Annotated in this window: 55 protein-coding genes and 1 riboswitch (1 of these 56 running past the window's edge); of the genes, 31 read left to right on the top strand and 24 right to left on the bottom strand. The window is 46.1% G+C overall.

Annotated features, from left to right (window positions below; genetic code table 11):
• The 4 genes from glnG to glnA form a co-directional block, all read right to left on the bottom strand.
• On the bottom strand, positions 1 to 236 hold the 5' end (the start) of the coding sequence (gene glnG, locus AB4371_RS08420) for a nitrogen regulation protein NR(I) (protein WP_017059224.1). The gene continues 1,168 nt to the left of window position 1, outside the view; 236 of the gene's 1,404 nt are visible here — the first part of the coding sequence; its start codon is at positions 234 to 236; its stop codon lies off the left edge, out of view.
• A 121-nt stretch (positions 237 to 357) separates the two neighbouring features.
• The gene (gene glnL, locus AB4371_RS08415) at positions 358 to 1,434 is read right to left on the bottom strand and encodes a nitrogen regulation protein NR(II) (protein WP_019826501.1); all 1,077 of its coding nucleotides are present in this window, start codon (positions 1,432 to 1,434) and stop codon (positions 358 to 360) included.
• A 168-nt stretch (positions 1,435 to 1,602) separates the two neighbouring features.
• Positions 1,603 to 2,172 (bottom strand): DUF4124 domain-containing protein, encoded by a 570-nt coding sequence (locus tag AB4371_RS08410; RefSeq protein WP_372149432.1) that lies wholly within the window; start codon positions 2,170 to 2,172, stop codon positions 1,603 to 1,605.
• Between the two features lie 392 nt (positions 2,173 to 2,564).
• The gene (gene glnA / locus AB4371_RS08405) at positions 2,565 to 3,974 is read right to left on the bottom strand and encodes a glutamate--ammonia ligase (RefSeq protein ID WP_017059221.1); all 1,410 of its coding nucleotides are present in this window, start codon (positions 3,972 to 3,974) and stop codon (positions 2,565 to 2,567) included.
• A 562-nt stretch (positions 3,975 to 4,536) separates the two neighbouring features.
• On the opposite strand from glnA, the gene typA reads away from it, so the two are divergent.
• A complete protein-coding gene (gene typA / locus AB4371_RS08400; protein ID WP_017059220.1) occupies positions 4,537 to 6,372 on the top strand; it encodes a translational GTPase TypA in 1,836 nt (611 codons plus the stop codon).
• A 162-nt stretch (positions 6,373 to 6,534) separates the two neighbouring features.
• On the opposite strand, the gene AB4371_RS08395 is transcribed toward typA, so the two are convergent.
• Together AB4371_RS08395 and AB4371_RS08390 are read right to left on the bottom strand one after the other, a co-directional pair.
• Positions 6,535 to 7,065, bottom strand: coding sequence for an AAA family ATPase (locus tag AB4371_RS08395; protein WP_372149431.1), 531 nt, complete (start codon positions 7,063 to 7,065; stop codon positions 6,535 to 6,537).
• Positions 7,066 to 7,085: 20 nt separating this feature from the next.
• Positions 7,086 to 7,727, bottom strand: a complete 642-nt coding sequence (locus AB4371_RS08390) for a DUF2959 domain-containing protein (RefSeq protein ID WP_017107901.1) — start codon at positions 7,725 to 7,727, stop codon at positions 7,086 to 7,088.
• 204 nt (positions 7,728 to 7,931) lie between these two features.
• On the opposite strand from AB4371_RS08390, the gene AB4371_RS08385 reads away from it, so the two are divergent.
• The 3 genes from AB4371_RS08385 to AB4371_RS08375 are packed head-to-tail and all read left to right on the top strand — an operon-like array spanning position 7,932 to position 10,231.
• On the top strand, positions 7,932 to 8,873 hold the full coding sequence (locus AB4371_RS08385; RefSeq protein WP_372127727.1) for a virulence factor BrkB family protein: 942 nt from the start codon (positions 7,932 to 7,934) through the stop codon (positions 8,871 to 8,873).
• On the top strand, positions 8,845 to 9,279 hold the full coding sequence (gene dtd / locus AB4371_RS08380; RefSeq protein WP_065585029.1) for a D-aminoacyl-tRNA deacylase: 435 nt from the start codon (positions 8,845 to 8,847) through the stop codon (positions 9,277 to 9,279). The genes AB4371_RS08385 and dtd overlap by 29 nt, the downstream gene beginning before the upstream one ends.
• A 16-nt stretch (positions 9,280 to 9,295) precedes the next feature.
• Positions 9,296 to 10,231, top strand: coding sequence for a YiiD C-terminal domain-containing protein (locus tag AB4371_RS08375; protein WP_372127724.1), 936 nt, complete (start codon positions 9,296 to 9,298; stop codon positions 10,229 to 10,231).
• Between the two features lie 40 nt (positions 10,232 to 10,271).
• Here the strand turns inward: AB4371_RS08375 and AB4371_RS08370 are convergent, their stop codons facing one another.
• The 4 genes from AB4371_RS08370 to hslR all read right to left on the bottom strand — a co-directional run bounded on the left by AB4371_RS08370 (position 10,272) and on the right by hslR (position 15,658).
• Positions 10,272 to 12,242 (bottom strand): AsmA family protein, encoded by a 1,971-nt coding sequence (locus AB4371_RS08370; protein ID WP_137002239.1) that lies wholly within the window; start codon positions 12,240 to 12,242, stop codon positions 10,272 to 10,274.
• Positions 12,243 to 12,396: 154 nt separating this feature from the next.
• A complete protein-coding gene (pckA, locus tag AB4371_RS08365) occupies positions 12,397 to 14,022 on the bottom strand; it encodes a phosphoenolpyruvate carboxykinase (ATP) (protein WP_017062492.1) in 1,626 nt (541 codons plus the stop codon).
• Between the two features lie 337 nt (positions 14,023 to 14,359).
• Positions 14,360 to 15,253 (bottom strand): Hsp33 family molecular chaperone HslO, encoded by an 894-nt coding sequence (gene hslO / locus AB4371_RS08360; protein WP_017063067.1) that lies wholly within the window; start codon positions 15,251 to 15,253, stop codon positions 14,360 to 14,362.
• 18 nt (positions 15,254 to 15,271) lie between these two features.
• Positions 15,272 to 15,658: a ribosome-associated heat shock protein Hsp15 gene (hslR, locus tag AB4371_RS08355; protein ID WP_017062490.1), complete on the bottom strand. Its 387-nt coding sequence runs from the start codon at positions 15,656 to 15,658 to the stop codon at positions 15,272 to 15,274.
• A gap of 331 nt (positions 15,659 to 15,989) precedes the next feature.
• Between hslR and gspC the strand changes: the two genes are divergently transcribed.
• The 12 genes from gspC (at position 15,990) to AB4371_RS08295 (ending at position 27,521) form a co-directional block, all read left to right on the top strand.
• Positions 15,990 to 16,871: a type II secretion system protein GspC gene (gene gspC / locus AB4371_RS08350; protein ID WP_017062489.1), complete on the top strand. Its 882-nt coding sequence runs from the start codon at positions 15,990 to 15,992 to the stop codon at positions 16,869 to 16,871.
• A gap of 41 nt (positions 16,872 to 16,912) precedes the next feature.
• Entirely contained in the window at positions 16,913 to 18,937 is a 2,025-nt protein-coding gene (gene gspD, locus AB4371_RS08345) for a type II secretion system secretin GspD (RefSeq protein ID WP_102394589.1), read from the top strand.
• A complete protein-coding gene (gspE, locus tag AB4371_RS08340) occupies positions 18,937 to 20,439 on the top strand; it encodes a type II secretion system ATPase GspE (protein WP_372149428.1) in 1,503 nt (500 codons plus the stop codon). Before gspD ends, gspE begins: the two co-directional genes overlap by 1 nt.
• 1 nt (position 20,440) lies before the next feature.
• A complete protein-coding gene (gene gspF, locus AB4371_RS08335; RefSeq protein ID WP_048661299.1) occupies positions 20,441 to 21,661 on the top strand; it encodes a type II secretion system inner membrane protein GspF in 1,221 nt (406 codons plus the stop codon).
• An 87-nt stretch (positions 21,662 to 21,748) separates the two neighbouring features.
• Positions 21,749 to 22,192, top strand: a complete 444-nt coding sequence (gspG, locus tag AB4371_RS08330) for a type II secretion system major pseudopilin GspG (protein ID WP_017062485.1) — start codon at positions 21,749 to 21,751, stop codon at positions 22,190 to 22,192.
• A 78-nt stretch (positions 22,193 to 22,270) separates the two neighbouring features.
• Positions 22,271 to 22,864 (top strand): type II secretion system minor pseudopilin GspH, encoded by a 594-nt coding sequence (gspH, locus tag AB4371_RS08325; protein WP_017062484.1) that lies wholly within the window; start codon positions 22,271 to 22,273, stop codon positions 22,862 to 22,864.
• A complete protein-coding gene (gene gspI, locus AB4371_RS08320; protein ID WP_017062483.1) occupies positions 22,851 to 23,246 on the top strand; it encodes a type II secretion system minor pseudopilin GspI in 396 nt (131 codons plus the stop codon). The genes gspH and gspI overlap by 14 nt, the downstream gene beginning before the upstream one ends.
• Entirely contained in the window at positions 23,233 to 24,000 is a 768-nt protein-coding gene (gene gspJ, locus AB4371_RS08315; RefSeq protein ID WP_017063073.1) for a type II secretion system minor pseudopilin GspJ, read from the top strand. Before gspI ends, gspJ begins: the two co-directional genes overlap by 14 nt.
• Positions 23,984 to 25,033: a type II secretion system minor pseudopilin GspK gene (gspK, locus tag AB4371_RS08310; protein ID WP_372149427.1), complete on the top strand. Its 1,050-nt coding sequence runs from the start codon at positions 23,984 to 23,986 to the stop codon at positions 25,031 to 25,033. The genes gspJ and gspK overlap by 17 nt, the downstream gene beginning before the upstream one ends.
• Complete coding sequence (gene gspL / locus AB4371_RS08305) at positions 25,002 to 26,231, top strand: type II secretion system protein GspL (RefSeq protein WP_102394587.1); 1,230 nt, start codon at positions 25,002 to 25,004, stop codon at positions 26,229 to 26,231. Before gspK ends, gspL begins: the two co-directional genes overlap by 32 nt.
• 20 nt (positions 26,232 to 26,251) lie before the next feature.
• Positions 26,252 to 26,740: a type II secretion system protein M gene (locus AB4371_RS08300; protein WP_017062479.1), complete on the top strand. Its 489-nt coding sequence runs from the start codon at positions 26,252 to 26,254 to the stop codon at positions 26,738 to 26,740.
• Position 26,741: 1 nt separating this feature from the next.
• Positions 26,742 to 27,521, top strand: a complete 780-nt coding sequence (locus AB4371_RS08295; protein WP_017063075.1) for a type II secretion system protein N — start codon at positions 26,742 to 26,744, stop codon at positions 27,519 to 27,521.
• A gap of 119 nt (positions 27,522 to 27,640) precedes the next feature.
• On the opposite strand, the gene cysQ is transcribed toward AB4371_RS08295, so the two are convergent.
• From cysQ to AB4371_RS08275, 4 genes are all read right to left on the bottom strand, one after another.
• Entirely contained in the window at positions 27,641 to 28,468 is an 828-nt protein-coding gene (cysQ, locus tag AB4371_RS08290; protein ID WP_017062477.1) for a 3'(2'),5'-bisphosphate nucleotidase CysQ, read from the bottom strand.
• A gap of 36 nt (positions 28,469 to 28,504) precedes the next feature.
• Positions 28,505 to 29,056 (bottom strand): ADP compounds hydrolase NudE, encoded by a 552-nt coding sequence (nudE, locus tag AB4371_RS08285; RefSeq protein ID WP_017062476.1) that lies wholly within the window; start codon positions 29,054 to 29,056, stop codon positions 28,505 to 28,507.
• A gap of 289 nt (positions 29,057 to 29,345) precedes the next feature.
• Positions 29,346 to 29,930 (bottom strand): Fe-S biogenesis protein NfuA, encoded by a 585-nt coding sequence (nfuA, locus tag AB4371_RS08280; protein WP_004741449.1) that lies wholly within the window; start codon positions 29,928 to 29,930, stop codon positions 29,346 to 29,348.
• Between the two features lie 109 nt (positions 29,931 to 30,039).
• Positions 30,040 to 30,753 carry a ComF family protein gene (locus AB4371_RS08275; protein ID WP_170962812.1) on the bottom strand — a complete coding sequence of 238 codons (714 nt, stop codon included), beginning with the start codon at positions 30,751 to 30,753 and terminating at the stop codon, positions 30,040 to 30,042.
• A 93-nt stretch (positions 30,754 to 30,846) separates the two neighbouring features.
• Here AB4371_RS08275 and bioH point away from each other — a divergent pair, with 93 nt between their 5' ends.
• The gene (gene bioH / locus AB4371_RS08270; protein WP_102394586.1) at positions 30,847 to 31,623 is read left to right on the top strand and encodes a pimeloyl-ACP methyl ester esterase BioH; all 777 of its coding nucleotides are present in this window, start codon (positions 30,847 to 30,849) and stop codon (positions 31,621 to 31,623) included.
• A 353-nt stretch (positions 31,624 to 31,976) separates the two neighbouring features.
• A complete protein-coding gene (locus AB4371_RS08265; protein WP_017066129.1) occupies positions 31,977 to 32,450 on the top strand; it encodes a hypothetical protein in 474 nt (157 codons plus the stop codon).
• Between the two features lie 267 nt (positions 32,451 to 32,717).
• Here the strand turns inward: AB4371_RS08265 and AB4371_RS08260 are convergent, their stop codons facing one another.
• Positions 32,718 to 35,048 carry a Tex family protein gene (locus AB4371_RS08260; RefSeq protein WP_372149425.1) on the bottom strand — a complete coding sequence of 777 codons (2,331 nt, stop codon included), beginning with the start codon at positions 35,046 to 35,048 and terminating at the stop codon, positions 32,718 to 32,720.
• 663 nt (positions 35,049 to 35,711) lie between these two features.
• Complete coding sequence (gene greB / locus AB4371_RS08255) at positions 35,712 to 36,194, bottom strand: transcription elongation factor GreB (protein ID WP_017062470.1); 483 nt, start codon at positions 36,192 to 36,194, stop codon at positions 35,712 to 35,714.
• A 178-nt stretch (positions 36,195 to 36,372) separates the two neighbouring features.
• Here greB and ompR point away from each other — a divergent pair, with 178 nt between their 5' ends.
• Positions 36,373 to 37,092, top strand: coding sequence for a two-component system response regulator OmpR (gene ompR, locus AB4371_RS08250; RefSeq protein WP_008218409.1), 720 nt, complete (start codon positions 36,373 to 36,375; stop codon positions 37,090 to 37,092).
• Between the two features lie 153 nt (positions 37,093 to 37,245).
• Entirely contained in the window at positions 37,246 to 38,541 is a 1,296-nt protein-coding gene (gene envZ / locus AB4371_RS08245) for a two-component system sensor histidine kinase EnvZ (RefSeq protein ID WP_102320999.1), read from the top strand.
• A gap of 276 nt (positions 38,542 to 38,817) precedes the next feature.
• Here the strand turns inward: envZ and recG are convergent, their stop codons facing one another.
• The 4 genes from recG to gmk form a co-directional block, all read right to left on the bottom strand.
• Positions 38,818 to 40,896, bottom strand: coding sequence for an ATP-dependent DNA helicase RecG (gene recG / locus AB4371_RS08240; RefSeq protein WP_017066313.1), 2,079 nt, complete (start codon positions 40,894 to 40,896; stop codon positions 38,818 to 38,820).
• A gap of 177 nt (positions 40,897 to 41,073) precedes the next feature.
• Positions 41,074 to 43,200: a bifunctional GTP diphosphokinase/guanosine-3',5'-bis pyrophosphate 3'-pyrophosphohydrolase gene (spoT, locus tag AB4371_RS08235; RefSeq protein ID WP_102398526.1), complete on the bottom strand. Its 2,127-nt coding sequence runs from the start codon at positions 43,198 to 43,200 to the stop codon at positions 41,074 to 41,076.
• Positions 43,201 to 43,239: 39 nt separating this feature from the next.
• Positions 43,240 to 43,512 (bottom strand): DNA-directed RNA polymerase subunit omega, encoded by a 273-nt coding sequence (gene rpoZ, locus AB4371_RS08230; RefSeq protein ID WP_009848003.1) that lies wholly within the window; start codon positions 43,510 to 43,512, stop codon positions 43,240 to 43,242.
• A 119-nt stretch (positions 43,513 to 43,631) separates the two neighbouring features.
• On the bottom strand, positions 43,632 to 44,255 hold the full coding sequence (gene gmk, locus AB4371_RS08225; RefSeq protein ID WP_017062466.1) for a guanylate kinase: 624 nt from the start codon (positions 44,253 to 44,255) through the stop codon (positions 43,632 to 43,634).
• Positions 44,256 to 44,603: 348 nt separating this feature from the next.
• Positions 44,604 to 44,703, top strand: a riboswitch (purine riboswitch).
• A gap of 58 nt (positions 44,704 to 44,761) precedes the next feature.
• Between gmk and AB4371_RS08220 the strand changes: the two genes are divergently transcribed.
• The 3 genes from AB4371_RS08220 (at position 44,762) to AB4371_RS08210 (ending at position 47,301) form a co-directional block, all read left to right on the top strand.
• Positions 44,762 to 46,132, top strand: coding sequence for an NCS2 family permease (locus tag AB4371_RS08220; RefSeq protein ID WP_102398525.1), 1,371 nt, complete (start codon positions 44,762 to 44,764; stop codon positions 46,130 to 46,132).
• A 221-nt stretch (positions 46,133 to 46,353) separates the two neighbouring features.
• Positions 46,354 to 46,779, top strand: a complete 426-nt coding sequence (locus AB4371_RS08215; protein ID WP_017062464.1) for a phosphate-starvation-inducible protein PsiE — start codon at positions 46,354 to 46,356, stop codon at positions 46,777 to 46,779.
• A gap of 309 nt (positions 46,780 to 47,088) precedes the next feature.
• Entirely contained in the window at positions 47,089 to 47,301 is a 213-nt protein-coding gene (locus AB4371_RS08210; RefSeq protein WP_004735656.1) for a cold-shock protein, read from the top strand.
• 413 nt (positions 47,302 to 47,714) lie between these two features.
• Here AB4371_RS08210 and AB4371_RS08205 read toward each other — a convergent pair whose 3' ends face one another.
• Positions 47,715 to 48,581 (bottom strand): YicC/YloC family endoribonuclease, encoded by an 867-nt coding sequence (locus AB4371_RS08205; RefSeq protein ID WP_017063084.1) that lies wholly within the window; start codon positions 48,579 to 48,581, stop codon positions 47,715 to 47,717.
• A 248-nt stretch (positions 48,582 to 48,829) separates the two neighbouring features.
• Here AB4371_RS08205 and rph point away from each other — a divergent pair, with 248 nt between their 5' ends.
• Both rph and pyrE read left to right on the top strand, forming a co-directional pair.
• Positions 48,830 to 49,546 (top strand): ribonuclease PH, encoded by a 717-nt coding sequence (gene rph, locus AB4371_RS08200; RefSeq protein ID WP_009847983.1) that lies wholly within the window; start codon positions 48,830 to 48,832, stop codon positions 49,544 to 49,546.
• 107 nt (positions 49,547 to 49,653) lie between these two features.
• Entirely contained in the window at positions 49,654 to 50,295 is a 642-nt protein-coding gene (pyrE, locus tag AB4371_RS08195; protein ID WP_017059267.1) for an orotate phosphoribosyltransferase, read from the top strand.
• 77 nt (positions 50,296 to 50,372) lie between these two features.
• Here the strand turns inward: pyrE and lpxL are convergent, their stop codons facing one another.
• The 3 genes from lpxL to coaBC all read right to left on the bottom strand — a co-directional run bounded on the left by lpxL (position 50,373) and on the right by coaBC (position 53,364).
• Positions 50,373 to 51,353, bottom strand: a complete 981-nt coding sequence (gene lpxL, locus AB4371_RS08190; protein ID WP_017059266.1) for an LpxL/LpxP family Kdo(2)-lipid IV(A) lauroyl/palmitoleoyl acyltransferase — start codon at positions 51,351 to 51,353, stop codon at positions 50,373 to 50,375.
• A gap of 39 nt (positions 51,354 to 51,392) precedes the next feature.
• On the bottom strand, positions 51,393 to 51,983 hold the full coding sequence (gene slmA / locus AB4371_RS08185) for a nucleoid occlusion factor SlmA (protein WP_004741428.1): 591 nt from the start codon (positions 51,981 to 51,983) through the stop codon (positions 51,393 to 51,395).
• A gap of 139 nt (positions 51,984 to 52,122) precedes the next feature.
• The gene (gene coaBC / locus AB4371_RS08180; protein WP_065584549.1) at positions 52,123 to 53,364 is read right to left on the bottom strand and encodes a bifunctional phosphopantothenoylcysteine decarboxylase/phosphopantothenate--cysteine ligase CoaBC; all 1,242 of its coding nucleotides are present in this window, start codon (positions 53,362 to 53,364) and stop codon (positions 52,123 to 52,125) included.
• 223 nt (positions 53,365 to 53,587) lie between these two features.
• On the opposite strand from coaBC, the gene radC reads away from it, so the two are divergent.
• From radC to AB4371_RS08150, 6 genes are all read left to right on the top strand, one after another.
• Complete coding sequence (gene radC, locus AB4371_RS08175) at positions 53,588 to 54,262, top strand: RadC family protein (RefSeq protein ID WP_017071069.1); 675 nt, start codon at positions 53,588 to 53,590, stop codon at positions 54,260 to 54,262.
• 291 nt (positions 54,263 to 54,553) lie between these two features.
• A complete protein-coding gene (gene rpmB / locus AB4371_RS08170) occupies positions 54,554 to 54,790 on the top strand; it encodes a 50S ribosomal protein L28 (protein ID WP_004728407.1) in 237 nt (78 codons plus the stop codon).
• A gap of 13 nt (positions 54,791 to 54,803) precedes the next feature.
• Positions 54,804 to 54,971 (top strand): 50S ribosomal protein L33, encoded by a 168-nt coding sequence (gene rpmG / locus AB4371_RS08165; RefSeq protein ID WP_002535344.1) that lies wholly within the window; start codon positions 54,804 to 54,806, stop codon positions 54,969 to 54,971.
• 204 nt (positions 54,972 to 55,175) lie between these two features.
• Entirely contained in the window at positions 55,176 to 55,700 is a 525-nt protein-coding gene (locus AB4371_RS08160; protein ID WP_032546317.1) for a hypothetical protein, read from the top strand.
• Positions 55,701 to 55,702: 2 nt separating this feature from the next.
• The gene (gene mutM / locus AB4371_RS08155) at positions 55,703 to 56,512 is read left to right on the top strand and encodes a bifunctional DNA-formamidopyrimidine glycosylase/DNA-(apurinic or apyrimidinic site) lyase (RefSeq protein WP_017071070.1); all 810 of its coding nucleotides are present in this window, start codon (positions 55,703 to 55,705) and stop codon (positions 56,510 to 56,512) included.
• Between the two features lie 91 nt (positions 56,513 to 56,603).
• Entirely contained in the window at positions 56,604 to 57,608 is a 1,005-nt protein-coding gene (locus AB4371_RS08150) for an NAD-dependent epimerase (RefSeq protein ID WP_372149422.1), read from the top strand.
• The last annotated feature ends 63 nt before the right edge of the window (positions 57,609 to 57,671 follow it).

Genomic DNA, 57,671 nt, shown 5'->3' with positions numbered 1-57,671 from the left:
ATCACGGGCAGGTCGGGAGAGCGTTGATGAACCTGATGCAACAGCTCAATCCCGTCAATGCCGGGCATGCGAATGTCAGACACCAATACGTCCGGTGTCTCGCGCTCAAGCGCAAGCAACACGCTCTCAGCATCAGCAAATGTTTCACACTTAATATCCGCAGATGAAAGTGTTTTCTCTACTACCCAGCGGATAGAGCTGTCGTCATCGACGACCCAAACGTATCCCTTACTCATAATTCAATTCCTTTGCAGCCAAATCTATTGTGATAATCATTGTTGTTTTTATGATGTCTTAATCTTTGTGTTACCGAGCTAAGCCTTTCATCTCGCTGTCCAATAGCGAGGTTCTTATGACCTAAATCGGTAGATAAATCGTGAATGTGGTGTTGCCTGGCCAGCTTTCAACATCAATTTTCCCATTGTGTTGATCGATCAGGTTTTGAGAAATCGATAGCCCCAGCCCTGTTCCACCTTCTCGTCCGCTGACCATTGGGTAAAACAGCGTGTCTTTTAAATCATCGGGGATGCCCGGACCGTTATCGCTGATCTCAATACGAGCTGCGAGTTTGTGTCGCTGCCCGTGAATATTTGCTTGATGCACCGTTCTGGTGCGAATGGTGATTTTGCCAGAATCTTGAGTCTTTAGAATCTGCGCTGCATTGCTCACGATATTGAGCATCGCTTGTTCAACCTGTGCCGAATCCATCAAGATGTCCGGTAGGCTCGGGTCGTAATCCCTTTCGATGGCGAGCGTTGAACCCGATTCGAGCTCTACGAGCTGCCTGACTTTCTCAAGTATCTGGTGAAGGTTCTCTTCTGATTTAGTCCCCGGCTTCTGTGGGCCAAGCAGACGGTCGACTAATGCTCTTAAGCGGTCGGCTTGCTCAATAATGATCTGCGTATATTCATTAAGAGACTGATCAGGAAGCATTTTCCCAAGTAACTGCGCCGCACCTCTTAAGCCACCGAGTGGATTTTTGATCTCATGTGCTAACCCGCGTACCAGCAACTTAGCCGCTTGTTGTTGTGCATGTTGGTTGAGCTCTTGGCTAAGGCGTCTTTGCTGGTCTATCTTGCGCATCTCAACCAATAACAGCGTCTCTCGCTGCCAAGATATTGGGCTAACCGTGACTTCAAGCATCAGTGGGCGGTTATCAACAACGAAGGTAACGTCACTGTCGGTAATGCTCTGGCCACTTTGTAGCGGTTGCGTCAGAAGCGCCAAATCAAGTGAAGCGTGTTGGATAAGTTGGCTCAGTGGATGATCAACGATGCGTCGTGCGCTCTGTGAAAAGAGCTGCTCAGCGGCCGGATTGGCGTATCGGACATACAATTGCTCATCGAGCATCAATGTCGAAGTCACCATATTGTCGAGAATGGCGCTGGAAAGATGATGTGTATCTATGCTGTCGCTTTTGGCTGATCGATTCACTATTTCGTCCTTGAACTGGTGTTTTTCTCACTGCACCAAATTGGTGCGTGGCTAAGTTCAAGTATGGCGCATATCAACCAGAAGCTAAAGATAATTCATTAGAGTCGCTGAAAGCTGCTTCGATTAGGTGAAAAGTAGAGGTTATTTGGCCTCTTTTAACACATTGGCCTACTTGAGCGTCGCTCGATGTAAATACACGGTGACTGGACTAGTAGATGCAATAAGCTTGCCGCTTCTATGTGCTTGAATTGCAATGGTGTGAGTACCTCGATCGATATCTTTTAATTCCCAAATAGGCTGGGTCTGTGGGGCGCCATATCGACGGCCATCAAGCATCAATTGTAATTGCTCCCCAATACCAAGTTTTCGGTTGAGTTCTATCTGAATCGGGATTAAGCCGCGATTACTACGAATGGTTTGATTATGAACTGGAGTCAACATGGTGAGGGCTAATTGAGTAGGAACCTCGCGCTTTGTGGTTTCGGTTTCTGCCTGAGTTTTGGCTGGCGTTGCCGTTTTAGTTGTAGAGGAAGCAGCAGCGTCAACCGGAGTTGAGGCCTCAAATTTAGGGGCGGGTGCTGAAGCTTGCACATCTGGCAGGCGAAGAGCCTCGGCATCTTGAGCGCTAGGGTTATCACTAAAGTGGAGCACGCCATCTTCATCTATCCAGGTATACACCGTTTGAGCAGAGCACGAGAGCGCGACTGTTAACCCGATTAGGAACAGTATGTTTTTCATATCTTTAGCCTCTTTTCACCGCTAGGTGATTTCACGTTTGGCGTTGGTTTTATTGTATTTAGCGCGACAGCCTCTGAGGGCTTTTGTTAAATGCCAATCACAGTAAGTTAATGCTCAGAAATAGCGCAGGAAAAAGGCTTGAGAACGAGGCAGCCCTGCTCGGCAAAAATAGTTTCGATAAGTAGCTATTCTACAATCAAAAAACCTAACGATGTTATCGAGTGTTTTAACAAGCTAGGCTGAGTAGTTATTTACTACGATTGGTATCTAGTATGGTACGAGGAAGCGGGGGGAGGGAGAATATAAAAAAGGCCCGCCTGCGAGGCGAGCCTAATATTTAGTCAGCGATTCTTACAAGGTTGCAGTAAGAAATGGCTTATCTCTACAGGAGATTAAACTGAGTAGTACAGTTCAAACTCAAGTGGGTGTGTAGCCATGTTCACGCGTTGTACGTCGTCAGATTTCAGAGTGATGTAAGAATCGATGAAATCGTCAGAGAATACGCCGCCAGCTGTTAGGAACTCACGGTCTTCGCTAAGCGCTGCTAGAGCTTCTTGTAGAGATTCTGCAACTGTTGGGATTTCAGCTGCTTCTTCTGCAGGAAGGTCGTATAGATCTTTATCCATAGCTTCGCCTGGGTGAATCTTGTTCTTGATGCCGTCAAGGCCAGCCATAAGCATTGCTGAGTAGCATAGGTATGGGTTAGCTGCTGGGTCACCAAAACGTAGCTCGATACGACGTGCTTTAGGGCTTGGTACTACTGGGATACGGATAGAAGCAGAACGGTTACGTGCTGAGTAAGCAAGCATTACAGGTGCTTCGAAACCAGGTACAAGACGCTTGTACGAGTTAGTTGATGGGTTAGCAAACGCGTTGATTGCACGAGCGTGCTTGATTACACCACCGATGTAGTAAAGAGCCATTTCAGATAGGCCGCCGTACTTATCACCAGCAAACAGGTTAACGCCGTCTTTTGCTAGAGATTGGTGAACGTGCATACCAGAACCGTTGTCACCAACTAGTGGCTTAGGCATGAATGTCGCTGTTTTACCAAATGCGTGAGCAACGTTGTGTACAACGTACTTGTAGATTTGAGTTTCATCAGCTTTCGCTGTTAACGTGTTGAAGCGAGTAGCGATTTCGTTTTGACCCGCAGTTGCTACTTCATGGTGGTGAGCTTCAACAACTAGGCCCATCTCTTCCATTACTAGACACATTGCTGAACGGATGTCTTGAGATGAATCTACTGGAGCTACTGGGAAGTAACCGCCTTTAACGCCAGGACGGTGACCTTTGTTACCGCCTTCGAAGTCAGAACCTGTGTTCCAAGCTGCTTCTACGTCATCGATCTTGAAGAAAGAACCAGACATGTCGTTTGAGAACTTAACGTCGTCAAATAGGAAGAATTCTGGCTCTGGACCAACTAGAACTGTGTCTGCGATACCTGTAGAACGTAGGTACTCTTCAGAACGTTTAGCGATAGAGCGTGGGTCACGGTCGTAGCCTTGCATTGTTGCAGGCTCAAGGATGTCACAACGGATGTTTAGTGTTGCGTCTTCTGTGAATGGGTCCAGTACAGCAGATGCTGCGTCTGGCATCATTACCATGTCAGATTCGTTAATGCCTTTCCAACCAGCTACTGAAGAGCCGTCAAACATTTTGCCTTCTTCGAAGAAGTCTGCATCAACTTGGTGAGAAGGAATAGAGATATGCTGCTCTTTACCTTTTGTATCAGTAAAACGTAAGTCGATAAATTTAACTTCGTTCTCTTGGATCAGGGATAGTACATTTTCTACTGACATCTTGGATAACCTCCAGTGTTATTAATTCGGTATTAGCTCGATTCGGTTGAAACTAGCATTGATTAATGTCTATAAGTGCATTAATCGATGCTGATTTATCTACTGCCAAAAACGTGCCAAAAAAATTATTCCATTAATTTCAATGATTTACTTGTTTTGCGATTTTTCTTAATCTGGTTTTTGCACCAAAATGATCTCTAGTTGCACTTTATTGGTGCAACTGTTTGTCTGTGCACCAATATGAGACATAAGCGAGCACCATTCAGCAATGAATTGCCTAAGTTGTCAATCCACTTTTGTTATTTTGCGGGAGATTTGGCTCGCCACTCGTAGGTGATACTTTTTTAGAGTCCTACGAATTTGGCTGCTCAACACTGTACTGAATCAAAGTTAAGCGGATATGAATCGCTAATAAAGAAAAAAGCCTTGGTTCAGATCACATATTTCTGGGTTTTTGTCTAGAATCTGGTATATTATTGACCGTTTTTTAAATCAAGCTAGCGGTTATTATCCAAACTTTTGAGATAAGTGACGGCTACTTTTATGAGTGAATCGAGAATCCATGTCTACTCCACAGATTGATAAGTTAAGAAATATCGCGATCATCGCGCACGTTGACCACGGTAAAACGACTTTGGTTGATAAACTGCTACAACAGTCAGGCACTCTTGAGTCTCGTGGTGAAGCTGAAGAGCGTGTCATGGATTCGAATGACATCGAAAAAGAGCGTGGCATTACCATTCTTGCTAAGAACACAGCAATCAACTGGAATGATTACCGCATCAACATCGTAGATACTCCGGGACACGCGGACTTCGGTGGTGAAGTTGAGCGTATCATGTCTATGGTTGACTCTGTTCTGCTTATCGTTGACGCAGTTGATGGCCCAATGCCTCAAACTCGTTTCGTAACGCAAAAAGCATTCGCACACGGTCTTAAGCCAATCGTTGTAATCAACAAGATTGACCGCCCAGGCGCTCGTCCTGATTGGGTTATGGATCAAGTATTCGACCTTTTCGACAACCTAGGTGCTACTGATGAGCAACTAGACTTCACAGTTGTTTACGCTTCAGCTCTAAACGGTTGGGCAACAATGACTGAAGGCGAAACTGGCGAGAACATGGAACCATTGTTCCAAGCTGTTGTTGATACAGTAGACGCGCCTGCAGTTGACCTTGACGGTCCACTACAAATGCAAATTTCGCAACTTGATTACAGCTCTTACGTAGGTGTTATCGGTGTTGCTCGTGTTACTCGTGGTTCTGTTAAACCAAACCAACAAGTAACTATCGTCAATGCAGAAGGCAAAAAACGTAACGGTAAAGTAGGTACAGTTCTTGGTTACCTAGGTCTTGACCGTCACGAAGTTGAGCAAGCTAACGCTGGCGACATCATTGCAATCACTGGTCTTGGTGAGCTGAAAATTTCAGACACTATCTGTGACGTAAACAATGTTGAAGCAATGACTCCGCTTTCTGTTGATGAACCAACAGTAACAATGACGTTCCAAGTAAACACTTCTCCGTTCGCGGGTAAAGAAGGTAAGTTCGTTACTTCACGTAACATCCTTGAGCGTCTAGAGAAAGAACTAGTACACAACGTTGCACTACGTGTTGAAGAAACTGATAACCCAGATCGTTTCCGTGTTTCAGGTCGTGGTGAACTTCACCTATCTATCCTGATCGAAAACATGCGTCGTGAAGGTTTCGAGCTAGCTGTATCTCGTCCAGAAGTTATCATCAAGAAAGACGAAGATGGCAACCTAACTGAACCGTTTGAAACTGTGACTATCGACGTGCTTGAAGAGCACCAAGGTGGCATCATGGAAAACATCGGTCTACGTAAAGGTGAGCTAACTGATATGTCTCCAGATGGCAAAGGCCGTGTTCGCATGGACTTCATGATGCCTTCTCGTGGTCTTATCGGTTTCCAAACTGAGTTCCTAACTCTAACGTCTGGTTCTGGTCTTCTTTACCACTCATTTGATCACTACGGTCCTCACAAAGGCGGCGTAATCGGTCAACGTAACAACGGTGTTCTAATCTCGAACGCAACTGGTAAAGCTCTGACTTACGCACTATTCAACCTACAAGAACGTGGTCGTCTATTTGCTGAGCACGCGGATGAAGTATACGAAGGTCAAATCATCGGTATTCACAACCGTTCAAACGACCTAACAGTAAACTGTCTGAAAGGTAAGCAGCTAACGAACGTTCGTGCATCTGGTACTGATGAAGCACAGGTTCTTTCGCCACCTATCCGTCACACTCTAGAGCAAGCTCTTGAGTTCATCGACGAAGACGAACTAGTAGAAGTAACGCCAGTAAGCATTCGTATCCGTAAGAAGCTTCTTACTGAAAACGAACGTAAGCGTGCAGCACGTCCAGCTAAGGCTTAATTGCCAGCTGACTAGCTTCTAGCTAACAAGCAATACGTTTTAGAATAAGTAAGAAAGCCCCGAGTAGCCTAGCTGCTCGGGGCTTTTGTTTTTTAGTTTGTTTAGATACGGTTAAACGAGATTTCGTCATCCTCAAGAGGGAGGAACGACCGAGTTGGGGATCTAGCTTTTGATACATAAGTAACGCTCAACGAATTGAAGCCGTTCTTCGACTGGCATAAACGGCACTTCAACCACCTCATAGCCAAGTTCTTGGTAGACTCTTTCTAAAGCGTGGTGAATCTCTAGCGCTTCCTCAAACGGATAAGGTCTCACATCATCTTGGACATAAATTGAAGCCTCAGGGCGACAGAACAACACTTGGGGGTGATAACCTTGGCTCGCTTCTCGGTAGGTTGTGTTTATCTCTAGTTTCGCCTGAGCCAAGTAGCCACAGATATCTGGAATGGCGCGATCGAGAAAGGCAACAGGATGCTGACTGGCTTGGTCTTTGTGTTCGCTCATGACGGTTAAACATAGGCGAGCAAAGCCTGGAAGGTCTAACCAAGGTAAGATACCGTTCTCAAGTTGGCTCTGCTGTTCTATTAACTGGCGAGAGGACTCAGCGAAGGTTGGGTAACCCATGTCGCCCAAGGCATTAATCAGTGTTGTCTTCCCGGCTCCGGGGCCGCCAGTAATAATGATCGGTTGCATCGTGTTCTTTATCTGTAGCGCTACTTCTGGTTCAGTTGAGCTAGGAACTTATCCGATTCTGCTATTGCAGCATTCATCTGTTCTATCGCGTAGGCGATGTCTTTTTCTAAGCTCATAAATTCGCCCTGCAACGAACCAACGGCACTCGCATTGAGGTTATGCTTTAGATAAAGCGTGTTGTCGCGAAGAGTGTTGAGTACCGGATCCATTTTCTTCTCAGCTCTTTTCATTGCTGATAGCATGGTTTGGTAAGACGATTTGGTTTCACGCAGCTTTTTCTCACTTGAACGACGCAGTGAATCACTGGTGTAGAGATCTAACTCACCCTGCCACTCTTCAAATAGCGCATCGGACACATCTTCAATCGCAGCAATGCGGTCACTGACATTTTGTGCGGCTTTCTCGCTGTCTTGGTATTTATCATTAATCTTGTTGTACATGTCTTCAAGGTCGCCACCACTGAAGTTAGTCAGGCTGCTGAGTGCTTCAAGTGCGCTGGTAAACTCTTCCTGAGCATCCTGCTGTGACTCTTTCGCGTCTTCTACTCTGTCGACCATAATGTCACGTTTGTGGTAACCCACTTGCTCCATTGCGGAGTAATAAGCTGATTGGCATCCAGTAAGAGTAAAAATAGAGAGGACTATAACTATTAAATAAGGCATCCTAGTTTCCTATAGTTAAATAATATCAATCGTAGTAAATAACTGCCCAACCTAGCTTGTTAAAATGCTCGATAACGGCGTTAGAATTTTTGATTGTAGAATAACTACTTATCAAAAAATCTGCCTTGTTCTCAAGCCTTTTTCCTGCGCTATTTTTGAACATTTACTTACTGTGATTAATATGTCGGAATATTAATTAGGACTATGAACGAGTTACAAGGGAGTTACAAGTTGAAGATAAAAAAGGTCGCCACACTCAGTATTCAGTTTTCTCGCTATCTTTTGGCGCGAATGACGCACGATAGAGTCAACGTGAATGCGGGCTACTTGGCGTACATTACTTTGCTCTCGATCGTACCGATGTTGACGGTTCTGCTCTCTATCTTGTCGTCATTCTCCATCTTTGCTGATGTTGGTATCGTGATTCAAAACTTCGTTATTACCAACTTTGTTCCCGCGTCTGGGGATGCCGTACACGGTGCCTTGTTAGAGTTCGTTGCCAATACCGGAAAAATGACGGCGGTCGGTAGTGTGTTCTTATTCATTGCAGCGCTGATGCTGATCTCGAATATTGATAAGAACTTAAACTACATCTGGCGTGTCGACGAGAAGCGACGTGCGGTGCTGTCTTTCTCTATGTACTGGATGGTGCTCACGCTTGGACCTATTTTAGTTGGGGCGAGCATTGCAGCCACTTCTTATGTGACATCATTGAGCTTGTTGCAAAACGAAGTGGTGTCTGGCGCCTTTAATACCGTAATTCGCAAACTGCCTTTGATTCTCTCTTTCTTTGCGTTTTTCGGTCTGTACCTGTTGGTTCCCAACAAAAAGATACACTTTTCTCATGCGGCTGCAGGTTCTCTAGTGGCGGCTCTGTTGTTCGAACTCAGTAAGAAAGGCTTCGCGGCCTACATTACTCAATTCCCTTCTTACCAGTTGATTTATGGCGCATTGGCGGCAATACCAATTCTTTTTGTCTGGGTTTATTTGTGCTGGTTGATTGTGCTAGTGGGTGCTGAGGTGACCGCTGCATTGGGTGAGCAGGAACAGTGGAGTGACTCGAAAGAAATGGTACACTCTTCGGATAACGACAAAATCACAGAGCAAGGAAACAACAGTGATAGCACTGATCCAGAGAGTAAGTGAAGCTGCCGTCCGTGTTGATGGCGAATTAGTTGGTGAGATTGAACAAGGCTTATTAGTTTTGTTAGGCGTAGAAAAAGGTGACGACGAAGCCAAAGCCAAACGTTTGATGGAACGAGTGACCACTTATCGTGTCTTTGGAGACGAAGACGATAAAATGAACCTCAACGTGAAGCAAGTAGAAGGTAAGGTATTAGTGGTGTCTCAATTCACTCTGCCGGCCGATACCAAGAAAGGGACTCGAGCAGGGTTCTCTCGTGGTGCTCACCCAGAAGATGCTGAGCGTCTTTATAACTATTTCTCTGACCAGTGTGAATCAGTGTTACCAACGGAACGTGGCCGATTCGCAGCCGACATGAAAGTGTCTTTGGTTAATGATGGCCCAGTGACATTCTGGCTGCAGGTTTAGGCTTAAAGGAATAAGCATGTTTAAACTCATAACACCAACCACCGAAAATCAGCTAAACAAGTATTACCATTTTCGTTGGCAGATGCTCCGTGAACCTTGGCGAATGCCGGTAGGTTCTGAGCGCGATGAATATGACCCAATGAGTCACCATCGCATGATTGTTGATGGTCGTGGTCGCCCGATGGCGATTGGTCGTCTGTATATCACCCCAGATCTGGAAGGTCAGATCCGCTATATGGCGGTGAAGAAATCTCGCCAAAGTAAAGGCATGGGTTCGTTGATTCTAGTCGCACTTGAGTCATTGGCTCGCCAAGAGGGTGCTAAGCGCTTGGTGTGTAATGCACGTGAAGATGCGATCTCATTCTATGAGAAGAATGAATTTGAACGTCGCGGTGAGATTAACGATCAACGTGGCCCTGTGCGTCACCAACAGATGGTTAAGCATCTTGACCCAATGGCAGACGTTCTACGCAAGCCTGAGTGGTGTAATGAGCTTCAGCAGCGCTGGGAACATCAGATCCCGATCAGTGACAAGATGGGCATCAAGATCAACCAATACACGGGTTATCAGTTTGAATGTAGTGCTCAGTTGAACCCAAACCTTAATCCTCACAACACCATGTTTGCAGGCTCAGCTTTCACCTTAGCGACATTAACAGGCTGGGGAATGACTTGGTTGTTGATGAAAGAGCGTGGACTTACTGGTGATATCGTTCTGGCTGACAGTAATATTCGTTATCGTCACCCGGTTGAGCAAAACCCAGTTGCTGCTACTTCATTGGATGGAATCAGTGGTGATTTAGATCGTCTCGCTTCAGGTCGAAAGGCTCGTATCATTATCCACGTGACCATTCATAGCGGCGATGTGGAAGCGGTAGAGTTTACGGGAACCTATATGCTGATCCCTGACTACAAAAAGCGATTATCAACAGACTCCAACGTAAACGTATAGCTGACACTGGCTAACAGATACAGATTAAAGATACAAGGCGCTACTCCTGTGGAGTGGCGCTTTTTTGTTGGCAGTCGTTAATCTCCGAATACTCAGCTTGGGTGAGCTTTCCTGAGATTTGATGACATGGGTCCGATAGGGTAATCGAGAGGGTGTGTTGCTCGGCTTTAAGCAAGTCGAGTTCTCCAGAAGCCTCGCCATTGAGCGTTTGAACCCTTTGTTCGCCTTGCTCTGCTGCTGACGTACCAATAATGTGCATCGGTTCGAGAGTGAAGCGCCCACGGTCAAAATGCGCATTAAGCTCTGGAATTTCAAACACGTTATCAGTCGATGTTTCAGAAAGCTTATCGTTAAAGGTCATCACACCCTGGCGAACGCTGCCAGTGAGTTGCCCTGTGGTTGAGTAACCGAGCATCAGTGAGTCGCCATATAAACCTGCGGCTTGAAGTTCAAACTCGCCATAGCCGGTTGCATCGAGTGGTAATTCAAGTCGCTGCAGCATAGGCGCAATGGGTAACCCATCGGCAGAAATATCTAAGCTCCATGGCTTGCTGATTTGGTTAAAATCGAGCGTTGCATTGGCTTCAATGTAGCCATTCCTGAGTGGTGCAAACAGACGAGTCAGCGTCCATTTTCCTTGTTCGCTATTCATCTCAACCACAGGCTGTGCGCTGAGAATATTTTGGTAGCTGGCATCATTGGCGCTCGCCATCAGCTTCCCTTGCCACAAGCCCAGTTTTCTATCTTGCAGCAGTTGAACTTGATGCCCCTCGACATGTAATCCAGAGACCTGCCAGTAAGGCGTTTGTGCTAGTTGGATAAGTTGGCTGCGTTCTATATTAAGTCGGTTAATCTCGACGTTCTGGAGCTGTGTGAGCCAAGGCAATAGGCGAGCGGCCGGTAGAGGGCTATCTTGGTTTTCGGTAATCCACTTGATGCCTTGCAGGTCGAGCTGCGCCAATTGAATGCTGCTAGGGGCGACTTCGCCATTGAGCTGAACAGTGCCCTGCAGGAATTGAGTATAGAAATCCTCAATCAGAATCCGGTTTGCTTCTAGGTTGAGCTTGAGGCTTGGCTCGATGAACATGTCATCATCAATGGTCACTCCTTCTGCCTGTAGAGAAAAAATGGCTTTCTGTTGTTTCCAGATTTCAAAAGGCAGTTGGATATTTTCTAATGAGGCATCAAAGGCAGCGAGGTGGCCATCTTGCCACTCTACGTCGCTACGCAGAATATCTAAGCTATTGATGTGATTAATCTTAATGCCTGCAACATCCCACTCTTTGCTTAGTAGGTTTTGGGTCTGTTTCTGATTGAGTCGTAAGCCATCGACGGTCACATTCACCAACGACCAATCTTGTTGATACTGCTCTGCTTGTCCGGAAATCTTGGCGCCACGCCAGTCAAACGAAGCACCATAAAGGGTGCTGTCGCTAGGTTTTAAGTCTAGGTCAATCAACAGATTATCGAATGCCTCACCTTGCCAATACAGTTGTGAGGCAGAGAGTTGGGTTTTTCCATAAGGTAGCAGCGAGTTATCGTTGTTCCACGTTGGGGCGGAGATCTGCAGGTCGATGCCTCGCGCATTAAACTCTGGCGTCGAAAAGTCGAGATTGTTGATGGCCAGCTGGTGGAGCTTGATGTTTGGTTGGGTAAATAAAGAAGTCAGTGTTTTTAGATCGTCTGCCTCTAATTGTAGGCCGCTGATCAAAACAGATTCAAAGACCAGTTTGGCCTCTGTCATCGAGCTGGGGCTGAACCAAAGATCGATCTTGTCGATATACAGAGGTGTTTGCTTTTCTGGTTGGCTTTGGGTAATGCCCATTAAGGTGATGTGATAAGGCGCCTGATACTCAACATCTTCAATGAATACAGGTTGTTCAATCGTATGTTTGATAAAAAAGTTGGCAACATCCGCACGGTATTGGGTCTGCAGGCTTAATAGCAGCGCTGCGATAGTTGCAACGGCGATAGCCAACACAATGCCGAACACCATGAATACCTTTTTCATTCCCTGAAAGCCTTAAATTTCAATAGTCTTAAAACAGAGTGGAACAAAAAGGGTCAAGCATCAACAAAAAAGCCCCTCAAAAGAGGGGCTTGCTACAAAAATATCATTTTAAATTGGGCGTTTGCTTTTGGCTAAGCCCGAGCAGATGGTTGGATTAGTCCAGTTGAGGACCAGCTGCAACCAGTGACTTACCTTCAGCGTTGTCTGTGTACTTATCAAAGTTGTTGATGAAGCGCTCGGCTAGATCTTTCGCTTTGCTTTCCCATTGTAGAGGGTCAGTGTACGTATCGCGTGGGTCAAGGATCGCTGGGTCAACATCGTGCAGCGCTAGTGGCACTTCTAGGTTAAACATAGGGATAACCTTAGTTTCAGCGTTGTCGATTGAGCCATCTAGGATAGCGTCGATGATGCCTCGCGTATCTTGGATAGAGATACGTTTACCAGTACCGTTCCAACCTGTGTTCACTAGGTAAGCTTCAGCGCCAGCTGCTTCCATACGCTTCACAAGCACTTCAGCGTACTGAGTTGGGTGGAGAGTTAAGAATGCCGCACCAAATGCAGCAGAGAACGTTGGCGTTGGCTCAGTAATACCACGCTCAGTGCCCGCTAGTTTTGCAGTGAAGCCAGATAGGAAGTGGTACTTCGTTTGTTCTGGAGTCAGTTTAGATACTGGCGGTAGAACACCAAATGCATCAGCGGTCAGGAAGATAACCTTTTGAGCGTGACCGGCTTTTGATACTGGTTTAACGATGTTATCGATGTGGTGAATCGGGTAAGAAACACGAGTGTTCTCAGTTTTTGAACCGTCATCAAAATCGATAGAACCATCGCCACGAACCGTTACGTTCTCTAGTAGTGCATCACGACGGATTGCGTTGTAGATTTCAGGTTCAGCTTCTTTAGATAGACGAATTGTCTTCGCGTAACAACCACCTTCAAAGTTGAAGATACCATCGTCATCCCAACCGTGCTCATCATCACCGATTAGCTCACGTTTAGGATCGGTTGATAGGGTTGTTTTACCAGTGCCTGATAGACCGAAGAAAATAGCGACATCGCCTTTCTCGCCAACGTTTGCACTACAGTGCATTGAAGCAATACCTTGTAGAGGTAGTAGGTAGTTCATCATTGCGAACATACCTTTTTTCATCTCACCGCCGTACCAAGTACCACCGATGATCTGAACACGTTCAGTCAGGTTGAAAGCGACAAAGTTCTCAGAGTTTAGACCTTGTTTCTCCCAGTTAGGGTTGGTTGTTTTAGCACCGTTCATTACCACGAAATCAGGTTCGAACGTTGCTAGTTCTTCGTCGGTTGGACGAATGAACATGTTCTTAACGAAGTGCGCTTGCCACGCTACTTCAGTGATAATACGCACACTTAAACGCGTATCTGGGTTAGCACCACAATAACCGTCGATGACAAACAGACGCTTGCCAGATAGCTGAGTTGTTACAAGCTCTTTCAGCTCATTCCATACTTCAGTTGTAATCGGTTTGTTGTCATTTTTGCCTTGATCTGACCACCACATGGTATCGCGGGTCGTGTCATCTTTAACAATGTACTTATCTTTTGGTGAGCGGCCAGTAAAGATACCAGTGTCTACCGCAACAGAGCCTAGTTCCGTTACTACGCCTTTTTCGTAGCCTTCCAAACCTGGCAGTGTTTCTTCAACGAATAACTGCTCGTAGCTAGGATTACGAAGAACTTCAGTAACGCCAGTCAGTCCGTGCTTAGTTAGATCAATTTGTGCAGCCTTTGTATGTTCCATAACGGTCATAGGTGCTCCTTGTAGGATATTTTGTAGGGATTTTGTATTAATTTTTTATTGTTATCTGCTCACCATGCTAGCAACGAGACTCGGGGGAAACAGGGATATAGCTCAAAAAATATCCATATTAGCCATGGGGTTTTAAGCGTCTCGTCACATATTAGCCCAACTAGTCTATCCTGTACGCAAACCTTTGCGCTAGGGGCGAGAACATTATTAATTGATTAAAATTAAGCGGTGATTTTATTACGAGATGTTACGGAGTTTGCGCTATTTTGATCACAAAAAAGGCCAGCTGAGTGCTGACCTTTTTGGGGTAAATTACGTGTTTTTGGTACGCCGTAAATTAATGAACCGTATTGCTGCCTTTATCTGCCGCTTCTGCGTAAAGAGCATCTACATCATTTTTGTCGAACGAGTAGTTTGTGCCACAGTAATCGCAGTGTAGTCCAACGCTTCCTTCGGTGCTTAGGATGTCGTAGATCTCTTCTTGAGCAACAGTAATGATTGCTGCTGCACTTCGATCGCGTGAACAGCCACAGAAGAACTCAACCGGTTGTGGTGTGAATAGCTGTACTTTCTCTTGGTTGTACAAACGGTAAAGCAGTTCGTTCGCTTCTAGAGTGAATAGCTCTTCGTTTTTCACGGTGTCTGTTAGTTGCTCTAGGTGCTCGAAGTCGTCTGGAGTACCGGTGCCGTCAGGCATTACTTGTAGCAACATACCTGCAGCGTGTGCTTTGCCTTCATGCTCGCCAGTGCGCAGCCATAGACGAGTCTTAAGCTGTTCAGAGTTAGCGAAGTAGCCTTCAAGCACTTGTGCAAGCGTGTCACCTTCCAGACCAACGATACCTTGGTAACGCTCACCTTTCTTAGGATCGATAGTGATCACTAGATGACCTTTACCCATTAGGGCGTGTAGACCTGCGTCGTCTGCGATATCGCCTTCAAAGCGAGCAACACCACGGATCTTCTGATCGTGATCGCCATTGATAACTGCTAGAGATACTGGGCCGTCACCTTGCAGCTGCATCGTGATAGAACCTTCAAACTTTAGGGTCGCCGTTAGTAGCGTCGTTGAAACCAGTAGCTCACCCAACAGCTTTTGTACTGGAGCTGGGTATTCCTTGCTAGAAATAATCTGTTGGTACGCTTCGTCCATCTGTACCAATTCACCACGTACTGATAGGTCTTCAAATAGGTAGCGATTTAAAACATTACTTGTAGACATTGGGTCTGCCATTTGGCTATTCCTTCTAGCTTATTGAGTCTTGAACTTGATGATGTCACGACGTTGCTTTTTATCTGGGCGACGTTCTGGTGCTGGGCTATGAGCATTTAGCTTGCGCTGTTGTGCAAACTCTTCTCTTTTTGCCAAGCTTTCGGTGGTTTCTTCATAGAGGGTTTGAGCGATCGGAGCTCCACCACGATGGGCTGAGATTTTCTCGATCGTTACCGTCTTTTCTTCATTACCTTGGCGCAGTGTAATCACAGCCCCAAGTTCGACAATTTTACTTGGCTTGCTGCGCTGACCATTATAGTGGACTTTGCCACCATCGACCATGTTGCGAGCAATAGACCGGGTTTTGTAAAAACGAGCTGCCCACAACCATTTATCGAGTCTGACAGCTTCATTAGCAGTTTTCATATAGGGCTGTGCCTTATTAAGTGAGAAATGAATGCGGTTTAACTGTAACGAACAGTGCGCAACATGTTTTTGATGATGCTTATCACATTAAGTAGAAGCTTAAAGTGGAGGCGGTTGGCATTTTTTTCAAGTCATAATACAAAATAGCCATGTTATGCCGATTTATCGATTTGCTATGATATAGTTCAGGATCTTATTGCTTAAATAAGCTTGGTATCGAACGAATGAATAAAAAAGCTGAAAGTTTAATGATTTGCAGCGTTTGTCGTCATGAAAAGGGACTAGGAAAGTGAACTTTTTAGAGCTCAAAAATCGCGTAGGGAATTCTCCTATGTTGAGCCGCTTATTAGAGAATGGATTTGTACTTCAGCAGAAACTAAGCTTAGCGACCTGTTGTGTATTGATTGCAGCTTCCGCATGGATCTTAGGGCAGCTTGCATGGTTTATCGAACCTGCTGAGCAAACTATCGCGCCTTGGACAGCAACGGCTTCATCGTCTTCAGCACCTCAATCGACCCTTGATATCTCTTCTTTGCAGCAGAGCAACATGTTTGGTGCTTACAACCCAAGCACGCCCGCTGTGGTTGAACAGCAAGTTATCCAAGATGCGCCTAAGACGCGATTAAACCTCGTTTTAGTGGGTGCAGTCGCGAGCTCGAATCCAAAACTGAGCTTAGCGGTGATCGCCAATCGCGGCACGCAAGCGACCTACGGAATTAATGAAGAGATTGAAGGCACTCGAGCCAAGTTAAAAGCGGTATTAATCGACCGCGTTATCATTGATAACTCAGGACGAGACGAAACCTTGATGCTTGAAGGTATTGAGTACAAGCGTTTGGCTGTATCAGCGCCTGCGCCACCTCGTAGCTCTTCTTCGGTTCGTGGTAATAATCCGGCTTCAGCAGAAGAGAAGCTTGATGAAATTAAAGCGAAGATAATGAAAGATCCGCAACAAATCTTCCAATATGTTCGACTGTCTCAGGTGAAGCGTGACGATAAAGTGATCGGTTATCGTGTGAGCCCTGGCAAAGATTCAGAACTTTTTAACTCTGTTGGGCTCCAAAACGGAGATATTGCCACTCAGTTAAATGGACAAGACCTGACAGACCCTGCTGCTATGGGCAACATATTCCGTTCCATCTCAGAACTAACAGAGCTAAATCTGGTGGTCGAGAGAGATGGTCAACAACATGAAGTGTTTATTGAATTTTAAAACTTTGCGTCTAACGAAGGACGAAAGTGTAGGAGAAGTACGTGAAGCATTGGTTTAAGAAAAGTGCATGGTTATTGGCAGGAAGCTTAATCTGCACACCCGCAGCCATCGCGAGTGATTTTAGTGCCAGCTTTAAAGGCACTGATATTCAAGAGTTTATTAATATTGTTGGTCGTAACCTAGAGAAGACGATCATCGTTGACCCTTCGGTGCGCGGAAAAATCGATGTACGCAGCTACGACGTACTCAATGAAGAGCAATATTACAGCTTCTTCCTAAACGTATTGGAAGTGTATGGCTACGCGGTTGTCGAAATGGACTCGGGTGTTCTTAAGATCATCAAGGCCAAGGATTCGAAAACATCGGCAATTCCAGTCGTTGGAGACAGTGATACGATCAAAGGCGACAACGTGGTGACACGTGTTGTGACGGTTCGTAATGTCTCGGTGCGTGAACTTTCTCCTCTGCTTCGTCAACTAAACGACAATGCTGGCGCGGGTAACGTTGTGCACTACGACCCAGCCAATATCATCTTGATTACCGGTCGTGCGGCGGTAGTGAACCGTTTAGCAGAAATCATCAAGCGTGTTGACCAAGCGGGTGATAAAGAGATTGAAGTCGTTGAGCTAAAGAATGCATCAGCGGCAGAAATGGTGCGCATTGTTGATGCTCTAAGCAAAACCACAGATGCGAAGAATACGCCTGCATTTCTACAGCCTAAATTGGTTGCCGATGAGCGTACCAATGCGATTCTTATCTCAGGTGACCCTAAGGTACGTAGCCGTTTAAGAAGGTTGATTGAACAGCTTGATGTGGAAATGGCAACCAAGGGCAACAACCAAGTAATTTACCTTAAATACGCCAAAGCAGAAGATTTAGTCGATGTGCTGAAAGGCGTGTCGGACAACTTGCAATCAGAAAAGCAATCTTCAACCAAAGGCAGCTCATCGCAACGTAACCAAGTGATGATCTCCGCTCACAGTGATACCAACTCGTTGGTGATTACCGCACAACCGGACATCATGAATGCGCTTCAAGATGTGATCGCACAGTTGGATATTCGTCGTGCTCAAGTATTGATTGAAGCCCTAATTGTCGAGATGGCAGAGGGTGATGGCATTAACCTTGGTGTGCAATGGGGTAACCTTGATACTGGTGCTGTGATTCAGTATGGCAACACAGGTGCGTCAATCGGTGGCGTAATGGTTGGTTTAGAAGAAGCGAAAGACACTGAAACGACCACCGCAGTCTATGATGATAATGGCGCCTTTTTGCGTAATGAAACGACCACAGAATCCGGTGACTACTCAACGTTAGCTTCTGCTCTTTCTGGCGTTAATGGCGCGGCAATGAGCGTAGTGATGGGTGACTGGACTGCCTTGATCAGTGCAGTAGCGACCGATTCAAATTCAAATATCCTATCTTCTCCAAGTATCACCGTGATGGATAACGGCGAAGCGTCGTTCATTGTGGGCGAAGAGGTGCCTGTTTTAACTGGCTCTACCGCAGGTTCAAGTAACGATAATCCATTCCAAACGGTTGATCGTAAAGAAGTGGGTATCAAGCTTAAAGTGGTGCCACAAATCAACGAAGGTGACTCGGTTCAGCTGCAAATAGAACAAGAAGTATCGAACGTATTAGGCGCGAACGGTGCGGTTGATGTGCGTTTTGCTAAGCGTCAGCTAAATACCTCAGTGATTGTTCAAGACGGTCAAATGCTGGTGCTTGGTGGTCTGATTGACGAGCGAGCGCTGGAAAGTGAATCTAAGGTGCCATTCTTGGGTGATATCCCATTGCTAGGTCACTTGTTCAAATCTACCAGCACTCAGGTTGAGAAAAAGAACCTAATGGTATTCATTAAGCCAACCATCATTCGTGATGGCATGACAGCCGATGGTATCACTCAGCGTAAATACAACTTCATCCGTGCTGAGCAGTTGTACAAGGCTGAGCAAGGGCTGAAATTAATGGCAGACGATAACATCCCGGTATTGCCTAAATTTGGCGAAAGCATGAATTACCCGGCTGAACTTCAAGCCTTCATTGATCAGATGGAAACAGAATAATGGCTGAATTGGTAGGGGCGGCACGTACTTATCAGCGCTTGCCGTTTAGCTTTGCGAATCGCTATAAGATGGTGTTGGAGTATCAACATCCAGAGCGCGCACCGATACTTTATTATGTTGAGCCACTGAAATCGGCGGCGATCATTGAAGTGAGTCGTGTTGTGAAAAATGGTTTCACGCCACAAGCGATTACTCTCGATGAGTTTGATAAAAAACTGACCGATGCTTATCAGCGTGACTCGTCAGAAGCTCGTCAGCTCATGGAAGACATTGGTGCTGATAGTGATGACTTCTTCTCACTAGCGGAAGAACTGCCTCAAGACGAAGACTTACTTGAATCAGAGGATGATGCACCAATCATCAAGTTAATCAATGCGATGCTGGGTGAGGCGATCAAAGAGGGTGCTTCGGATATTCATATCGAAACCTTTGAGAAATCACTGTCGATCCGTTTCCGTATTGATGGTGTGCTGCGTGATGTGTTGGCGCCGAGCCGTAAACTGGCTCCGCTGTTAGTTTCGCGTGTAAAGGTTATGGCTAAATTGGATATTGCGGAAAAACGTGTGCCACAAGATGGTCGTATTTCTCTGCGTATTGGTGGTCGAGCGGTCGATGTTCGTGTATCAACCATGCCTTCATCACACGGTGAGCGTGTGGTAATGCGTCTGTTGGATAAGAACGCTACTCGTCTAGACCTGCACAGTTTAGGCATGACGGCCGAGAACCACGAAAATTTCCGCAAGCTTATTCAGCGCCCACACGGCATTATCTTGGTTACCGGCCCTACAGGTTCTGGTAAATCAACGACTTTGTACGCTGGCCTGCAAGAGCTCAACAGCAACGAGCGCAATATCTTAACCGTTGAAGACCCAATCGAATTCGATATCGATGGCATTGGCCAAACGCAGGTAAACCCTAAGGTTGATATGACCTTTGCGCGTGGTTTACGTGCCATTCTTCGTCAAGATCCCGATGTGGTCATGATTGGTGAGATACGTGACTTAGAGACCGCAGAGATTGCTGTTCAAGCCTCTTTGACGGGTCACTTGGTAATGTCGACTCTTCACACCAATACGGCAATCGGTGCGATTACACGTCTACGAGATATGGGCATCGAACCCTTTTTGATTTCTTCGTCGCTGCTGGGTGTTTTGGCTCAGCGCTTAGTTCGCACCCTGTGTAACGACTGTAAAGAACCTTACGAAGCGGATAAAGAACAGAAGAAGCTGTTTGGGTTGAAGAAGAAAGACAGCCTGACGCTTTACCATGCCAAAGGGTGTGAAAACTGCAGCCACAAAGGCTATCGAGGCCGTACCGGTATTCATGAACTCTTGATGATTGACGATTCGGTACAAGAGCTGATTCACAGTGAAGCTGGTGAACAGGCAATTGAGAAAGCAATTCGTGGCACAACACCAAGTATTCGAGATGATGGCTTGAGCAAAGTTCTGAAAGGGGTAACGTCCCTAGAAGAAGTGATGCGCGTGACCAAGGAAGTCTAGTATGGCGGCATTTGAATACAAAGCACTGGATGCCAAGGGTAAAAGTAAAAAGGGCTCGATTGAAGCGGATAACGCTCGTCAGGCTCGCCAACGCTTAAAAGAACAAGGCTTGATGCCGGTTGAGATGACCGAAGCTAAAGCTAAAACGGCGAAAGGTGCACAGCCCTCGACCAGTTTTAAGCGTGGTATCAGCACGCCTGACCTTGCTTTGATTACTCGCCAAATTTCCACCTTGGTGCAATCAGGCATGCCGCTAGAAGAGTGCTTGAAAGCCGTTGCCGAACAGTCTGAAAAACCTCGTATTCGAACCATGTTACTGGCGGTTCGTTCGAAGGTGACGGAAGGTTATTCGCTAGCGGATAGCTTGGCTGATTACCCTCACATCTTTGATGAACTGTTTAGAGCTATGGTCGCAGCTGGTGAGAAGTCGGGTCACTTAGATGCGGTATTGGAGCGACTGGCCGATTACGCAGAAAACCGTCAGAAGATGCGCTCTAAGCTGCTGCAAGCGATGATCTACCCAGTCGTGCTAGTGGTGTTTGCGGTGACGATTGTTTCGTTCCTGTTGGCAACCGTGGTACCTAAGATCGTTGAACCTATTATCCAAATGGGCCAAGAACTTCCTCAATCGACACAATTTTTATTAGCATCGAGTGAATTTATCCAGAATTGGGGCATCCAACTACTGTTGTTGATCATCGGTGTGATTGTGTTGATTAAGACCGCGCTGAAAAAGCCGGGCGTTCGTATGAGTTGGGATCGCAAGCTATTAAGCATTCCACTGATCGGCAAGATCGCGAAAGGGATTAATACCTCTCGTTTTGCACGAACACTCTCTATCTGTACCTCGAGTGCGATTCCTATCCTTGAAGGGATGAAGGTGGCGGTAGATGTGATGTCGAATCACCATGTGAAGCAGCAAGTACTGCAGGCGTCAGACAGTGTTAGAGAGGGGGCAAGCCTGCGTAAAGCGCTCGATCAAACCAAACTCTTCCCTCCGATGATGCTGCATATGATCGCCAGTGGTGAGCAAAGTGGTCAGTTAGAGCAAATGCTAACAAGAGCGGCAGATAACCAGGACCAAAGCTTTGAGTCGACCGTGAATATCGCGCTAGGTATTTTTACGCCAGCACTTATCGCTTTGATGGCAGGCTTAGTGCTGTTCATTGTGATGGCGACTCTGATGCCGATGCTTGAAATGAATAATTTGATGAGTGGTTAACCAACTGCTCATAAGACGTTAGTTTTTGGATGAGCGAGAAGAAGGACACTATTACCTTCACTCGTTGTCTGTAATTTGGAGAAAATAATGAAAAACAGAATGAAGAAACAATCAGGCTTTACCCTATTAGAAGTGATGGTTGTTGTGGTTATCCTTGGCGTATTGGCGAGCTTTGTTGTACCTAACCTATTGGGTAACAAAGAGAAGGCTGACCAACAAAAAGCCATCACTGATATTGTGGCGCTAGAGAACGCGCTAGATATGTACAAACTGGATAACAGCGTTTACCCAACAACGGATCAAGGTCTTGATGCATTGGTTTCTAAGCCAAGCAGCCCAGAGCCTCGTAACTACCGCGACGGTGGCTACATCAAGCGTCTGCCAAACGACCCATGGGGTAACGAGTACCAATACCTAAGCCCTGGTGATAACGGCACTATTGATATTTTCACTCTTGGTGCTGATGGCCAAGAAGGTGGTGAAGGTATTGCGGCGGATATCGGCAACTGGAACATGCAGGATTTCCAATAAGCTTCAGCTTATTGTTTGATTCGTTATTGATGCTTGATACGTTATTGATGGTAGGACGTAAACAGATGGAGTCTAAAGGTGAAAACTAAGCAAACACAGCCAGGTTTCACCTTGATTGAGATTCTCTTGGTGTTGGTACTACTGTCAGTAACGGCGGTTGCGGTGATCGCGACCATTCCTACCAATAGCAAAGATGTTGCTAAAAAATACGCTCAAAGCTTTTATCAGCGAGTTCAATTACTCAATGAAGAGGCTATTTTGAGCGGCTTAGATTTTGGCGTTCGAGTTGATGAAAAGAAATCGACCTATGTACTGATGGCGCTTAAGTCTGAAGGCTGGCAAGAAGTCGATTTTGAAAAAATCCCCTCTTTAACTGAACTACCGGAAGAACTCGCATTGTCACTGACCTTAGGTGGTGGCGCATGGGAAGACGATGATCGGTTGTTCAACCCAGGAAGCTTGTTTGATGAAGATATGTTTGCTGATCTTGAAGAGGAAAAGAAGCCGAAACCACCACAGATCTACATCTTGTCGAGTGCTGAAATGACGCCATTTGTATTGTCGTTTTATCCAAATACCGGAGACACCATACAAGATGGTTGGCGTATTCGAGTATTGGACAATGGTGTGATTCGACTGCTAGAACCGGGAGAAGAAGATGAAGAGGAATAACCGTTCTCCTTATCGTTTTCGTGGTATGCCCCTTGGTTCTCGAGGAATGACGCTGCTTGAGGTATTGGTTGCGCTCGCTATCTTTGCGACTGCGGCGATCAGTGTGATTCGTGCTGTTACTCAGCACATCAATACCCTCAGTTATCTCGAAGAAAAAACCTTCGCGGCTATGGTCGTTGATAATCAAATGGCTTTGGTGATGCTGCATCCTGAGAAGCTAAAAAAAGCGCAGGGCACACAAGAGTTGGCCGAGAGAGAGTGGTTTTGGAAGGTCACGCCAATCGATACTAGCGATGATTTATTAAAGGCGTTTGATGTGAGTGTGGCAACCAGTAAACAAGCTTCTCCAGTGGTCACGGTGCGCAGCTATGTGGTCAAGTAAAAGCGTGTCGTTAGCTCAGAGCAAGTCGCTAAGTAAGAGCATGTCCGCCAATAAGCGTGTGCCTCGTAAACAAGGACTATCTTCGAAAGGGAGAGGCTTTACCTTAATTGAGGTTTTGGTCTCGATCGCTATCTTTGCCACGTTAAGCATGGCGGCTTATCAGGTAGTAAATCAGGTTCAGCGCAGCAACGAGCTTTCAATCGAGCGCAGTGCTCGTTTAAATCAACTGCAACGTAGCTTAGTCATTTTAGATAATGATTTTCGCCAGATGGCGGTGCGACAATTTCGTACCAACGGTGAAGAAGCATCATCTAAGCTGATCTTAATTAAAGAGTATTTACTGGATTCCGACAGCGTTGGCATCATGTTTACTCGCCTTGGCTGGCATAACCCACAGCAGCAGTTTCCTCGCGGAGAAGTCACCAAAGTGGGTTACCGCATTAAAGAAGAAACGCTTGAGCGTGTGTGGTGGCGCTACCCCGATACTCCTGCAGGACAAGAAGGTGTGATTACGCCTTTGCTTGATGATGTTGAAAGCTTGGAATTCGAGTTTTATGACGGAAGCCGCTGGGGGAAAGAGTGGCAAGCCGACAAATCGCTACCGAAAGCGGTAAGGTTAAAGCTAACCTTGAAAGATTATGGTGAGATAGAGCGTATTTATCTCACCCCTGGTGGCACGCTAGATCAGGCCGATGATTCTTCAAACAGTGACTCTTCAAGTAGTAATGAGGGGAATAATGACTCATCGAACTAATAAGTTTGCACTGACAAGGTCTGCCATGGGGCGCAAGCAGCGAGGTGTTGCGCTGATCATTATCCTGATGCTACTGGCGATAATGGCAATCATCGCAGGCAGTATGTCGGAACGCCTGTTTACTCAATTTAAGCGCGTGGGCAATCAACTGAATTACCAACAGGCTTACTGGTACAGCATTGGTGTCGAAGCGCTGGTGCAAGACGGCATTAGGCAAAGCTACAAAGACAGTGATACCGTCAACTTGAGTCAACCATGGGCGTTAGAAGAACAGGTATACCCGTTGGATTATGGTCAAGTTAAAGGCCGTATTGTTGATGCTCAGGCATGTTTTAATCTCAATGCGTTGGCTGGTGTGGCGACGACTTCAAGTAACCAAACACCTTATTTAATTACGGTTTGGCAAACCTTGTTGGAAAACCAAGATGTTGAGCCTTATCAGGCCGAGGTTATTGCACATTCAAGCTGGGAATTTGTTGATAGTGATACCCGAACCACCTCTTCAGCTGGTGTAGAAGACAGTACTTATGAGGCGATGAAGCCATCTTATTTGGCAGCGAATGGCTTAATGGCCGATGAGTCCGAGCTACGCTCGGTTTATCAAGTCACTGGTGAGGTGATGAATAAGGTTCGCCCCTTTGTTTGTGCTCTGCCGAGCGACGATTTCCGTTTGAATGTGAATACTCTTACGGAAAAGCAGGCGCCGTTATTGGAAGCGATGTTTGCCCCCGGCTTAAGTGAATCGGATGCCAAACAGCTGATAGACAAACGCCCATTCGATGGTTGGGATACGGTGGATGCGTTTATGGCTGAGCCTGCTATTGTGGGTGTGAGTGCCGAAGTCAGCAAAAAAGCGAAAGCATATTTAACTGTAGATAGCGCCTATTTTGAGCTAGATGCAGAGGTATTAGTTGAGCAGTCACGTGTACGTATACGGACGCTTTTCTATAGTAGTAATCGAGAAACAGTGACGGTAGTACGCCGTCGTTTTGGAGGAATCAGTGAGCGAGTTTCTGACCGTTCGACTGAGTAGCGAACCACAAAGCCCTGTGCAGTGGTTAGTTTGGTCGACAAGCCAACAAGAAGTGATAGCAAGTGGCGAACTGTCTAGCTGGGAGCAGCTGGATGAGTTAACGCCTTACGCTGAAAAGCGTAGCTGTATCGCTTTATTGCCGGGAAATGAATGCTTAATTAAGCGTGTTGAGATCCCGAAAGGTGCTGCTCGCCAGTTCGATTCTATGCTGCCGTTTTTATTAGAAGACGAAGTCGCACAAGATATCGAAGACTTACACCTGACTATTTTAGAGAAAGACGCAACGCACGCGACAGTGTGTGGTGTGGAACGTGATTGGCTTAAGCAGGCGCTGGATACTTTCCGCGAAGCGAACATTATCTTTCGTAAAGTATTGCCTGATACCTTAGCGTTGCCTTTAGAAGATCAGGGCATCAGTGCGCTGCAGATCGACCAACATTGGTTATTGCGTCAAAGCAACTATCAAGCAGTGTCGATCAATGAGGCGTGGCTAGCGATGTTCTTACAAAGCGATTGGGCTGCCTTAGATGACGAAGAGCAATCACCAACGATTTTTAGCTACACCGCACTGCCAAGTGATGACGTTCAACTGCAAAGTGGCATTGAGTGGCAAGCTAAACCTGCTGAACTGGTGATGTCTTTACTGAGCCAACAAGCCATTACAAGTGGCGTAAACTTACTGACTGGCACCTTTAAAACCAAATCTTCATTCAGTAAGTACTGGCGTGTATGGCAAAAAGTAGCGATCGCAGCTTGTTTGCTGGTGGCGGTGATCGTCACTCAGCAAGTCTTAAAGGTTCAGCAGTACGAAGCACAAGCCGAAGCGTACCGAACGGAGAGTGAACGTATTTTTAGAAGCGTACTTCCGGGTAAGCAACGTATTCCGACGGTCAGCTACCTTAAGCGCCAGATGAACGACGAAGCTAAGAAGTATGGTGGCTCGGGTGATGGTGATTCCTTACTTGGATGGCTAGCGTTACTGCCAGAAACTTTAGGACAAGTGAAAGCCATCGAAGTGAATAGTATTCGCTACGACGGCAACCGCTCAGAGGTGAGATTGGAAGCGAAAAGTACTGACTTCCAATATTTCGAGACTGCGCGAGTGAAACTTGAAGAGAAGTTTACCGTTGAGCAAGGGCCATTGAATCGTAATGGTGATGCCGTATTTGGCAGCTTTACTCTTAAACCCCATCAATAACCTGCGTAAGGAGATCAGTGATGAGAAATATGATTGAGCCACTCCAAGCGTGGTGGACTTCAATAAGTCAAAGAGAGCAACGACTAGTGATTGGTTGCTCAATTCTATTGGTGGTCGGTGTCGTTTATTGGGGGCTAATCCAGCCACTCAGTCAGCGAGCTGAACTTGCGCAGACCCGCATTCAAAGCGAGAAGCAACTACTGGCTTGGGTAACCAATAAAGCCAATGAAGTGGTTGAACTACGAGGCAGTGGCGGCATTAGTGCCAGTCAACCTCTGAATCAATCTGTGCCTGCTTCTATGCGTCGCTTTAATATCGAGCTGATACGTGTGCAACCACGTGGCGAGATGCTGCAAGTCTGGGTGAAACCTGTGCCTTTTAATCAGTTCTTAGATTGGCTGACATACTTGAAAGAGAAGCAGGGTGTCGAAGTTGAGTTTATGGACATTGATCGCTCCGATAACCCAGGGGTTATTGAGGTCAACCGACTACAGTTTAAACGAGGTTAATGTGAAACGCGGTTTATCTTTGAAGTTAGGTTTACTTTTTGGCGGCATCTTTATTGTCTTTTTCTCGGTTAGTCTGTTGCTGCATCTACCGGCCTCTTTTGTACTCAAACATGCACCGGCTGTGCGTGGCTTGAATATTGAAGGTGTTGAAGGAACGGTTTGGCAGGGCAGCGCCAATAATATCGCCTGGCAGCGTGTTAATTACGGTTCAGTGCAGTGGGACTTCCAGTTTTCTAAGCTATTTCAAGCCAAAGCAGAACTGGCGGTTCGTTTTGGTCGTAACAGCGACATGAACTTGTCAGGTAAAGGGCGTGTCGGGTACAGCATGAGTGGCGCGTATGCAGAGAACTTAGTGGCCTCAATGCCTGCTATGAACGTGATGAAATACGCCCCAGCCATTCCAGTCCCGGTTTCAATTGGTGGAAAGGTTGAGCTGACGATCAAGCATGCGGTTCATGCTCAACCTTGGTGTCAGTCTGGTGAAGGTACTGTGGCTTGGTCTGGTGCTGCAGTCGATTCACCTGTTGGTTCGTTAGACCTTGGTCCTGTGATTGCGGACATAACCTGTGAAGACAGTACAATTGCAGCCAAAGGCGTTCAGAAGAGCACTCAAGTAGACAGTGAGTTCTCAGCGAGTCTAACATCTAACCAGCGCTACACATCTGCAGCGTGGTTTAAACCGGGTGTTGAATTCCCGCCAACGATGCAAAATCAGCTTAAATGGTTGGGTAATCCTGATAGCCAAGGTAAGTACCAGTTTACTTATCAAGGTCGTTTTTAGCTAAACGGCTAAGGGTCACTAAATTACGAGATATAAAAAACGGGCACCTCACTGAGGTGCCCGTTTTGTTTGTTCTGAGAATCTAGAGGATATCTGACAGTTAAAGGGAGCAAACTCGCCTAGTCTTTGCCTTGCAAAATTTCTACCCACGGTAAATCTGCATCACCGAGTACAATGAAGTTCGGGTTTTCTAGCGTTTCTCTTTCATTGTACGAAAGCGGTTCTAGTTGAGTACTTAAGATACGTCCGCCAGCTTCTTCAACAATGCACTGCGTTGCGGCGGTATCCCACTCTCCGGTTGGTCCAAGGCGCAGATAACAATCCACAGCGCCTTCTGCGACTAAACAGGCCTTAAGCGCTGCTGAGCCTAGAGGAACCAAATCATAATTCCATGCTGAGCTCATACGGCTAGTGATGCGATTGATGTCCTGGCGACGGCTGATCGCCATGGCGATTGACTGGTTTGGCAGCTCGTGACGATGCGTTTTGATTTTCACGCTGTCATTAAGGTCTGGGATCTTCCAAGCGCCTTTGCCACTGTAAGCGTAATAGCTCACACCTGAAACGGGTGCGTATACCACGCCCATCACTGGCTTGTTATGCTCGATTAGGGCGATAATTGTCGCGAAATCACCACTTCGTGCGATGAACTCCTGGGTGCCGTCCAATGGGTCAACTAACCAGTAGCGATCCCATTGAGAGCGTTGCTCTAGGCTGATGTCGGCGTCTTCTTCGGATAATACGGGAATATCAGGCGTCAATTCACTGAGTTTTTTTAATATCAGCTTATGTGCTGCAAGATCGGCACTGGTTACTGGAGTGTCATCACTCTTAATGAACTCTTCGTAATCCTTTTTCTCGTAGATCTCTAAGATGAGTTGACCAGCAGAGCGAGCAATCTCAATGACAGAGGGTAGGAGGTGAGACAAATCTTTTGTTATTGGCATAAATGTTCTCTTACTCTTAGAGCGAGCCTGAATGTTCTAGTTATTGTTTAATACACGAAGGCTTAAAAGCAGGGCTGTAATACTCCGAGCCTCACAGAAATCGAGATGTGTTAACAGTTCTTCGGCTTGAGCAAGTGGCCAGCGCACAATATCGAGAGGCTCTGGCTCATCACCTTCTAGCTTTTCTGGGTAGAGGTCTTCTGCAATAAACAGCGTCATTTTGCTAGAGAAGTAAGAGGGTGCAAGGATCACTTCCTTCAGCGGAGTAAGCTTGTTGGCACCGAAGCCTATCTCTTCTTTGAGTTCGCGAACGGCGGCTTCGTTTGGCTGCTCACCTGGATCAATCAGCCCTTTTGGAAAGCCAAGTTCGTAGCGTTCAGTTCCCGCTGCATATTCACGTACTAATAGAATATCGCCTTGCTCAGTAATAGGAACCATCATCACTGCGTTGCGCCCGCTGGGCTTCATGCGTTCGTAAGTGCGCTCTTCGCCGTTTGAAAAGCGTAAGTCGAGAGACTCGATAGAGAATAGTCTTGATTGAGCGACAGTTTGTTTGGCCAAAATCTCTGGCTTGGTCCTTTTCGTCATTGCGCTCGCTCCTTAGCTCATTGGAATTCTTTCTTATAAAGTCATTCTAATATAGGGGAAATGACCTTGAGTTCCTAGATCCGAGTTTTCATATCCGAAAATTATTGAAGCAGGAATCGATTACGATCACTTGAATACCTTACTCAAGATGGTAACGAGGTGAAAATATGGTTGTATAGCAAAAGAGTATAGAGAGAACGCGATAGTCCTAACTTGCTTATCCACATAACAAAAAAGGTTGATGCTTGCGCATCAACCTTTCAAATAACAACTAACACTAAATCAGTGATTAGTAGTAAGAGTGCTCACCACGATCGTGCTCAGTTGCATCACGAACAGCAGTCAGTTCACCTTCAAACTGTTGAAGAAGTTCTTTCTCGATGCCTTCTTTTAGCGTTACATCAACCATAGAACAACCGTTACAACCACCACCGAATGCTACAATAGCTGCGCCGTCTTCAGTGATTTCTACCAAGCTAACGTGACCGCCGTGACCAGCAAGTTGCGGGTTAACTTGTGTTTGAATTGCGTATTCAACACGTTCTAGAAGTGGTGCATCGTCTGCGACTTTACGCATCTTAGCGTTTGGTGCTTTAAGCGTTAGCTGAGAGCCCATTTTGTCAGTAACGAAGTCAATTTCAGCTTCATCTAGGAACGGTAGGCTTAGCTCATCTACGTATGCAGAGAAAGCTTCGAATTTAAGCTCTGTGTCAGACGCTTCGATAGCATCTGTTGGGCAGTAAGAAACACCACACTCAGCGTTTTGTGTGCCTGGGTTTACCACGAACACACGAATGTTTGTACCTTCAGGCTGCTGTGACAGCAGATTGGCAAAGTGAGTTTGAGCTGTTTCTGTAATAGTAATATTTGACACGACGAATACCTGAGTAGATTTGTAGGTTATTAGCGCCATTCTACTCCTGTCAGATTTGTAATTCAGCCCTTTTTTGTTGGATTGCTGTACAAGTAGTGATTCACAGCTTTTATCCAGAGGGCTCAGGAGTGCGGCAGATGCAGTAAATATCAATCCTTTTAACGTCCACTTCAAGTAGTAATTGGCATAATTGATACACAGTACTGCCGGTGGTTACAACATCATCAATTATCGCGACGTGAGAGGGGATAGTTCCTTGAACGTCTTGTTTTCGCAGCGCAAAAGCGCTCTTTAGATTGTGTAATCGTGCGGATTTAGTCAGCCCCTGCTGGGAAGCCGTTGAGCGAATTCGACGAAAGAGCACATCACTTTCAACGCCAAGCTCTTGAGCCGTGTAGTCGGCTAGCAGCTTACTTTGATTAAAGCCGCGATGAGTATATCGACGCCAATGCAGCGGCACGCTGGTGATCAGCGGAGCAGGATATTCGATACGTGATGCCAATAGCTTAGATAGATCACGTGCAAACCAAAACTTATCAGCGTACTTCATTTGCTGAATGTAACCTGCTGTAGGGAAGGTGTAATCGCCGACACAGTAGAGGCGATGCCAGGGTGGAGGTTGAGATAAGCACTGTCCGCACTGCTCTACTGTGAGCAGTGTTTTTAAACCACATCGTTGGCAGCGTGGTACTGGCTGAAAGAGTTTGAGACAAGAATTGCACCATCGAGGATGTGTATCACTGGGCAGTTTATCAAGTTTGCACAGGTGGCATTGAGGTGTGACCAGACGTGGTGTGTGTTTTTGTAGCCAATCGGATAACATAGCTCGTGATGCTTTTGGGTTATGGTGTTCCTTTTGCTCACCATACTGAAAAGCGCGGATTATCGCTGATGGAAAAAGTAGGGAATATTGAGAATGAGTGACGCGTTATATTGGCATGTTTCTGGGCAAGGGCCTGATTTAGTACTGGTTCACGGCTGGGGAATGAACGGTGCGGTATGGCAACAAACCGTTAATGCATTACAAGCTGATTTTCGAGTGCATGTTGTCGATTTACCAGGGTATGGACACAGCGCGCACTGCCACGCTCAAGATCTTGAAGAGATTGCTCAGCAGCTTTTGGCCGAAGCACCAAAGCAAGCGATTTGGGTGGGTTGGTCACTTGGAGGCTTGGTCGCAACGCACATGGCTCTCCATCACTCAAATTACGTGAGCAAGCTGGTGACTGTCGCCAGTTCTCCCAAATTCGCCGCTGCAAAAGAGCCCGTGTTATGGCGAGGCATTCAGCCCAACGTATTAAGCGCATTCACCGAGCAACTGGTTGAAGATTTCCAAACCACCATCGAACGCTTTATGGCATTGCAAGCCATGGGCAGCCCTTCAGCAAGGCAAGATGTAAAACAACTCAAGCAAGCGGTGCTGTCTCGCCCGTTGCCGAACCCTGATTCATTATTGGCAGGATTAAAGATGCTGTCGGATGTCGATCTGCGTGAACAACTGCCTGAGATTTCAGTACCAATGCTACGCTTGTATGGTCGATTAGATGGATTGGTGCCAATCAAGGTTGCAAAAGACTTAGGTACAGCCTTGCCTCATACCGAGCAATACATATTTACCCAGTCTTCGCATGCACCGTTTATGACCGAAGCGGATGCCTTTTGCAGTGAGCTTGTCAGCTTCGCACAAAAATAATTGCTAAATATATATCCGGCTTGGTCGATATATAAGCTAATACCAATCACAGTAAGTAAGTGTTCAAAAATAGCGTAGGTAAAAGGCTTGAGAACAAGGCAGCTTTTTTTTGACAAGTAGTTTCGATAAGTAGTTATTCTACAATCAAAAAATCTAACGCCGTTATCGAGCATTTTAACAAGCTAGGATGATCAGTTATTTACTACGATTGGTATAACACCAACGTGTTGCATGATACTCAGACCTAACTCTCTCCAGAGCTGATTGCGCTAAGTTGGGCTATGCCTGTTGTGCGTTCTCGGTACAACAGTGTTATGGCAATATTGATGGGCGATTCTTGAGGAGAGTTCGCGATGATTGTGTCACCTGCAACTGCAGTGAGTGTGCCACTAATCGCCCCGTCCGTTAATGTGCAAACAGAGCAAGTTGCGCGTGATAATAGAGTCCGAGAACCTATTGCTCCCGCAGTAGCATTGGCGAGAACCAATGCAGAGCGTAAGGTAAAATCAGACGATAAACGAAGGCAGCAGTCGGCTTGGGATCCTTCAGACCATCCAGGTTATGAAATGGAGAACGAGTCAGAGGCCAATTCGGTTAGCCAAGAAGAGCCACAAGACCCTTTTGATCGGCTGTTCAGCTTATTGGCACTGAAAACATACAGTGCTGATCAAGGCAAAGGTTATACCATGCGTTTCCGCCTGCCAAAGCATGTTTTAGATGCGGCGATTCAGGAAGGACAGATGGAGAAACGACGTAAGGTCATAAAGTATCATTATGGTCATGCTGTTGCGCCTCATGCTCCGTCAGAGATGTTGGTCGTATTATAATTATACTCTTCATACTTGAAGCTGCAGCGTTGTTAACTGCGTAAGTTCACCCTAATCACATAGAACCCCTATGCTCATAGGGCTGAACTTCATTCCTTTGTAGGGAAAAGGTTGCCTAGCTGCAACTCCAATTATTTTGAGTATAAACACGAAGAATACAACCAAGCTTCGATGTCTTTTTTGAACACATAATAAAAAAACCTGCATACCCTAAGGGATGCAGGTTTTCTGTTTTAAGCACATCAGCTTTTTAGATGAGCTAATGGATTACTTTTTCGCTTTAGCAAAAGCGGCAGCGAATGCTCCACCCATTGCAGCGTTTTGTTGCGGCTCTTCACGACGGCGTTGGCCACCTTGCGAGTTTTGATTCGAGCGGTTTTGTGTGCGAGGTGCACTTGAACGTTGAGCACGGTTGTCTTGTCCCGGCTCGTCCTTCATACGCATGCTTAGTGCAATACGTTTACGCTGAACATCCACTTCCATCACCTTCACTTTCACGATGTCGCCCGCTTTAACCACTTCACGTGGGTCAGAGACAAAGCGATCGGTGAGCGCTGAAATATGCACTAAGCCATCTTGGTGAACACCAATATCAACGAAGGCACCAAAGTTAGCCACGTTCGATACCACACCTTCTAAAATCATGCCCGGTTCTAGATCTGAAACACTGTTTACGCCATCGGCGAAGGTTGCAGTCTTGAACTCAGGGCGAGGGTCGCGTCCCGGCTTATCCAGCTCCTTGATGATGTCGGTGACCGTTGGAACACCAAAGTTTTCATTGGTGTAATCAACCGCGTGCAAACCACGTAAGAAGTCGGTGTTACCCACCAGAGATTTGATGTCTTTGTGGTTTTTCTCAGCGATGCTTTTCACTACTGGGTAAGCTTCTGGGTGAACCGATGATGCATCCAGTGGGTTTTTGCCATCCATAATACGTAGGAAGCCGGCACACTGTTCAAAGGCTTTTGGCCCCAAGCGTGCGACTTTTTTCAGTGTAGTACGTGCTTCAAAACGACCATTTTCATCACGGAAGTCCACGATGTTCTGAGCGATGGTGCTAGACAGGCCAGCAACACGAGTCAGTAGCGCAGCCGAAGCGGTATTCACATCAACACCAACCGCGTTTACACAGTCTTCGACAATCGCATCTAGGCGCTTAGCGAGCATAGTTTGGCTCACATCGTGTTGGTATTGGCCCACACCGATCGATTTAGGGTCAATCTTCACTAGCTCTGCCAGTGGATCTTGCAGACGACGAGCAATAGACACCGCACCACGAATTGATACATCCATGTTCGGGAATTCTTTTGCAGCTAACTCAGACGCGGAATAAACCGATGCGCCCGCTTCGCTAACAATGATCTTTTGCGCTTTTAGGTTGCCGCGTTTAATTACGTCAGCCACAAAGCTGTCGGTTTCGCGTGAAGCCGTACCGTTACCAATCGCAATCAAATCAACATTGAATTGACGAACCATCTGCTCAACCACGTGTGCCGATTTGTCGTATTGCTTTTGAGGTGGGTGAGGGTAAATAGTTTCTGTTGCCAAAACCTTACCGGTTGAATCCACGACAGCGATTTTCGAACCGGTACGTAAACCTGGGTCCAAGCCTAAGGTTGCTCGAGGACCAGCTGGCGCTGCCATGAGTAGGTCTTTTAGGTTGGTTGCGAATACTTCAATCGCTTCGATCTCTGCACGCTCTTTCATTGCGCCCATCAATTCAGTTTCCATGTGCATAGAAACCTTGATGCGCCATGCCCAGCTAATCACTTGCTTACGCCAAGCATCCGCAGGTGCGCTGCTTAGGGTAATGCCGTAGTGATCAGAGATAATGTTCTCACAGTATGAACCACGTACACCTTCTTCTTGCTCTGGGTCTGCGTTCATTGCCAGTGTTAAGAAGCCTTCATTACGGCCTCGTAGCATTGCAAGAGCACGGTGAGACGGCACTTTGCTGAGTGTTTCGTTGTGCTCGAAGTAGTCTTTGAACTTCTCGCCTTCTTGCTCTTTACCTGTCACTACACGAGCGACTAGCTCTGAGTTGCGTGTTAGGTGTTGGCGAATCTTTTCTAGTAGGTTTGCGTCTTCCGCAATGCGTTCCATGATGATCGCACGAGCACCATCGAGAGCAGCTTTGGTATCGGCAATGCCTTTATCGTTGCTGATGAAGTTCGCCGCTTCCGTTTCTGGATCGTGCTGTGGTTCATTCCACAGTGTGTCGGCAAGTGGTTCTAAGCCCGCTTCAATCGCGATCTGGCCTTTAGTACGGCGCTTTGGTTTGTATGGCAGGTATAAATCTTCTAGGCGAGTCTTGCTGTCTGCTTGAGTGATATCACGCTCGAGTTCTGGCGTGAGTTTTCCTTGGTCTTGAATCGACTTAAGAATTGTTTGGCGACGATCGTCTAGCTCGCGAAGGTATGAAAGGCGGCTATCAAGGTTACGTAGTTGGGTATCGTCTAAGCCACCCGTAACTTCTTTACGGTAGCGGGCAATAAAGGGAACGGTGTTACCGTCGTCAATTAGGTTTACTGCGGCAGTGACTTGCTCAGAACGGACATTCAGTTCTTCAGCGATCAGTCGACAGATAGCTTGGCTCATCCGATGAATCTCTTATTTAATATCATGACAAATACATGGGGGTGAGCGTACGCTTTTTCTAGCTTTGGCTGTGTAATTATCCTGTCAGAAGTCGAATTTCCGTTTCTGATACCCGCTTTGTGCGAGATCTCTTACAAGTGATGTGAGACTAAGTCGCTTTAGACCGATGAAATCGTCTTGATGTTACACTAAGTTGCTGATTTTATTTGATTGTGTGTTTGTGGGCGTATTTCTCACCTGAAATGTTTTTTAAGACTATCTAGGAAACACGGCCATTTGCCGTAATATTTAACTTGTCGACAGGGAGTTGGCAGGAACAGGAAAAAGCCTAATGGACTAGGTATCTTCAGGATGAAGATTTGATTACTTAGGATGAGTGGTCAGCAAGGAAGTGATAATCTCTGGATGAGATTCGCCAGTCAGGATGACAGGCTAGAATGGACACCGCTAGGATGGCGATGAACAAAAAGGAAATTGGTTAAAGGATTTAGCCACTATCAAGGAAAGATGCAGGGAGCACCTTATCTCGAAGAGATAAACAGTAGCCGGATTGCTGCGATAGAGACTTAACCCCGCTAGGCGAAAGCCTTGCGGGGTTTTCTTTTATCTGGAGTTTGGGTTTGCTGAACACTCAGTTTATCGCTAAGTGTTTATTAAGTTTGGTTATTCGTTGTCTGCGTAGCGAATCGAGTTAATGAACCACTCTTTGTCGCCTTCCGGTGTTTTTACCGTAAACTCGTCATCTACTTCTTTCTTGAGCAGAGCTCTAGCCATTGGTGAGTCGATAGAGATATAGCCTTTAGCATCGCCGTAGATCTCTTCTGGGCCGACAATTCGAAACTTCTTAATTTCCCCATCATCATTCTCAATTTCGACCCAAGCACCGAAAAAGACCTTACCTTCTTGTTGTGGCGAGTAATCAACGATCGTGACATCAGGTAGGAACTTTCTTAAAAAACGCACTCGGCGATCGATCTGACGAAGTAGACGCTTATTGAAGGTGTAATCTGCGTTTTCTGAGCGATCTCCAAGGCTTGCCGCCCAAGTGACTATCTTAGTAATTTCAGGGCGTTTCTCGTGCCATAAGTGGTCATGTTCTGCTTTGAGTTTGTTATAACCTTCTCGGGTGATAAGTTTGGTTTTCATAAATCTGACTTAATGAAATGATGATCTAAGATAGAATATATAGAAAGGCAACATACGTTAACAATTATTTAGGCGACTTTTTCTCCAATAATGTTACATTTTTAATGTCTTATACCAATATACAATTTACCAAGAATGCTTAACCTTAGGTTTAAGCTTTAATAGGTGGAACCATTACATGCAAGAAAACTACAAAATTTTAGTGGTCGATGACGATGCTCGTTTACGTGCACTGTTAGAACGCTATCTGTCAGAGCAGGGCTTTCAAGTGCGTAGCGTGGCAAACAGTGAGCAGATGGACCGCCTGTTAACCCGTGAAAATTTTCACTTGATGGTATTGGATTTAATGTTGCCGGGCGAAGATGGTCTATCGATCTGTCGTCGTTTACGAAACGCAAACAACTCGCTACCAATCCTGATGCTTACAGCAAAGGGTGATGAAGTGGATCGCATTGTGGGCTTGGAAGTGGGTGCTGATGATTACCTGCCAAAACCATTTAACCCACGTGAACTGCTTGCTCGTATTAAAGCGGTACTGCGTCGCCAAGTCATTGAAGCGCCGGGCGCACCAAGTACAGAAGAGTCTGTGGTTGAATTTGGTGAATTCCGTTTGAACCTAGGTACTCGCGAAATGTTCCGCGGTGAAGAGCCAATGCCGCTTACTTCGGGTGAATTTGCGGTTCTTAAGTCCTTGGTAACGAATGCTCGTGAGCCAATGTCTCGCGATAAGCTGATGAACATGGCTCGTGGCCGTGAGTATTCAGCAATGGAACGTTCTATCGATGTTCAGATTTCACGTCTGCGTCGTCTAGTTGAAGAAGATCCAAGCAAACCTCGCTACATCCAAACGGTGTGGGGCTTGGGTTATGTATTCGTTCCAGATGGCAAAGCTGTGTAATTCAGCTTAATAAGCTCTACAGTAGCTTTATCGATTCTGTGAATCTTACGGGTCATCTCATTAATATGCGATGGCCCGTTTTCTATTCAGCACAATGGTTTAGAGTTATAGTCATATAACTCTTTCTTTATCTTTCTACATCTCGGGTACCCCATGCGTATACGTAGCTCCTTTACTCAGTCGATAGTGCTTTTCTTAACGCTATTGGTCGCTAGCCAAATTTTTTCTTATTACGCGGTGTTTAACTATGCGTTGATGCCAAGTTTGCAGCAGTTTAATAAGATTTTGGCTCACGAGCTAAACCTGGTATTGGACCAAGGCAGTGATATCGAGATCGATGCGCCATTGCGTCAGCGTGTGCTTGAACAGCTCGGGGTAACCGTTCACGCCAAGGGCAGCGAAGCGGCGGGTGAGTATTACCATGCGGTCGCAATCGACCTGATGAGTGAGGAGATGACCAAGGAGCTGGGTTCTGAAACTGAAGTGCGGCTGATCTTGGGTAAAGAGAGCTATGTGCTTTGGATGGACATTGCGCAGTTACCCAACTCTTTAATTCGTATTCCGTTATCAGAGCTGCAAGAAGAGGATTTTGCACCACTGTTTCGTAACAGTCTGATCATGGCGCTGTTGATTGTCGCAGGTGGTTGGCTGTTTATCCGATTGCAAAACCGTCCGTTGATCGCGCTAGAGAAAGCGGCGCAAGGTGTCGGGCGAGGTGATATTCCACCGCCATTGCCAGTTCAAGGCGCACAAGAGATTCGCTCGGTAACTCGAGCCTTTAACCAGATGTCGAAAGGCATCCAAGAGCTAGAAGAAGACCGCGCCTTGTTGATGGCGGGTATCAGCCATGATTTACGTACTCCGTTAACGCGTATTCGCTTAGCAACCGAGATGATGTCGCCAGAAGACAGCTATTTGGCGGAAGGCATCATCAGTGATACCGAAGAGTGTAACGAGATCATCAGTCAGTTCATGGATTACCTAAAGCCTGTTGACAGAGACTCATTCCAAGCGGTGTTTGTCGATGATATTGCGCGAGAAGTCTCTAGCTCTGAAGGTGGCTATGAGGTCCAGATTGAAACCGATATTCCAGAAACCATGAAACCTGCGTTGGGCAACCCGATCGCAATGAAGCGTGCTGTGAGCAACTTGGTGGTGAATGCGCTGCGTTACGGTAATGGTTGGGTCAAGGTATCAACTGGTATGACGGCGGATAACAAGCTTGCTTGGGTGACGGTAGAAGATAACGGGCCGGGTATTCCACAAGACCAGATCGGAAAGCTGTTTGAACCTTTCACGCGTGGTGACACGGCTCGTGGTAGCGAAGGAACGGGCTTGGGCTTAGCAATTGTGAAACGTATCGTTAGCCAGCATCAAGGTGCTGTTGTGGTCAATAACCGCAGTGAAGGTGGCTTAAAAGCGCAGATCAGTTTCCCGGTTAAGCCCTAGTTATCATCGGTCCGTTTGATGACGATAAGTTCGGTTCGGGGAACGGTTAAGAGATCCCCGACTCGGTCATTCTTCCCTCTCCGAGGATGACGAATTGCTAACCATGGACTTTGATGATGAAAGTTTACTTTGATCGTCATTCCCTATCGTGAGGAACGAGCGAATAGGGAATCTCGCTCTTGCTTGATGAAAGTAACGCACACTAAAAAGGCTTCCTTGAGGAAGCCTTTTTTACGTTTGAACACGGTCTCAGTGTTAACTATGCCTTAGTGTTAACTACGCCTTAGAGTAAACATCGCGTTCACCCAACCAACGGTTGATGATCGCCTTAGCATTGTCTGGGTAGCTATCGTGAATATGACGCGCAATACGCTGCACTTCAGGTATCAAACGTTGGTCACGAATTAGATCGGCGATCTTGAAATCAGCCAAGCCAGTTTGTTTGGTACCGAGCAATTCACCGGGGCCACGGATTTCTAAGTCGCGCTGTGCAATCACAAAGCCATCGTTACTTTCACGTAGCACACCTAGGCGTTTCTGAGCGGTTTTAGACAGCGGAGAGTGATACAACAATACACAATGACTTGCGACCGAACCTCGGCCGACACGGCCACGCAGTTGGTGCAGTTGCGCTAGGCCAAGACGTTCTGGGTTCTCGATGATCATTAAGCTCGAATTCGGAACATCCACACCCACTTCAATCACGGTTGTCGCAACCAATAGATGCAGCTTGTTCTCTTTGAACTCTCGCATCACCGCTTGTTTCTCGGCGGGTTTCATACGGCCATGGACTAAACCAATTTTTACGTCAGGCAGTTTGCGTTGTAGCTCTTCTGCTGTATCAGCTGCAGCTTGAGCTTCCAGTACTTCCGATTCATCAATCAGCGTACATACCCAGTAGGCTTGTTTGCCTTCATTGAGACACGCATTTTTCACACGTTCAACAATGTCATCGCGCTTGGTATCAGGAATTGCCACGGTTTGAATTGGGGTTCGTCCCGGTGGCAGTTCATCAATAATCGAAGTTTCGAGGTCGGCATAGGCCGTCATTGCTAACGTTCGTGGGATTGGGGTAGCGGTCATGACCAACTGATGGGGGTAGTAGCCTTGCTTTGCGCCTTTCTCACGTAGCTCTAATCGCTGGTGGACACCAAATCGGTGCTGTTCATCAATGATCACTAAACCAAGGTTTTTGAACTCGACATGCTCTTGGAACAGGGCATGAGTACCGACCACCATTTGCGCTTCGCCACTGGCAATACGTGTTAGTTCAGTTTCACGAGCTTTGCCTTTGAGCTTACCTGCTAGCCATCCAACTTGAATACCCATTGCCTCAAACCAGTTGGCAAAGTTAATCGCGTGTTGTTCTGCGAGTAGTTCAGTGGGTGCCATAAGTGCTACTTGTTGACCGTGTTCCAATGCGCGAACCGCCGCCAGTGCAGCGACTAAGGTTTTACCAGAGCCCACATCACCTTGCACTAAACGCATCATAGGATGCGGCTTTTCCAAGTCAGCTTCGATCTCTTTGGTCACTCGTGCTTGGGCATTGGTTGGTGAAAACGGCAGCTGAGCCAGTAGCTTATCTTTAAGGGTGTTTACTGGAGGAAAAGGCATTGCCTTGTCTTGCTGCCCTTTGCTACGAACAGACAACATAGACAGGTTTTGAGCCAGTAACTCTTCCATAATTAGGCGTAGTTGCGCAGGGTGCTTGCCTTCATCAAACAGCTCTAGGTCAATGCCCGGGGGCGGCCTGTGAATGGTATGCAGTGCTTGTGCGAGGGTAATTTGGTGGTCGTATAAACCTGATGGGAGAAGCTCGTTAACTGCGGCCTTGTCGATTAGCTCTAAGGCTTGATCGGTAAGATTACGCAGCGTGACTTGTCTTAGCCCTTCGGTGGTTGGGTACACCGGAGTCAGGTTGGCTTCAACGTCTGGTTGTTGCCTAGGAGCAAAGAATTTGTAATCCGGATGGACAATCTCAAGCCCCATATTGCCGCGCTTGATCTCACCATAAGCATGCACTTGTTTGCCTTCGGCAAAGTTATTCTTCATGCCTGCAGTGAAGTTGAAAAAACGCAGTGTAATAGTGCCATTACCATCACTGATCTTTACTGCGAGCATCTTACGTTTACCGAAAATGGTATCGACGTGCATTACCTTGCCTTGCACTGCTGCCCATAAACCAGCATGCAGTTTTACGATTGGATAGATACGCGTTCGATCTTCATAGCGCAAAGGCAGGTGAAATAGCAGGTCTTGTACATTGTTAAGCCCAACCTTCTCTAGTTTCTCTGCGACTTTAGCGCCGACTCCAGATAAAGAGTTGAGAGGGATAGCAGATAAAAGCTGTGACATAACAAGGCTCATAAACGTAAGAGAGATGATCTATTCAAGCATTTTACTGGATTTTTGTACAGGCAGGAATGGGAGGGAGCGCGGTAAATACTAGGATTACGGTTATAAAAATCCCCTTAAGCGATAAAGCATTAAGGGGATTTAAATTCTTGGCAAAACTATTATCAAGTTTAAACGTTAGTTCTTACGACGTCTTACTTTCAGCGCGTGTGGCATCACACGTAGCTTTTTCATAATACTTGCAAGATGAACACGATCTTTGGTGGTCAGCAAGATAGTCACTGTGTACAGGCGTCCATCACGTTCTTCAGTTGAAATACCGTGAATGTTCGAGCCTGTTTTCGAGATAACGTTAGTTAACTCAGCCAGTGCACCTTGGTGATTCTGCAGATCAACCTGAAGTTCAGCAGTGAACTCTTGGTCGTAATCGTCAGACCATTCAACCGCCATGTATTTGTCTGGTTCTTTCTGGTAACCACGAACGTTTGGACACGTTTCACGGTGAACCACAAGGCCACGACCTGGCGATACATGGGCAATGATGTGATCATCTGGAATTGGGTGACAACAGTTAGCGAACGTCAGTAGTAGACCTTCAGCACCACGGATAGCCAATTTCTTCCTTGGTGTGTCGCTGTTGTTTTCCACTTCAGTCAGTTCGTCAGCATCACCCAGTAGACGACGAGCAATAACGATACTCATCAGCTCACCAAGACCAATCGATGCCAGTAAGTCTTCAACATTGTCTAGGCGAAGATCAGACAATACGTGGTCGATATTCTCTTGGCCGATATCGGCAATAGAGTGTTCGCCAAGTGCGTGGTTCAGTAGACGACGACCTAAGGTAATCGACTCTTCGCGGCGCATAGTCTTCAGAACCTGACGGATCTTAGTACGCGCACGTGAGGTCACCACGTAGTTGAGCCATGCTGCATTCGGACGTGCGCCCGGAGCACTGATGATCTCAATGGTTTGACCGTTCTTCAGTGATTTGCTGAGTGGGTAAGGGTTCATGTCTACACGAGCACCTACACACATGTTGCCGACATCGGTATGTACCGCGTAAGCAAAATCGACCGCTGTTGCGCCTGCCGGAAGTTCGACAATGCGACCCTTCGGCGTGAACACGAAGATCTCATCTGGGAACAGATCAGACTTAACGTTTTCAATGAATTCGAATGAGTTACCCGCGCTTTGTTGCAGCTCAAGTAAGCTCTGCATCCAACGTTGTGCTTTAACCTGTGCGGTCGTGCCATTACTGCTGCGTGAGCCGTTGCCTTTGTAAGACCAGTGCGCTGCGACACCTTTGTCTGCCATTTGATCCATATCTTCAGTACGGATCTGAACCTCAACTGGCACCCCGTGAGGGCCGATCATTGACGTGTGCAGAGATTGGTAGCCGTTGGCTTTTGGTACCGCAATGTAATCTTTCATGCGGCCAGGGCGAGGCTTGTACAGGCTGTGAGCCTGACCAAGTACGCGATAACAAGTATCTGGGGTATCAACCACGACGCGGAAAGCGTAGATGTCCATAATGGTGTGGAAGCGCTGCTCTTTAGTTTTCATCTTGTTGTAGATGGAGAACAGGTTCTTTTCACGACCAAGTACGCGAGCAGGCAAACCGACCTCTTCAAGGCGGCCTTCAATTTCGCTATGGATACGTTGGATCATTTCCTTACGGTTACCACGCGCAGCTTTCACTACGTTTTTAAGTACGCGATAACGGTTAGGATAGAGGGCTTCAAAGCCTAGCTCTTCTAGTTCGGTCTTGATGTTATGAATACCAAGACGGTGAGCTAGTGGAGAATAAATCTCTAGGGTTTCACGAGCAATACGACGCTTTTTGTCAGGACGAAGTGCCCCAAGCGTGCGCATGTTGTGAGTACGGTCAGCTAATTTGATCAAGATAACGCGGATGTCTTGCACCATGGCGAGAACCATCTTGCGGAAGTTCTCTGCTTGCGCTTCTTTGCGATCACGAAATTTAAGCTTATCCAGCTTAGATACACCATCAACCAATTCAGCAACGGTATTGCCAAATTTTTCCTCTAGATCTTCTTTAGTGACATCACAGTCTTCGATGACATCATGAAGCAGAGCAGCTTGCAGGGTTTCGATATCCAGACGCATTTCTGCCAGGATTCTTGAAACAGCTACAGGGTGGATAATGTATGGTTCACCGCTTGAGCGGGTTTGCCCTTCATGGGCGTCTCTCGCTACCACATAAGATTGACGCAGAGCCTCAATTTGAGGCTCTGTTAGGTATTCTTGGGCAACGTCTTTGAGGCTATCGAATAGATACAAATTAAAGGCCCGGAAGGTTAATTAGTTCGAATGACGTTCTTAACGAGTGTGAGCGATGCTGCTTACTGCTGCAAGTTCAGCCGCTTCTTGCTCTTGTTGCTCTTGACGTTCACGAGCATCTAGTACGTCTTTAGTGATAAGACCTTCTTCGATTTCGCGAAGAGCGATAACCGTTGGCTTATCGTTTTCTTCAGGCACTAGTGAATCTTTACCGCCAGTTTGCATTTGACGTGCGCGGCGAGCCGCAATAAGAACTAGGTCGAAACGGTTGCCAACTTTTTCAACAGCGTCTTGAACAGTTACGCGTGCCATGAGGACTCCAAATAGTAATTAACTAATAAATTTTTGATGACGAGAAAGTATACAAGTTTAACTAGATACTTTCTAGATCACCGTATACTTATCTCAATAGAAAATCTAGGGGATCTAGATTATTCCGCTAATAAAGCAGTAAGCATGCCGCTGTATTTCGCTGCTTGCTTATCTTCTTTTAAGCGTTCCGCACGAATGATAGCTCTGAAGTCCATTAGGGCTGCATCAAAGTCGTCATTCACGATCACATAATCATATTCTGCATAGTGAGAAATCTCTGATTTTGCTTCGCTCATGCGTTTCGCAATAACTTCGTCGCTGTCTTGACCGCGAACATTCAAACGACGCTCTAGTTCACCATTTGATGGTGGAAGAATGAATACACTCTTCGCTTGAGGCATTTGTTCACGGATCTGACGAGCACCTTGCCAGTCGATATCTAGGAATACATCGATACCGCGGTTTAGGTTTTCTTCAATCCAAACGCGTGAAGTACCGTAGTAGTTGCCGAACACTTCAGCGTACTCTAGGAATTCACCTTTAGTAATAAGGTCTTCAAAATGATGCTTCTCTACGAAGTGGTAGTGAACACCATTTTCTTCACCAGGGCGCATACCGCGAGTGGTGTGTGAAACAGATACCTTCATTGCGTAGGTTGGATTGGTTTCTAGCATTGCTGAGATCAAGCTCGACTTACCTGCGCCACTAGGTGCAGATACGATGTAAAGAGTACCTTTGCCCATCTGTATATTTCCACTGTTGGTTGGATTGAGTGAAGGCAATAAACCTACACTTTAAAAGATAGCACTGACTCTAATTTTTGTTCCGATGGCGCATCTACTAATTGTGCCGTTGGTTACGTCTATAAAGAGATAACGAGTAAAACTAATAGAAGCAACTGGTGAAAATTAGGTCAGAAAAATGGAGGCGAAGAGTAGCATATTTAGATGATTGAGAACAACTGGCTTGATCGTTATTTATCAGCAAATGATCTTCTCAAAGATCTTTGTATAAATGTAATGACTCGTCATCGGTACTTTTTTATGTGATCTAGACAAAATTTGTTGAAGTTTTAATCTCAATCCTTACAATCCGCGCAAACGATTAAATGCTGTATATATCTAGTGATATGGACTAGATGTTTCTACTACCGAGCCTACCTTGGTGACTACAGTTTTTAGTGTAGAGACCTCTCTATTCTCACAGCATTTGAATCACCAAATTCTTAATTTATTGCAAAGGTTTTGTTGTGAGTACTGATTCCACCCTGAAAGCCCAGAACACCTCTGGCTCGCTTGATTCGATGTTTAAAATCACTGAAAGAAAAACCACGATTGGCACTGAGCTGTATGCGGGTTTCATTACTTTCTTGGCGATGAGTTACATTCTGGCGGTTAACCCAGCAATTTTGGGTGATATTCCAGGCATGGACAAAGGTGCCGTGTTTACTGCAACGGCTCTGTCTGCGGCAATCGCAACCCTAATTATGGGCATTTGGGGCAACTACCCTGTAATGCTAGCGCCGGGCATGAGTATGAACGGCTTTTTCAAAGGTCTGCTGTTAAGTGGATCTGTTGCCGTGCTTTGGAATGAAGCGCTGTTCGGTATCTTCCTATCTGGTATTTTGTACCTTGCGTTCTCATTGACCAATATTCGTAAATCGATGATTGAGTCGATTCCTGAAGATTTGAAGTTGGCGATTACGGTGTCTCTTGGACTGTTCATTGCTTTCTTAGGTCTTAAGAATGCGGGCATCATCGTTTCTAACCCATTCGTATTGGTTGGCTTAGGCGACATTTCCGATCCAAAAGTGATCATCGCTTATGTGAGCATCTTCATCGCACTGGGTTGTATGGTTCGCGACATCAAGCTAGCAACGTTCATCTCGTTCGTTTCAGCTATTGTGTTGACGATTCTTGCTGACGTCTTCATGGGTACTTCAAACGCACCAATCCCAGAGCAGTTCATTGCTATGCCACCAAGCATGGCTGGCAGCTTCGGCGCTATCTTTGATTTCTCTGCTTTCACGCCAGAGAAAATGTTCGACCTACTGTTCATCGTACTTATCTTCTTGATTGTCGATTTCTTTGATGGCTTGAGCACCATTGTCGGCGTTGGCCGTGATGCGGGCATCATCGATAAAGACGGTAAGGTGCCAAACGCGAAATCGGCTCTAGTAGCAGATGCGGGCGGTACTGTGATTGGCTCTATTCTTGGTACCACATCAATTACCGCATTCTCTGAGTCTGGCATCGCTTCTTCTCAAGGTGCGAAAACGGGCTTGGCAGCAGTCATGGTGGCTGGTCTGTTCCTAATCTCGCTATTCCTATACCCAATCTTCTCTATCTTCTCGGCTGCAATGGTTGCACCGGCGATGGTAGTGGTTGGCATCTATATGGTCGGTCGCCTTGGTCAGATTAATTGGGAAAAGAAAGAGTCACGCATTGCAGCCTTTTTTACCATCATGTTCACAGTGCTAAGCTTCTCTCCTGCGAACGGTATGGCGATGGGCTTCATCAGCTACGCATTCACAATGGTTGTCGCAGGTAAGCGCAAAGAAGTACACCCGCTTATCTACGGACTGTGTGTGATGTTCTTAACTTACCTGATTCTGCTTTAAGGCTAATTAGTCACTAAGAAGTCGCTAAGTAAAAGACAAACAGATGGCTCTGCAGTGAATGCGGGGCCATTTTTGTATTTGTTGCTTTTTACCGTTGCTTCTTAATGTTGGTTACCGATGAGTTGATGGCGTTAGCCTAAAGTCGGTGCTTTGACAGTACGCGACTTATATTGATGCATGCTATTGTAGAGACTGGATTAATTATTTTTTGAAGAGTGACTATGCCTTCTCACTTACCTAAATCTTTTAGTAAGCCGTTTTTAAAAGTATTCCACATTATGGAAGCGGTATTGCTGGTGGCGATCACGCTCGCGACCTTGTTTGCGATGGTCGAAGAGTTCATGCATGTCTTCGCTGAACGCCGAGTGCAATTGACCGACATTCTGCTGATGTTTATCTATTTAGAAGTGTTGGCGATGGTTCAGCAGTTTGTGATGAACGGTAAGATCCCAGTGCGATACCCAATCTATATCGCGATGATGGCGATTGCTCGTTACATCACTTTGGGCATGAAAGAACTCGATGCGGTATTGATCGTTTGGTTATCTTTAGCGGCATTTATCTTAGCAGCAGCAACTCTGTTGATTCGAGTCGGTCACCATTACTGGCCATATGTCGATCTCAGAACTAAGCAGCCGGACGAGTAAATTTTTTGAGATCAAAGTCTTACAAATCAAGCCCGGCGACCTAGCTGGGCTTGAATTCAAGCCAACCGAACAAAAAAACATCAAATTGTCCAAATAACGCTTTACAAGCAGGCTCAGATCACCAAGAATGGCGTCGCTCTGTTCTCAGGGTTATTAAATGAAACATCAGTTGTAAAGTAAAACCCTTAGTATTGCTTCATTGTTATTCTCAGTGTTTCCCTTGGCTTCATAGATACATTAAATAATTCAAGCTTTCAGCGCATCGCACTTTTGGCGATTAATTTTTTATTTTTATATAAGGGACACATCATGTCTAACAAAACAAACGGCGTAGTAAAATGGTTTAACGAAGAGAAAGGTTTCGGTTTCCTAACTCAAGACAACGGCGGCGCTGACGTATTCGTACACTTCCGTGCAATCGCTTCTGAAGGTTTCAAGACTCTTAAAGAAGGCCAACAAGTGTCTTTCGAAGTAGAGCAAGGCCAAAAAGGTCTTCAAGCTGCAAACGTTGTAGCTCTATAAGATTTTAAGTCGGCGCAGGTTGCAACAGCAACTTGCGTCACTTTCCCAGCTTAATCTTCACTTTCTATACCTCTTCTGCTTTAACTTCTTATCTCCTGTTTAGAAATTTTTATTTCCCTCTGAAATACCCTTAATACCCTTAATACCTTTTTACTCTCGTTATCCCATTATTTCGTTATACCCACTACTTCGTTACCCCCTTATCGCAATCCACAATCTATACTTCGTTCTAAGTTACTTTTCCGGTTCAACTCTCTGAACTCCGATTTTTGCTCATTTACTTACGGTGATTGGCATTATTGTATCCACAAAAAAAGCCCCTAAAACTAGGAGCTTATCTTGATCTAATCAACACTGTTAGTTAATCAACACTGATTCAGTTAATGGCTATTCAGCGTGTTACTGACAAACTGTTATTCAATATTCTGAATTTGCTCACGCATCTGTTCGATAAGAACCTTAAGCTCTACGCCTGATGCTGTGATGTCTGTGCTGATAGACTTAGACGCTAGCGTGTTTGACTCACGGTTGAACTCTTGCATCATGAAGTCTAGCTTACGGCCACAAGCGCCACCTTTCTTCAGTACTGCATTTGCTTCTTTCACGTGAGAATCTAGACGGTCTAGCTCTTCTGCTACGTCTGACTTCTGCGCAAGTAGGATAAGCTCTTGCTCAACACGAGAACCTTCCAGTTCGATTTTCGCATCTTCAAATTTGGTAAGAAGACGCTCACGTTGCCACTCTAGGATCTCAGGCATGCGTGCACGAACTTTCACTACTTCTTCAGTGATTGCATCTAAGCGCTGTACGATTAGCGCCTTCATGTTCTCACCTTCACGAGCACGAGCATCAATGAACTCTGCGATAGCATCGTTGAATGCTTCAAGTAGGTCTTTGTTGATGGCATCCATGTCTTGCTCTGGCGTTTCCATCACACCAGGCCAGTTCATGACTTGGAATGGGTTCAAACGGCTCTCTTCGCCAGTCATCGTCATTACTTGGTTCGCCGCATTGATTACTTGCTGAGCCAAACCTTCGTTAATGCTTAGTTCGCCCTTTGCAGCAGGGTTTGCTTCAAAGCGTAGGTTACATTCAACCTTACCGCGCGCTAGACGCTTACGGAAACGCTCACGCAAGATTGGCTCTAAACCACGGAACTGTTCAGGCATACGGAAGTAAGTTTCTAGGTAGCGTTGGTTTACACTACGGATTTCCCATACTGCGCTGCCCCAATCGCCTTTTACTTCTTTGCGTGCGTACGCGGTCATACTATAAATCATCGAATTTTCCTGTCTTTTATCATTCTGAAAATAACGCGCACGCATAGTATCACGATATGGTGTGCTCTCGAAGCCTGTCGCTTTTCACTGTAAATAGCCTTTCGTGATAAATAGCTTTGAACGGTAAATAGATTTGCACGATAAACTGCTATATAATCTTGCCCCAATCAAAACTGTCTCACCCCTTTCTTAGGTGATGCACTCTTTCGATAGTAAATCACTTCAGACTGTTAATAAGGTAGATACCAATGCGTCCAAATGACCGCGCTGTAGATCAAATTCGTCCAATTAAAATTACTCGTAACTACACAGCTTATGCTGAAGGTTCTGTATTAGTTGAGTTCGGCAACACTAAAGTTCTATGTAATGCGACGGTAGAAGAAAACGTACCGCGTTGGTTAAAAGGCCAAGGAAAGGGTTGGGTAACGGCTGAATACGGCATGCTGCCACGTGCAACGCACACTCGTAACCGTCGTGAAGCGGCGAGCGGCAAGCAAGGTGGTCGTACGATGGAAATCCAACGTCTGATCGCTCGTAGCCTACGTGCTGTTGTTGACCTGAAAGTAATGGGTGAAATTATGATCACTGTCGATTGTGATGTTATCCAAGCAGACGGCGGTACTCGTACTGCTTCTATCTCAGGTGCAAGCGTTGCAATGGCTGATGCTATCAACAGCCTACTAGCAAGCGGCAAACTGAAAAAGAACCCAATGAAAGGCCACGTAGCGGCAGTTTCAGTGGGCATCGTTGGTGCACAAGCACTGTGTGACCTTGAGTACGTTGAAGACTCAGCAGCCGATACCGACATGAACGTTGTAATGACGGAAGACGGTAAGATGATTGAGATTCAAGGTACCGCAGAAGGCGAACCGTTCAGCCACGAAGAGCTGATGCAGCTTTTAGCCCTGGCTAATAAGGGCATTGCCGATATCGTCGAAGCGCAGAAAGCTGCGTTGGCCGACTAGTCATTTTTAATAGCTCCCAATTTGGGGGCTATTTTTTTGTCTGTAAAACCTGAAAGGGTGGTACAGGGCGTAAGTTAAGTTTTATTGAGTAAACATAGAGGAAAAACATGAAAGCATATCAACGTGAATTTATTGAATTTGCACTAGAGAAAGAAGTACTTAAGTTTGGTGAGTTTACTTTAAAGTCTGGCCGCAAGAGCCCTTACTTCTTCAATGCTGGATTGTTTAATACAGGTCGTGACCTAGCGCGCTTAGGTCGCTTCTACGCAGCAGCATTGGCTGATTCTGGCATTGAGTTTGATGTACTATTTGGTCCTGCATACAAAGGTATCCCAATTGCAACGACGACAGCGGTTGCACTAGCGGATCACCACGATGTAGACACGCCCTACTGCTTCAACCGCAAAGAAGCGAAAAACCACGGTGAAGGTGGCAACCTTGTCGGTAGCGCGCTTGAAGGTCGCATCATGTTAGTGGACGACGTGATCACTGCAGGTACTGCGATTCGTGAGTCGATGGAAATCATCCAAGCAAATGGCGCTGATTTAGCGGGCGTGCTTGTTGCTATCGACCGTCAAGAGAAGGGCAAAGGCGAACTGTCTGCGATTCAAGAAGTTGAGCGTGACTTCGGTTGTGCGATTATCTCAATCGTTAGCCTGACTGACTTGGTGACTTTCCTTGAAGAGAAAGGCACAGACGCAGCACACCTAGAGTCAGTAAAAGCATACCGCGCTCAATACGGCATCTAATACTACTCGTAATTAGACTATAGAATGCACAAGGGACTGATGATTCATCAGCCCCTTTCCTTTTGGTTCAGTATTCATTATTTATAACGAATGCCGCGCTCCACTTCTGGGTCTTCCATGGTCTTAAAGCGCTTGTGCAGCCACATCCACTGTTCTGGTGCTCTTAAGATAATCTTCTCAAGGTAGCGGTTCATGTAGGCGGCAGCCGCTTTCTCATCTTTCTGTGGATAGTCATCTTCAATTGATTCATCGGCCATGATCTCATATTTGCCATCGGCATTTCTAAAACCAGACCCCGGAACAAGTGCGCATCGGCTAGTGTAAGCTAGGATACTGGTGCCTGTTGTGGTACACGCATCTTCTACTGCGAAGAAAGGCACAAACACAGACTTGTTACGACCGTAATCATGATCCGGTAGGTAGAAAAGGATCTCACCTTGACGCAGGATTCGAATCATACGCTTCACGTCTTTACGGTGAATCAGGCGGTTGCCGTTTTGAGTACGACCACGGTATTGAATGAATTCATAAGCCGGATTGTTGTGCGGGCGATAAACACCTAAACCAGAAATACCTAATACAGCCATTGCTCGCGCAGTGATCTCTAGATTTAAGGCATGCACACAGCATAGAAGAACACCTTTACCGTTGGCTTTATGTGTACGCAGTGTTTGGGTGTCTTTATCTACTAGGATTCGCTTGAAACGCCACGTTGGCCAAAACCAGGTAATACCTGTTTCGATGAGTGCCATACCGGTGTTCTTGAAGTTCTCACTGACCATAGCCGCGACTTCATCTGCAGGCTTATCTGGGAAGGCGAGTTCCAAGTTACGTGTTGCGACCGCGACGCGCTTTTTACCATAGCGAGCACCCAAAGAGCCTAACGATCGGCCTAACAGCAGTAAGAGGCGATAAGGGAGAACGTTAACGATAAGCGCCAATAACCCAAAACCGAACCATACTCCCCAGTATTTAGGGTGGAGTAACGCCAGAGTAAAAGGTGGCTTAGTAATAACGTGTTGTGCAGTGCTGTTTGTCGGAGAAGTTTTCGTCGTCATAACCATCACTTAAGATTTGATTGCTACTTAATTTGATTGTTACTTAATCTGAGCGCTTAGCAGAGCCCAATAAGCATCAAAGTTTTCTGTCGGTTGATATTTGAAGTCTGAACGAACAAATCGATTCAAGCTGCCTTCAACTTGACCGAGCAGTTGAGCGGCTAAGATTTTCTCATCAACCGGGAATGATTTCCCTTCACGAAGCTTTCTTTCACGCAGGATCTGGCGAAGTTGCGTCTCAATGCGTTCGAAAAGTTGGTTGATGCGATCACGCAGGCGTTCATTTTCAAACATTAGAGCATGACCAGATAAAATTCGAGTCAGGCCTGGGTTACGTTCTGAGAAAACTAAGATAAGTTGTAGTACTAGGCGTATGCGCTCTAGCGTGTCTTTCTCTTCATCCAGAATACGGTTGATTCGAGACATCAACGCTTCTTCAATGAACTCGATCAGGCCTTCAAACATGCGGGCTTTGCTTGGGAAGTGGCGGTATAACGCTGCTTCAGAAACACCCACTTGCTTGGCCAACTTTACCGTTGTGATACGAGAAGCACCTTCGGTCGATTCCAACATTTGTGCGAGAGCTTGTAGGATTTCTTCACGACGGTTTGATTTTCGAGTACCAGCCATCTATTTACTTCCTTTCCTAAAGATGAGGATTGAGTGAAGAAGGATTATAAACACCATTCAATTCTGTTTCCTAGTTTTGTGAGCCCTAGGTCAACAGAATCGAGATGTGTCAGCAGATTATCAGAGCAAATTTGTGCGTTTATACATTAATAAGCTGTTGGATCTGATCGAGGATCTGGAAACCAAGTGTGTCTTTGCTTTCCAGTGGCAGAGATTTATCGCCGCCTTTCCAATAAAGGTGCAGCTCATTGCTACTGCTATTGAAGCCTTGGCCTTCAACTGAGACGTCGTTGGCGCAGATCATATCGAGGTTCTTTCTTTCCAGTTTACCGCGTGCGTACTTCTCAACATCTTGAGTTTCTGCTGCGAAGCCGACAGTAAATGGGCGACCTTCGGTCATTGAAGCGACAGAAGCGACAATATCTGGGTTTTTAACCATTTGAATGGTCATGTCGTCTTTACCGTCGACCTTTTTAAGCTTTTGGTCTGCAATGGTCTCAGGGCGGTAATCGGCAACTGCGGCGCAGCTGATGAAAATATCGTGTTGAGAAGCGTTAGCAGTAACGGCATCAAACATCTGTTGTGCACTGTCGACATCAATACGATTAACTTTATTTGGCGTTGCTAATGAAACAGGGCCGCTGATTAGAGTCACTGTTGCGCCTTGTTTCGCGGCTGCTTCAGCCAGTGCATAGCCCATCTTGCCCGAGCTGTGGTTGGTAATGTAACGCACCGGGTCAATCGCTTCACGAGTCGGGCCTGCAGTAATAAGCACAGAACGGCCAGCAAGTGGCTTAGGTTGGAAGAAGTCTTCACAGCGATGCACGAGCTGCATTGGCTCTAACATACGACCCATACCGACATCACCACACGCTTGCTCGCCAGCCGCTGGCCCCCAAACTTCACAACCACGACGTTTTAGTGTCGCAATGTTCTCTTGAGTCGCAGGGTGGCTGTACATTTGTTGGTTCATTGCCGGAGATACCGCAACTGGCGCATCGGTTGCTAAAACCAAAGTGGTCAGTAGGTCGTTACCCATGCCCGCTGTCATACGAGCAATCAGGTCTGCGGTTGCTGGCGCTAGTAATACCAAGTCAGCCCACTTTGCGAGCTCGATGTGCCCCATGGAAGCCTCAGCAGCAGGATCAAGCAAACTATCAGACACCGGCCTTCCAGAGACGGCTTGCATGGTGAGAGGAGTGATGAACTCCTTGGCTGCATTTGTCATCACGACTTGTACTTGCGCCCCACGCTCAATTAAGCGTCGAGTCAGTTCGGCACATTTATACGCAGCGATACCACCACTAATGCCAAGTAGGATTTTTTTCCCAGCCAGGCCTTGTAGGTCAGCGTTATCCAGTTGATTAACCAATGTTTGCATGATTCTGTTCCTTAATTTCTCTGCGACTTACGATATCAGAACAAAGGATAAGTGCCTAGAAGCAGAACTCGAACAGAGTTGACGCTCATCAAGTTGGTGTTATCAAACTTATCAATTACACGATTTTGTTAGTGTCTCGTTTCCTTTGATCTCTATCGAAGGATCTCTGATTACGATCTCATTAAGGTGATGGGTTGTGTTCATGACCAATGATTGTCTTTATATGCCAATAGATAAAATACCTGCCGAATCGATGCCGAGAGAAAAGTTGTTAAATAGAGGGCCTGATTCTTTGAGTGATGCTGAACTGCTCGCGATATTCCTGCGAACAGGGACACAAGGAATGAACGTCTTGGAACTCGCTGACAAGTTGATCAAAGACTTTGGCTCACTCCGTCATCTTTTTTCAGCAACACAGGAAGAGTTTTGTGCTCATAAAGGGATGGGGCAGGCCAAGTATGTTCAATTGCAGGCTGTATTAGAGATGACGCAGCGTTATCTAGCAGAGACTTTATCTCGTGGAGATGCGCTTACGAGCCCTAGCCATACTAAGCTTTATCTTTCGAGCATGTTGCGTGATCGCCAGCGAGAAGCCTTCTATATATTGTTCCTCGATAACCAAAATAGGGTAATAAAGGACGAGGTGATGTTTGAAGGAACCATCGATGCCGCATCGGTTTACCCGCGGGAAGTGGTTAAACGGGCACTTCATCATAATGCGGCGGCATTAATCTTAGCTCATAACCATCCTTCAGGTGTTGCTGAGCCCAGCCAAGCGGATAGGCGGATTACACGCCGATTAACCGACGCATTAGCGCTGGTGGACATCCGAGTTCTCGACCATTTTGTCGTTGGAGATGGCGAAGTTGTCTCTTTTGCAGAGCGTGGATGGATTTGAATCACATTTTAGGTTGTTAGTTGCGTTAAATCTGCTATTATTCCGCCCACATTTTTAGACCTAAAATCAGCTCTGATTACTCAAGCAAGCTGCGCTGCACAAAAAAAGATCACGAAATCCGTAAAAAGGATCTGTTCGGGTCTTGAGCAATGCGTGTCAAGTTAGTATAATGCGCGACCTTTGATAGCCTTGTATGGATTTTCCATAACGGTTTTTACCTTCTATTTTAATTGATAGAGAGGTTCGGCCACCAAGGTTGATATCGAGCTGAAACGATTGGAGAAGACATTCATGTCCCGAGTATGCCAAGTAACTGGTAAGCGTCCAGTAACGGGTAACAACCGTTCACACGCACGCAATGCTACTAAGCGCCGTTTTCTGCCGAACCTACAAACTCATCGTTTCTGGGTAGAGAGCGAAAAACGTTTTGTTAAACTACGTCTAACTGCTAAAGGCATGCGTATCATTGATAAGAAAGGCATCGATGCTGTTCTTGTTGATATCCGTGCACGTGGCGAAAACGTTTAAGAGGAATTAAGCAATGGCTAAAGGCATTCGTGAGAAAATTCGTCTAGTATCTTCTGCAGGTACTGGTCACTTCTACACAACTGATAAGAACAAGCGTAACATGCCAGGCAAATTTGAGATCAAAAAGTTTGATCCAGTAGTTCGCCAACACGTTATGTACAAAGAAGCTAAAATCAAGTAATTGATGCTTTTTTTGCTCTTCTTCAGTAGAAGAAAGAATTGAAAAACCCAGTTTAATCGCTGGGTTTTTTTATATCTACAATTTGAGGAACTCAATTATTCTTGCTTGATATAGCCTCTGATAGATAGAAATCTGTACAACATAGAAAGTATTGCCACTTTCACGATATACTGAATGTTCAATAGGTTAGATGAGCAGAATCAGATGAGATATCGTGGACGCCGGTGGAACAACATACTCATGTTCAGTGTGATCGCTTTTATTGGCGTGTTAAACCTTCCAACATTGATCAAAGCGTACCTTATCGAGCCTGAACCGCAGGTTGATAGCCCTTATCCTTATCTCCTGAACCCAACAGCAAAGCTTCAAGCGTTACACTTTGCTAAGTGGTCTGTCATTCAACAAGATAATCAATGGGTTTACCAGTTCGAAGATACTGACTTTCCTCAAGCCACCAATGCACAAGAGCTGTCACAACGTTGGAAAGAGCTTGTGGGCACGGAAGTCGACTCACAGACCTACACAGACCTTACGCCTCGGTTAAATACACCACACACCATCGAAGTATGGTATCAAGACCAAGAAGAGCCCCAGCGTATTACCTATTATCAATTGCCTGAGTTCTGGTTGTTAAAAAACTGGAATGATCAGTGGTTGGCGGTGTCTATTGAAGAGAGCTACCTGTTTCCAAGCTTTAACGCTAACCACTCCTCTAAATCGGACGACTAACTATGCCTGAATTACCCGAAGTCGAAGTAAGCAGAATGGGGATCTCGCCTCATTTAGTCGGTGAGACCATTAAAACTCTTACTTTTCGCACGCCCAAGCTGCGTTGGGATATCCCACAAGAGTTAAAAGCATTAGAAGGGCAGATGATTCGCTCCATCTCGCGTCGTGCAAAGTACCTATTGATTGAAACGGATACTGGCACTGCCATTGTTCACCTTGGTATGTCTGGCTCACTACGTGTATTAGACGCTGACTTTCCAGCAGCCAAGCACGATCACGTGGATCTTAAGCTCACCAATGGCAAAGTATTGCGCTACAACGACCCTCGCCGCTTTGGCGCTTGGTTGTGGTCGGCGCCTGATGAAGTCCACTCTGTGTTGCTTGGTTCTGGTCCTGAGCCGTTAACGGACGACTTTAACGCTGATTACATCGCTGAGAAAGCAGAAAAGCGTAAAGTCGCAGTCAAGCAGTTCATCATGGACAACAAAGTAGTGGTCGGTGTCGGGAATATCTACGCTAACGAAGCCTTGTTCTCTGCAAAAATCCACCCGTTACGATCGGCAAACAAAGTGACCAAAGCCGAATGGATCTTGTTAACCGATGAGATTAAACAAGTACTCGCAACGGCTATCAAGCAAGGTGGTACTACGCTGAAAGATTTTTCTCAGGCTGATGGTAAACCAGGCTACTTCGCACAAGAGCTGCAAGTGTATGGTAAAGCAGGTGAAAAGTGTCCAAGCTGCGAAGCATTGATTCAAGAGCTAAAAATCGGACAGCGCAATACGTTTTATTGCGAAGAGTGCCAAGTATAGAAAATCTGAACTCGTGTTCACTTTTTATTGCTAGTCGATAGGCTAGCGAGTGGCTACAATTGTACTAATTATATGAATTGAGAATAGTAGAATGAAATATTTAGTAACTGGCGTTGCTGGTTTTATTGGCTCTGCAGTGTCAGAGCGACTATGTGCGGCAGGGCATGAGGTTGTTGGTATCGATAACCTAAATGACTACTACGAAGTCTCTCTGAAACATGATCGCCTTAAGCGTATCGAGCATGAAAAGCTTACCTTTATCGAGCTGGATCTCGCTGATAGAGAAGGTATCGCTGAGCTTTTCGCACAGCAAAAGTTTGACCGCGTGATTCACTTAGCGGCGCAAGCTGGCGTTCGTTACTCAATTGATAACCCAATGGCGTATGCCGATAGCAACCTTGTCGGTCACTTAGCTATTCTTGAAGGCTGTCGCCATAATAAGGTTGAACACCTCGTTTATGCTTCATCGAGTTCCGTTTATGGCTTGAATCAAAAAATGCCATTCCATACAGCAGACAGTGTTGATCACCCGATTTCACTGTACGCCGCGACTAAGAAGTCGAATGAGTTGATGGCGCATACCTATTCTCATTTATACGACGTACCAACGACAGGTCTTCGCTTCTTTACGGTTTACGGCCCTTGGAGTCGCCCTGATATGGCGATTTTCAAGTTTGCGAATCTAATCGTAGCGGGCAAAGAAATCGACATTTATAACAACGGCGACATGATGCGTGACTTCACTTATATCGATGATATTGTTGAAGGTATTATTCGTGTTCAAGATCGTATTCCAGCCAAGCAACCAGATTGGACCGTTGAGCAAGGGTCACCAGCAACCAGTTCTGCTCCGTATCGCGTGTTTAACATCGGTCACGGCAGCCCGGTTAAATTAATGGACTACATCGAAGCATTAGAAGGTGCTCTAGGTGTTGAAGCGAAAAAGAACTTCATGCCAATGCAGCCTGGTGATGTGTACGCGACTTACGCTGATACGGAAGATTTGTTTGAAGCGGTTGGTTATAAACCTCAAGTGAAGATCCAAGAAGGCGCGAAAGCTTTCGCAGATTGGTATAAGGCCTACTACTCGCTGTAGTAATTGATAGCTTTGAATTAAAAATAGCGCTCAATGAGCGCTATTTTTGTTTGTGCGCCGAGC

The organism is Vibrio sp. 10N.261.51.A3 (assembly GCF_041471965.1).
Lineage (GTDB): Bacteria > Pseudomonadota > Gammaproteobacteria > Enterobacterales > Vibrionaceae > Vibrio > Vibrio crassostreae_C.
The sequence above is the reverse complement of the archived record's forward strand: the minus strand, read 5'-3'. Positions and strand labels throughout refer to the sequence as shown.

What these genes read in the sequence shown, in the direction of transcription:
- rpmG (WP_002535344.1), top strand. Translation starts at nt 54,804, where the DNA reads ATGGCTAAAGGCATTCGTGAGAAAATTCGTCTAGTATCTTCTGCAGGT.
- ompR (WP_008218409.1), top strand. Translation starts at nt 36,373, where the DNA reads ATGCAAGAAAACTACAAAATTTTAGTGGTCGATGACGATGCTCGTTTA.
- gspC (WP_017062489.1), top strand. Translation starts at nt 15,990, where the DNA reads ATGTTGAGCCGCTTATTAGAGAATGGATTTGTACTTCAGCAGAAACTA.
- radC (WP_017071069.1), top strand. Translation starts at nt 53,588, where the DNA reads ATGCCAATAGATAAAATACCTGCCGAATCGATGCCGAGAGAAAAGTTG.
- AB4371_RS08215 (WP_017062464.1), top strand. Translation starts at nt 46,354, where the DNA reads ATGCCTTCTCACTTACCTAAATCTTTTAGTAAGCCGTTTTTAAAAGTA.
- gspJ (WP_017063073.1), top strand. Translation starts at nt 23,233, where the DNA reads ATGTGGTCAAGTAAAAGCGTGTCGTTAGCTCAGAGCAAGTCGCTAAGT.
- AB4371_RS08390 (WP_017107901.1), bottom strand. Translation starts at nt 7,727, where the DNA reads ATGCCTTATTTAATAGTTATAGTCCTCTCTATTTTTACTCTTACTGGA.
- hslR (WP_017062490.1), bottom strand. Translation starts at nt 15,658, where the DNA reads ATGAAAACTGCTAATGAAGCTGTCAGACTCGATAAATGGTTGTGGGCA.
- AB4371_RS08160 (WP_032546317.1), top strand. Translation starts at nt 55,176, where the DNA reads ATGAGATATCGTGGACGCCGGTGGAACAACATACTCATGTTCAGTGTG.
- cysQ (WP_017062477.1), bottom strand. Translation starts at nt 28,468, where the DNA reads ATGCCAATAACAAAAGATTTGTCTCACCTCCTACCCTCTGTCATTGAG.
- AB4371_RS08375 (WP_372127724.1), top strand. Translation starts at nt 9,296, where the DNA reads ATGTTTAAACTCATAACACCAACCACCGAAAATCAGCTAAACAAGTAT.
- rph (WP_009847983.1), top strand. Translation starts at nt 48,830, where the DNA reads ATGCGTCCAAATGACCGCGCTGTAGATCAAATTCGTCCAATTAAAATT.
- AB4371_RS08385 (WP_372127727.1), top strand. Translation starts at nt 7,932, where the DNA reads ATGAACGAGTTACAAGGGAGTTACAAGTTGAAGATAAAAAAGGTCGCC.
- AB4371_RS08265 (WP_017066129.1), top strand. Translation starts at nt 31,977, where the DNA reads ATGATTGTGTCACCTGCAACTGCAGTGAGTGTGCCACTAATCGCCCCG.
- gspG (WP_017062485.1), top strand. Translation starts at nt 21,749, where the DNA reads ATGAAAAACAGAATGAAGAAACAATCAGGCTTTACCCTATTAGAAGTG.
- AB4371_RS08395 (WP_372149431.1), bottom strand. Translation starts at nt 7,065, where the DNA reads ATGCAACCGATCATTATTACTGGCGGCCCCGGAGCCGGGAAGACAACA.
- AB4371_RS08275 (WP_170962812.1), bottom strand. Translation starts at nt 30,753, where the DNA reads ATGTTATCCGATTGGCTACAAAAACACACACCACGTCTGGTCACACCT.
- rpoZ (WP_009848003.1), bottom strand. Translation starts at nt 43,512, where the DNA reads ATGGCACGCGTAACTGTTCAAGACGCTGTTGAAAAAGTTGGCAACCGT.
- AB4371_RS08260 (WP_372149425.1), bottom strand. Translation starts at nt 35,048, where the DNA reads ATGAGCCAAGCTATCTGTCGACTGATCGCTGAAGAACTGAATGTCCGT.
- recG (WP_017066313.1), bottom strand. Translation starts at nt 40,896, where the DNA reads ATGTCACAGCTTTTATCTGCTATCCCTCTCAACTCTTTATCTGGAGTC.
- rpmB (WP_004728407.1), top strand. Translation starts at nt 54,554, where the DNA reads ATGTCCCGAGTATGCCAAGTAACTGGTAAGCGTCCAGTAACGGGTAAC.
- slmA (WP_004741428.1), bottom strand. Translation starts at nt 51,983, where the DNA reads ATGGCTGGTACTCGAAAATCAAACCGTCGTGAAGAAATCCTACAAGCT.
- AB4371_RS08210 (WP_004735656.1), top strand. Translation starts at nt 47,089, where the DNA reads ATGTCTAACAAAACAAACGGCGTAGTAAAATGGTTTAACGAAGAGAAA.
- hslO (WP_017063067.1), bottom strand. Translation starts at nt 15,253, where the DNA reads ATGGCAGACCCAATGTCTACAAGTAATGTTTTAAATCGCTACCTATTT.
- pckA (WP_017062492.1), bottom strand. Translation starts at nt 14,022, where the DNA reads ATGACCGTTATGGAACATACAAAGGCTGCACAAATTGATCTAACTAAG.
- gspK (WP_372149427.1), top strand. Translation starts at nt 23,984, where the DNA reads ATGACTCATCGAACTAATAAGTTTGCACTGACAAGGTCTGCCATGGGG.
- glnA (WP_017059221.1), bottom strand. Translation starts at nt 3,974, where the DNA reads ATGTCAGTAGAAAATGTACTATCCCTGATCCAAGAGAACGAAGTTAAA.
- gspI (WP_017062483.1), top strand. Translation starts at nt 22,851, where the DNA reads ATGAAGAGGAATAACCGTTCTCCTTATCGTTTTCGTGGTATGCCCCTT.
- AB4371_RS08300 (WP_017062479.1), top strand. Translation starts at nt 26,252, where the DNA reads ATGAGAAATATGATTGAGCCACTCCAAGCGTGGTGGACTTCAATAAGT.
- gmk (WP_017062466.1), bottom strand. Translation starts at nt 44,255, where the DNA reads ATGGGCAAAGGTACTCTTTACATCGTATCTGCACCTAGTGGCGCAGGT.
- coaBC (WP_065584549.1), bottom strand. Translation starts at nt 53,364, where the DNA reads ATGCAAACATTGGTTAATCAACTGGATAACGCTGACCTACAAGGCCTG.
- pyrE (WP_017059267.1), top strand. Translation starts at nt 49,654, where the DNA reads ATGAAAGCATATCAACGTGAATTTATTGAATTTGCACTAGAGAAAGAA.
- typA (WP_017059220.1), top strand. Translation starts at nt 4,537, where the DNA reads ATGTCTACTCCACAGATTGATAAGTTAAGAAATATCGCGATCATCGCG.
- AB4371_RS08410 (WP_372149432.1), bottom strand. Translation starts at nt 2,172, where the DNA reads ATGAAAAACATACTGTTCCTAATCGGGTTAACAGTCGCGCTCTCGTGC.
- AB4371_RS08205 (WP_017063084.1), bottom strand. Translation starts at nt 48,581, where the DNA reads ATGATTTATAGTATGACCGCGTACGCACGCAAAGAAGTAAAAGGCGAT.
- gspE (WP_372149428.1), top strand. Translation starts at nt 18,937, where the DNA reads ATGGCTGAATTGGTAGGGGCGGCACGTACTTATCAGCGCTTGCCGTTT.
- gspF (WP_048661299.1), top strand. Translation starts at nt 20,441, where the DNA reads ATGGCGGCATTTGAATACAAAGCACTGGATGCCAAGGGTAAAAGTAAA.
- greB (WP_017062470.1), bottom strand. Translation starts at nt 36,194, where the DNA reads ATGAAAACCAAACTTATCACCCGAGAAGGTTATAACAAACTCAAAGCA.
- mutM (WP_017071070.1), top strand. Translation starts at nt 55,703, where the DNA reads ATGCCTGAATTACCCGAAGTCGAAGTAAGCAGAATGGGGATCTCGCCT.
- nudE (WP_017062476.1), bottom strand. Translation starts at nt 29,056, where the DNA reads ATGACGAAAAGGACCAAGCCAGAGATTTTGGCCAAACAAACTGTCGCT.
- bioH (WP_102394586.1), top strand. Translation starts at nt 30,847, where the DNA reads ATGAGTGACGCGTTATATTGGCATGTTTCTGGGCAAGGGCCTGATTTA.
- AB4371_RS08370 (WP_137002239.1), bottom strand. Translation starts at nt 12,242, where the DNA reads ATGAAAAAGGTATTCATGGTGTTCGGCATTGTGTTGGCTATCGCCGTT.
- lpxL (WP_017059266.1), bottom strand. Translation starts at nt 51,353, where the DNA reads ATGACGACGAAAACTTCTCCGACAAACAGCACTGCACAACACGTTATT.
- envZ (WP_102320999.1), top strand. Translation starts at nt 37,246, where the DNA reads ATGCGTATACGTAGCTCCTTTACTCAGTCGATAGTGCTTTTCTTAACG.
- AB4371_RS08150 (WP_372149422.1), top strand. Translation starts at nt 56,604, where the DNA reads ATGAAATATTTAGTAACTGGCGTTGCTGGTTTTATTGGCTCTGCAGTG.